The organism is Streptomyces sp. LS-MS-L19 (assembly GCF_058382285.1).
On record NZ_JBYCLL010000001.1, the window covers coordinates 6,759,435 to 6,816,254 of the forward strand.

At 70.6% G+C, this 56,820-nt stretch carries 50 protein-coding genes and 1 pseudogene (2 of these 51 running past the window's edge); 27 read left to right on the forward strand and 24 right to left on the reverse strand.

Going from position 1 to position 56,820, the window contains the following annotated elements; all coding sequences use genetic code 11:
• A protein-coding gene (locus tag AC2XR2_RS30400; protein ID WP_330264427.1) for an LLM class flavin-dependent oxidoreductase crosses the window boundary here: on the reverse strand, positions 1–606 show its 5' portion. It extends 423 nt beyond the left edge of the window; only the first 606 of its 1,029 coding nucleotides appear in the window; its start codon is at positions 604–606; the stop codon falls past the left edge of the window.
• Positions 607–828: 222 nt separating this feature from the next.
• Here AC2XR2_RS30400 and AC2XR2_RS30405 point away from each other — a divergent pair, with 222 nt between their 5' ends.
• A complete protein-coding gene (locus AC2XR2_RS30405) occupies positions 829–1,170 on the forward strand; it encodes an Rv1322 family protein (RefSeq protein WP_123763100.1) in 342 nt (113 codons plus the stop codon).
• Positions 1,171–1,174: 4 nt separating this feature from the next.
• Here AC2XR2_RS30405 and AC2XR2_RS30410 read toward each other — a convergent pair whose 3' ends face one another.
• The 7 genes from AC2XR2_RS30410 to mce all read right to left on the reverse strand — a co-directional run bounded on the left by AC2XR2_RS30410 (position 1,175) and on the right by mce (position 11,088).
• Positions 1,175–2,050: an ABC transporter permease gene (locus AC2XR2_RS30410; RefSeq protein WP_491516792.1), complete on the reverse strand. Its 876-nt coding sequence runs from the start codon at positions 2,048–2,050 to the stop codon at positions 1,175–1,177.
• The gene (locus AC2XR2_RS30415; protein ID WP_491516793.1) at positions 2,047–3,435 is read right to left on the reverse strand and encodes an ABC transporter ATP-binding protein; all 1,389 of its coding nucleotides are present in this window, start codon (positions 3,433–3,435) and stop codon (positions 2,047–2,049) included. The genes AC2XR2_RS30410 and AC2XR2_RS30415 overlap by 4 nt, the downstream gene beginning before the upstream one ends.
• 112 nt (positions 3,436–3,547) lie before the next feature.
• Positions 3,548–4,318 carry an ABC transporter permease gene (locus AC2XR2_RS30420; protein WP_185092992.1) on the reverse strand — a complete coding sequence of 257 codons (771 nt, stop codon included), beginning with the start codon at positions 4,316–4,318 and terminating at the stop codon, positions 3,548–3,550.
• 2 nt (positions 4,319–4,320) lie between these two features.
• Positions 4,321–5,286, reverse strand: coding sequence for an ABC transporter ATP-binding protein (locus AC2XR2_RS30425; protein ID WP_381302495.1), 966 nt, complete (start codon positions 5,284–5,286; stop codon positions 4,321–4,323).
• Positions 5,287–5,441: 155 nt separating this feature from the next.
• Positions 5,442–6,377, reverse strand: a complete 936-nt coding sequence (locus AC2XR2_RS30430; protein ID WP_280849270.1) for a coiled-coil domain-containing protein — start codon at positions 6,375–6,377, stop codon at positions 5,442–5,444.
• A 182-nt stretch (positions 6,378–6,559) separates the two neighbouring features.
• Positions 6,560–10,438 carry a polarized growth protein Scy gene (scy, locus tag AC2XR2_RS30435; RefSeq protein ID WP_381302496.1) on the reverse strand — a complete coding sequence of 1,293 codons (3,879 nt, stop codon included), beginning with the start codon at positions 10,436–10,438 and terminating at the stop codon, positions 6,560–6,562.
• Between the two features lie 209 nt (positions 10,439–10,647).
• The gene (gene mce, locus AC2XR2_RS30440; protein ID WP_020136539.1) at positions 10,648–11,088 is read right to left on the reverse strand and encodes a methylmalonyl-CoA epimerase; all 441 of its coding nucleotides are present in this window, start codon (positions 11,086–11,088) and stop codon (positions 10,648–10,650) included.
• Between the two features lie 149 nt (positions 11,089–11,237).
• Between mce and AC2XR2_RS30445 the strand changes: the two genes are divergently transcribed.
• The 3 genes from AC2XR2_RS30445 to AC2XR2_RS30455 all read left to right on the forward strand — a co-directional run bounded on the left by AC2XR2_RS30445 (position 11,238) and on the right by AC2XR2_RS30455 (position 14,802).
• Positions 11,238–12,440 (forward strand): acetyl-CoA C-acetyltransferase, encoded by a 1,203-nt coding sequence (locus tag AC2XR2_RS30445; RefSeq protein WP_330264421.1) that lies wholly within the window; start codon positions 11,238–11,240, stop codon positions 12,438–12,440.
• A gap of 55 nt (positions 12,441–12,495) precedes the next feature.
• On the forward strand, positions 12,496–13,452 hold the full coding sequence (meaB, locus tag AC2XR2_RS30450) for a methylmalonyl Co-A mutase-associated GTPase MeaB (protein WP_381302497.1): 957 nt from the start codon (positions 12,496–12,498) through the stop codon (positions 13,450–13,452).
• A 126-nt stretch (positions 13,453–13,578) separates the two neighbouring features.
• A complete protein-coding gene (locus AC2XR2_RS30455) occupies positions 13,579–14,802 on the forward strand; it encodes an MFS transporter (protein ID WP_491516794.1) in 1,224 nt (407 codons plus the stop codon).
• A 7-nt stretch (positions 14,803–14,809) separates the two neighbouring features.
• Here the strand turns inward: AC2XR2_RS30455 and AC2XR2_RS30460 are convergent, their stop codons facing one another.
• Positions 14,810–15,445 (reverse strand): PepSY domain-containing protein, encoded by a 636-nt coding sequence (locus AC2XR2_RS30460; protein ID WP_491516795.1) that lies wholly within the window; start codon positions 15,443–15,445, stop codon positions 14,810–14,812.
• A gap of 293 nt (positions 15,446–15,738) precedes the next feature.
• Between AC2XR2_RS30460 and AC2XR2_RS30465 the strand changes: the two are divergent.
• From AC2XR2_RS30465 to AC2XR2_RS30475, 3 genes and pseudogenes are all read left to right on the forward strand, one after another.
• Positions 15,739–16,978 (forward strand): annotated as a pseudogene (locus AC2XR2_RS30465) (RNA-guided endonuclease InsQ/TnpB family protein).
• Between the two features lie 38 nt (positions 16,979–17,016).
• On the forward strand, positions 17,017–17,685 hold the full coding sequence (locus tag AC2XR2_RS30470) for a response regulator transcription factor (protein ID WP_491516796.1): 669 nt from the start codon (positions 17,017–17,019) through the stop codon (positions 17,683–17,685).
• Positions 17,682–19,079 carry a sensor histidine kinase gene (locus tag AC2XR2_RS30475; protein ID WP_491516797.1) on the forward strand — a complete coding sequence of 466 codons (1,398 nt, stop codon included), beginning with the start codon at positions 17,682–17,684 and terminating at the stop codon, positions 19,077–19,079. Before AC2XR2_RS30470 ends, AC2XR2_RS30475 begins: the two co-directional genes overlap by 4 nt.
• 57 nt (positions 19,080–19,136) lie before the next feature.
• Here AC2XR2_RS30475 and AC2XR2_RS30480 read toward each other — a convergent pair whose 3' ends face one another.
• The 4 genes from AC2XR2_RS30480 to AC2XR2_RS30495 all read right to left on the reverse strand — a co-directional run bounded on the left by AC2XR2_RS30480 (position 19,137) and on the right by AC2XR2_RS30495 (position 21,784).
• Positions 19,137–19,613 carry a MarR family winged helix-turn-helix transcriptional regulator gene (locus AC2XR2_RS30480; RefSeq protein WP_123763111.1) on the reverse strand — a complete coding sequence of 159 codons (477 nt, stop codon included), beginning with the start codon at positions 19,611–19,613 and terminating at the stop codon, positions 19,137–19,139.
• A 92-nt stretch (positions 19,614–19,705) separates the two neighbouring features.
• Positions 19,706–20,503 carry an AIM24 family protein gene (locus tag AC2XR2_RS30485; RefSeq protein ID WP_491516798.1) on the reverse strand — a complete coding sequence of 266 codons (798 nt, stop codon included), beginning with the start codon at positions 20,501–20,503 and terminating at the stop codon, positions 19,706–19,708.
• Positions 20,500–21,150: an AIM24 family protein gene (locus AC2XR2_RS30490; RefSeq protein ID WP_330264414.1), complete on the reverse strand. Its 651-nt coding sequence runs from the start codon at positions 21,148–21,150 to the stop codon at positions 20,500–20,502. Before AC2XR2_RS30490 ends, AC2XR2_RS30485 begins: the two co-directional genes overlap by 4 nt.
• 1 nt (position 21,151) lies before the next feature.
• Positions 21,152–21,784, reverse strand: a complete 633-nt coding sequence (locus AC2XR2_RS30495; RefSeq protein ID WP_330269597.1) for an AIM24 family protein — start codon at positions 21,782–21,784, stop codon at positions 21,152–21,154.
• A 657-nt stretch (positions 21,785–22,441) separates the two neighbouring features.
• Between AC2XR2_RS30495 and AC2XR2_RS30500 the strand changes: the two genes are divergently transcribed.
• The 9 genes from AC2XR2_RS30500 to icmA all read left to right on the forward strand — a co-directional run bounded on the left by AC2XR2_RS30500 (position 22,442) and on the right by icmA (position 29,270).
• Positions 22,442–22,786, forward strand: a complete 345-nt coding sequence (locus AC2XR2_RS30500) for a DUF3817 domain-containing protein (RefSeq protein ID WP_062027038.1) — start codon at positions 22,442–22,444, stop codon at positions 22,784–22,786.
• Positions 22,783–23,079 (forward strand): MTH1187 family thiamine-binding protein, encoded by a 297-nt coding sequence (locus AC2XR2_RS30505; RefSeq protein WP_123763116.1) that lies wholly within the window; start codon positions 22,783–22,785, stop codon positions 23,077–23,079. The genes AC2XR2_RS30500 and AC2XR2_RS30505 overlap by 4 nt, the downstream gene beginning before the upstream one ends.
• A gap of 143 nt (positions 23,080–23,222) precedes the next feature.
• Positions 23,223–23,975 (forward strand): hypothetical protein, encoded by a 753-nt coding sequence (locus tag AC2XR2_RS30510; protein WP_381305939.1) that lies wholly within the window; start codon positions 23,223–23,225, stop codon positions 23,973–23,975.
• Positions 23,972–24,652 (forward strand): DUF4166 domain-containing protein, encoded by a 681-nt coding sequence (locus tag AC2XR2_RS30515; protein WP_491516799.1) that lies wholly within the window; start codon positions 23,972–23,974, stop codon positions 24,650–24,652. The genes AC2XR2_RS30510 and AC2XR2_RS30515 overlap by 4 nt, the downstream gene beginning before the upstream one ends.
• The gene (locus AC2XR2_RS30520; RefSeq protein ID WP_491516800.1) at positions 24,649–25,299 is read left to right on the forward strand and encodes a TetR/AcrR family transcriptional regulator; all 651 of its coding nucleotides are present in this window, start codon (positions 24,649–24,651) and stop codon (positions 25,297–25,299) included. Before AC2XR2_RS30515 ends, AC2XR2_RS30520 begins: the two co-directional genes overlap by 4 nt.
• A gap of 20 nt (positions 25,300–25,319) precedes the next feature.
• Complete coding sequence (locus AC2XR2_RS30525) at positions 25,320–26,219, forward strand: SMP-30/gluconolactonase/LRE family protein (protein ID WP_491516801.1); 900 nt, start codon at positions 25,320–25,322, stop codon at positions 26,217–26,219.
• Between the two features lie 389 nt (positions 26,220–26,608).
• Positions 26,609–27,118, forward strand: a complete 510-nt coding sequence (locus AC2XR2_RS30530; protein ID WP_449349997.1) for a MarR family winged helix-turn-helix transcriptional regulator — start codon at positions 26,609–26,611, stop codon at positions 27,116–27,118.
• Positions 27,119–27,161: 43 nt separating this feature from the next.
• Positions 27,162–27,494 (forward strand): DUF3817 domain-containing protein, encoded by a 333-nt coding sequence (locus AC2XR2_RS30535; RefSeq protein WP_491516802.1) that lies wholly within the window; start codon positions 27,162–27,164, stop codon positions 27,492–27,494.
• A gap of 75 nt (positions 27,495–27,569) precedes the next feature.
• Complete coding sequence (gene icmA / locus AC2XR2_RS30540) at positions 27,570–29,270, forward strand: coenzyme B12-dependent isobutyryl-CoA mutase large subunit (RefSeq protein WP_491516803.1); 1,701 nt, start codon at positions 27,570–27,572, stop codon at positions 29,268–29,270.
• A 19-nt stretch (positions 29,271–29,289) separates the two neighbouring features.
• On the opposite strand, the gene AC2XR2_RS30545 is transcribed toward icmA, so the two are convergent.
• Positions 29,290–29,916 carry a TetR/AcrR family transcriptional regulator gene (locus AC2XR2_RS30545; protein WP_491516804.1) on the reverse strand — a complete coding sequence of 209 codons (627 nt, stop codon included), beginning with the start codon at positions 29,914–29,916 and terminating at the stop codon, positions 29,290–29,292.
• A gap of 233 nt (positions 29,917–30,149) precedes the next feature.
• On the opposite strand from AC2XR2_RS30545, the gene AC2XR2_RS30550 reads away from it, so the two are divergent.
• The 7 genes from AC2XR2_RS30550 to AC2XR2_RS30580 all read left to right on the forward strand — a co-directional run bounded on the left by AC2XR2_RS30550 (position 30,150) and on the right by AC2XR2_RS30580 (position 40,653).
• Positions 30,150–31,136, forward strand: a complete 987-nt coding sequence (locus AC2XR2_RS30550; protein ID WP_449349999.1) for a tetratricopeptide repeat protein — start codon at positions 30,150–30,152, stop codon at positions 31,134–31,136.
• Between the two features lie 660 nt (positions 31,137–31,796).
• Positions 31,797–32,438 (forward strand): DUF6230 family protein, encoded by a 642-nt coding sequence (locus tag AC2XR2_RS30555; protein ID WP_330264403.1) that lies wholly within the window; start codon positions 31,797–31,799, stop codon positions 32,436–32,438.
• A gap of 183 nt (positions 32,439–32,621) precedes the next feature.
• Positions 32,622–33,233 carry a DUF6114 domain-containing protein gene (locus AC2XR2_RS30560; protein WP_449350000.1) on the forward strand — a complete coding sequence of 204 codons (612 nt, stop codon included), beginning with the start codon at positions 32,622–32,624 and terminating at the stop codon, positions 33,231–33,233.
• Positions 33,223–34,530 (forward strand): hypothetical protein, encoded by a 1,308-nt coding sequence (locus AC2XR2_RS30565; RefSeq protein WP_491516805.1) that lies wholly within the window; start codon positions 33,223–33,225, stop codon positions 34,528–34,530. Before AC2XR2_RS30560 ends, AC2XR2_RS30565 begins: the two co-directional genes overlap by 11 nt.
• Positions 34,531–34,767: 237 nt before the next feature.
• Positions 34,768–35,700, forward strand: coding sequence for an FG-GAP repeat domain-containing protein (locus AC2XR2_RS30570; RefSeq protein WP_449350002.1), 933 nt, complete (start codon positions 34,768–34,770; stop codon positions 35,698–35,700).
• Positions 35,701–35,735: 35 nt separating this feature from the next.
• The gene (locus AC2XR2_RS30575) at positions 35,736–40,211 is read left to right on the forward strand and encodes a polymorphic toxin type 27 domain-containing protein (RefSeq protein WP_491516806.1); all 4,476 of its coding nucleotides are present in this window, start codon (positions 35,736–35,738) and stop codon (positions 40,209–40,211) included.
• A 34-nt stretch (positions 40,212–40,245) separates the two neighbouring features.
• Positions 40,246–40,653 carry a hypothetical protein gene (locus AC2XR2_RS30580; protein WP_391195182.1) on the forward strand — a complete coding sequence of 136 codons (408 nt, stop codon included), beginning with the start codon at positions 40,246–40,248 and terminating at the stop codon, positions 40,651–40,653.
• 70 nt (positions 40,654–40,723) lie between these two features.
• On the opposite strand, the gene pyk is transcribed toward AC2XR2_RS30580, so the two are convergent.
• The 3 genes from pyk to pta form a co-directional block, all read right to left on the reverse strand.
• Complete coding sequence (gene pyk / locus AC2XR2_RS30585; RefSeq protein WP_449350004.1) at positions 40,724–42,151, reverse strand: pyruvate kinase; 1,428 nt, start codon at positions 42,149–42,151, stop codon at positions 40,724–40,726.
• Between the two features lie 73 nt (positions 42,152–42,224).
• Positions 42,225–43,436, reverse strand: coding sequence for an acetate kinase (locus tag AC2XR2_RS30590; protein WP_491518534.1), 1,212 nt, complete (start codon positions 43,434–43,436; stop codon positions 42,225–42,227).
• A 41-nt stretch (positions 43,437–43,477) separates the two neighbouring features.
• Positions 43,478–45,571 (reverse strand): phosphate acetyltransferase, encoded by a 2,094-nt coding sequence (pta, locus tag AC2XR2_RS30595; protein WP_491516807.1) that lies wholly within the window; start codon positions 45,569–45,571, stop codon positions 43,478–43,480.
• A gap of 195 nt (positions 45,572–45,766) precedes the next feature.
• Between pta and AC2XR2_RS30600 the strand changes: the two genes are divergently transcribed.
• A complete protein-coding gene (locus AC2XR2_RS30600; protein WP_123763132.1) occupies positions 45,767–46,792 on the forward strand; it encodes an ATP-dependent 6-phosphofructokinase in 1,026 nt (341 codons plus the stop codon).
• An 86-nt stretch (positions 46,793–46,878) separates the two neighbouring features.
• Here the strand turns inward: AC2XR2_RS30600 and AC2XR2_RS30605 are convergent, their stop codons facing one another.
• Positions 46,879–47,583 (reverse strand): helix-turn-helix domain-containing protein, encoded by a 705-nt coding sequence (locus tag AC2XR2_RS30605; protein WP_381305900.1) that lies wholly within the window; start codon positions 47,581–47,583, stop codon positions 46,879–46,881.
• Between the two features lie 178 nt (positions 47,584–47,761).
• Between AC2XR2_RS30605 and AC2XR2_RS30610 the strand changes: the two genes are divergently transcribed.
• Positions 47,762–48,220 carry a PPOX class F420-dependent oxidoreductase gene (locus AC2XR2_RS30610; RefSeq protein ID WP_491516808.1) on the forward strand — a complete coding sequence of 153 codons (459 nt, stop codon included), beginning with the start codon at positions 47,762–47,764 and terminating at the stop codon, positions 48,218–48,220.
• A 358-nt stretch (positions 48,221–48,578) separates the two neighbouring features.
• On the opposite strand, the gene AC2XR2_RS30615 is transcribed toward AC2XR2_RS30610, so the two are convergent.
• From AC2XR2_RS30615 to AC2XR2_RS30635, 5 genes are all read right to left on the reverse strand, one after another.
• A complete protein-coding gene (locus tag AC2XR2_RS30615) occupies positions 48,579–49,406 on the reverse strand; it encodes a carbohydrate ABC transporter permease (protein ID WP_491516809.1) in 828 nt (275 codons plus the stop codon).
• A gap of 4 nt (positions 49,407–49,410) precedes the next feature.
• Entirely contained in the window at positions 49,411–50,271 is an 861-nt protein-coding gene (locus AC2XR2_RS30620; protein ID WP_491516810.1) for a carbohydrate ABC transporter permease, read from the reverse strand.
• A complete protein-coding gene (locus tag AC2XR2_RS30625) occupies positions 50,268–51,656 on the reverse strand; it encodes an extracellular solute-binding protein (RefSeq protein WP_491516811.1) in 1,389 nt (462 codons plus the stop codon). Before AC2XR2_RS30625 ends, AC2XR2_RS30620 begins: the two co-directional genes overlap by 4 nt.
• A 97-nt stretch (positions 51,657–51,753) precedes the next feature.
• Positions 51,754–52,440, reverse strand: a complete 687-nt coding sequence (locus tag AC2XR2_RS30630; protein WP_381305891.1) for a response regulator — start codon at positions 52,438–52,440, stop codon at positions 51,754–51,756.
• Entirely contained in the window at positions 52,437–54,215 is a 1,779-nt protein-coding gene (locus AC2XR2_RS30635) for a sensor histidine kinase (protein ID WP_491516812.1), read from the reverse strand. Before AC2XR2_RS30635 ends, AC2XR2_RS30630 begins: the two co-directional genes overlap by 4 nt.
• A gap of 150 nt (positions 54,216–54,365) precedes the next feature.
• On the opposite strand from AC2XR2_RS30635, the gene AC2XR2_RS30640 reads away from it, so the two are divergent.
• The gene (locus AC2XR2_RS30640; RefSeq protein WP_381305886.1) at positions 54,366–55,739 is read left to right on the forward strand and encodes a cation:dicarboxylate symporter family transporter; all 1,374 of its coding nucleotides are present in this window, start codon (positions 54,366–54,368) and stop codon (positions 55,737–55,739) included.
• Between the two features lie 113 nt (positions 55,740–55,852).
• Here the strand turns inward: AC2XR2_RS30640 and AC2XR2_RS30645 are convergent, their stop codons facing one another.
• The gene (locus AC2XR2_RS30645; protein WP_330264385.1) at positions 55,853–56,461 is read right to left on the reverse strand and encodes a TetR/AcrR family transcriptional regulator; all 609 of its coding nucleotides are present in this window, start codon (positions 56,459–56,461) and stop codon (positions 55,853–55,855) included.
• Positions 56,462–56,581: 120 nt separating this feature from the next.
• Here AC2XR2_RS30645 and AC2XR2_RS30650 point away from each other — a divergent pair, with 120 nt between their 5' ends.
• On the forward strand, positions 56,582–56,820 hold the beginning of the coding sequence (locus AC2XR2_RS30650) for an MFS transporter (RefSeq protein ID WP_449350950.1). It continues 1,429 nt past the right edge of the window; the window shows 239 of its 1,668 coding nt (coding positions 1–239); the start codon lies at positions 56,582–56,584; its stop codon lies beyond the right edge, outside the window.

Sequence of the window (56,820 nt, forward strand, 5' to 3'; positions counted from 1 at the left end):
GTCCCCGACATGCATCCCGAGCAGCATCGGCAGCCCGCGCTCGGCGGCCAGCCGGACACTCGCCGGGGAGGTGCAGGCGACGATCACCTCGGGGCCGTCCGCTTCCGTGAGCGACTCCGACGGCCGCGGCACGACGGGCACTTCGCGGAACCGGAAGCGCTCGCCGTCCGCACCCACGGCAGGTTCGCGCAGCCAGCGGACCAGCAGATCGAGTGATTCCGGGAACCCCTTCTCGTACGCCTCGAGACCCGAGCCGAACACCTCCAGATCGACCCACGGCCCACCGCGCCCGACGCCCAGCGAGAAGCGCCCGCCGCTCGTCATGTGCAGCAGCGCGGCCTGCTCGCCCAGGGCCACCGGATGGACCGTGGGCAGCACGCTCACCGCGGTGCCGACGCGGATACGGCGGGTGCGGCCCAGCAGCAACGCGGCCAGGGTGATCGCGGACGGGCAGGTGCCGTACGGCACGAAGTGGTGCTCCGCCAGCCAGACCGCGTCGAGTCCGGCCTCCTCCGCGAGCTCGGCCGAGCGGACCGCGCGGTGCAGCGCCTCCCCCTGGCCCTGCCCCGGGAACTGGGCCGCCAACACGAATGTTCCTACGTGCATGTGCTTTTCCTGCTTCCTTGGCTCCGACACGGAGCTCCCCCACCCGGCATAACCGTCTGACACGTGCCGAGGACACGGCCTGGCGGAGAGATTTGCCGATTGTCTGCAGAATGGGTGCCCCCGAGGGGGACTTGTGGGGGTTGGTGCCCTACGCGTACCCCGTCGCGCGCCGCGTAGGCTGGACGCGGTTCCTGCTTCCTGTATAGCCCCGTGAGGTGTCCTGTGTCCCCGCGTCGCAACCGACCCAAGGGTTCCGGTTCGTCGGACCCGTCCGGCCGTGGCGCCGAGGACGACCGGTCCGGCCGCTACGGCGGCTTCCAGTCCTCGACGCACTGGCAGGGCGAGGACTGGAACGTCCGGCATGTGGCGGGAGCGAGCGCCCAGGGCAAGACGTACCGCTGCCCGGGCTGCGACCAGATGATCCCGGACGGTGTCCCGCACGTGGTGGCCTGGCCGGACCACTCGGGCGTCGACGAGCGCAGACACTGGCACAAGGCCTGCTGGAACGCGCGGGACCGCCGCACCACGCGGGTGCAGCGGTCCCGTAACGCGCCGAAGTTCTGAGGGTCTACACGTCCCGCTTCTCCAGCAGGGCGTAGGCGCCGGCGAACGCGACGGCCGTCACGCCCACGATGATCCACAGCGGGTCCCAGCCCGAAGGGCCGGAATCGGTGAGGGAGTTGGAGTAGAAGACGCTGAGCTGGTTCGGGATGGAGTACTCGAACAGCGCCTGGCGCACGCCCTCCAGGGACTGCGCGAGCATGAACAGCGCGATCACCAGCGGAGCCAGCACCAGACCGATCATGATGGTGATCGCGCCCGCCGAGTGCCGGATGATCGAGCCGATGACCAGCGAGAGCAGGCCGAGCAGGGCGATGTAGAGGGAGATCCCGAGGGTGCCCTTCAGCCACTCCTGCCCGGTGGGCGTGCGGGTGTCCAGCAGCGCCACGTCGATCAGGGCGACGACCACGACCGAGGCCAGGGTGGTCACGAAGGCGACCGCGAAGAACACGATCGACTTCGCCGCGAGGACGCGGCCGCGGGAGGGACAGGCGACCATCGTCGTGCGGATCATGCCGGTGCCGTACTCCGAGGCCGTGGTCAGCACGCCGAGCGTGATGATGCACATGTTGGCCAGCAGGAGCCCGAAGAAGCCGAACGACAGCGGGTTCTCGTCCCGCAGGCTCTCCTGGGACGAGTTGGCGGCGAGCAGCGCGGCGACCGCGAGGCCGATCCCGACGTTGAGCACGACGAACACGCCCAGCGTCCAGATCGTCGACCGCACGGAACGGATCTTCGTCCACTCCGAGGCGATCGCGTGCCCGAGGTGCGTCCGTACGACGGGGATCGGCGAGGTGTAGCCGGTGTACGCCGGTCCACCCGCGGCCTGCCAGTTCGGCACGGCGGGCTGGGCCTGCGGCATCGAAGGCTGCGGGGTACTCATCGGGCGTCCTTGGGCTCGGTCGGGGCGGGGTTCTGCGGGGCGGGAGCGGAGCCCTGCGGGGCGGCGGCGGGCGGCTGAGCCGGGGCCTGCGGCTGCGCCACGGGCACGGGAGCCGGGGCCGTTGCCGGGGCCGGCGCCTGACCACTCGCGCCGGGCGCGGGCGCCTGGGCGGGCGCTCCGGACAGTGCCTGCTGCGGCGCGGCCGGCTGGGCCGGGGCGGTCGGTGCCGGGCCCTGCGGGGCGGACACCGGCGTGTGCGGGGCCGCGGGAGTCGCCTGGGCGTACGGGTTGGGGGCGCCGGGAGCGCCGTACGGGAGCGGCTGTGCCTGCCCCTGCGGGCCCCCGAACGGCTGACCGCCCTGCTGGGGCGGCGGCGGGGCGTACCAGCCCGGCTGGCCCTGGCCGGGGACCGGCATCGGCGGCTGGGCGCCCGGCGGGAGGGGCTGCATGAGGCCCGCCTTCTGGTCGATCGTGGAGCGGTAGTCCACCGCGCCCTGCGTCATCCGCATGTACGCCTCCTCCAGCGAGGCCTGGTGCGGCGACAGCTCCCACAGGCGTACGTCCGACTCGTGCGCGATGTCGCTGATGCGGGGGAGCGCGAGCCCCGTCACCCGCAGCGCGCCGTCCTGCTCCGGCAGCACGTGCCCGCCCGCCTCGGTGATCGCCGCCGACAGCTTCTCCCGCAGCTGCGGTTCGCTGTCCGGCGTGCGCACCCGCGCGAAGCCCGCGGAGTTCGCGGCGATGAAGTCCTGCACGCTCATGTCGGCGAGCAGCTGCCCGCGCCCGATCACGATGAGGTGGTCGGCGGTCAGCGCCATCTCGCTCATCAGATGGGAGGAGACGAAGACCGTACGGCCCTCCGCCGCCAGCGCTTTCATCAGGTTGCGCACCCACAGGATGCCCTCGGGGTCGAGCCCGTTGACCGGCTCGTCGAAGAGCAGCACCTGGGGGTCGCCGAGCAGCGCTGCCGCGATCCCGAGCCGCTGCCCCATGCCCAGCGAGAAGCCCTTGGAGCGCTTTCTGGCCACGTCCTGGAGGCCGACCACCCCCAGCACCTCGTCCACCCGGCGGGCCGGGATCCCGGACAGCTGGGCCAGGCACAGCAGATGGTTACGGGCCGCCCGTCCGCCGTGCACGGCCTTCGCGTCGAGCAGCGCACCGACCTGCCGGGCCGCGTTGGGCAGCCTGCGGTACGGGTAGCCGCCGATCGTCACCTGACCGGACGTGGGGTTGTCCAGTCCCAGGATCATCCGCATGGTCGTCGACTTGCCCGAGCCGTTGGGGCCCAGGAAGCCGGTGACGGCACCGGGACGCACCTGGAAGGAAAGGTTGTACACAGCGGTCTTGTCGCCGTAGCGCTTGGTCAGGCCGACTGCCTCGATCATGCTCCGCACCCATCGCAAGGTTCAGGACAGCGGGGCGCACGCCCCCCGTAAGGGTTAGGAGCTTATCCGGGCGCTGACGGTTCCGCTCAAATGAAAGCAAAGGCTCCTGGCGTCACGCGTCCCGCTTCTTCAACAGGACATACGCCCCGATCAGGGCGGCCGCCACCCACAGCGCCATGATCCCGAGCCCGCCCCACGGGCCGTAGGGGGTGTCGTCGTCGATCGGGGTGACCACCTGCATGATCTTGCTGCCCGCCTGGTCGGGCAGGAACCGGCCGATCTTCTTCGTCGCCGAGACATTGCCGAGAATGTTGGAGATCAGGAAGAAGAACGGCATCAGGATGCCCAGCGACAGCATCGGGGAGCGCAGCATCGCGGCGACGCCCATCGAGAACATCGCGATCAGGGTCATGTAGAGGCCGCCGCCGATGACCGCGCGCAGCACCCCGGTGTCACCGATCTCCGCCTTGTGCGAGCCGAGCATCGCCTGCCCGAGGAAGAAGGTGACGAAGCTGGTGACGAGACCCACGACGAGGCAGAGCGCGGTCGCCACCGCGATCTTGCCGGCCAGGAAGGTGCCGCGCTGCGGTACCGCGGCCAGCGAGGTGCGGATCATGCCGGTGCTGTACTCGTTCGACACGACGAGCACCCCGAACACGATCATCGCGAGCTGACCGAGGCTCATCCCGGCGAAGCTGATGAAGGTGGGGTCGAAGGACAGCTGGTCCTTGCGGCTCATGTTGTCGAACTCGTTCTTCGACAGGGCCGAGATCAGGATGCCGAGCCCGATGGTGACGACCACGGCGAGGGACAGCGTCCACACCGTGGACGCCACCGACCGGATCTTGGTCCACTCGGAGCGGATGACCTGGGTCGCCGCCATGGTCACTTCCCCTTCCAGTCGGCGCCCCAGGGCTGTTGCGCGGGCGGTGCGGCGGCGGGAGTGCCGTCGTGCGCGTGGTACTCGACCGACTCCGCGGTCAGCTGCATGAACGCCTCCTCCAGAGAGGCCTGTTGGGGGCTGAGCTCGTGCAGCGTGAGCTGGTGCTGGGCGGCCAGCTCGCCGATGTACTCGGACTTGCTGCCGTCCACCTCCAGCGTGCCGTTGCCGCTCTCCACCACGGTGACCCCGGCCGCGTGCAGCACGTCGAGCAGCCGCTCGCGCTGCGGGGTGCGGATCCGGACGTACGACCGCGAGTTCTGCGCGATGAAGTCGGCCATGGAGGTGTCGGCGAGCAGCCGGCCCTGGCCGATCACCACGAGGTGGTCGGCGGTCAGCGCCATCTCGCTCATCAGGTGACTCGACACGAACACCGTCCGGCCCTGCGCGGCCAGCGACTTCATCAGATTGCGGATCCAGTGGATGCCCTCGGGGTCGAGCCCGTTGACCGGCTCGTCGAACATCAGGATCCGCGGGTCGCCGAGCAGCGCGCCCGCGATACCGAGCCGCTGCCCCATGCCGAGCGAGAACCCCTTGGCTTTCTTCTTCGCCACCGCCGTCAGACCGACCGTGTCCAGCACCTCGTGGACCCGCTTGGCCGGGATGCCGTTGCTCTGCGCGAGGCACAGCAGGTGGTTGTAGGCGCTGCGCCCGCCGTGCATCGCCTTGGCGTCCAGCAGGGCGCCGATGTACGTCAACGGGTCCTTGAGCTGGTCGTAGTGCTTGCCGTCGATCCGGACGTCACCGGCGGTGGGCCGGTCCAGGCCCAACATCATGCGCATGGTGGTCGACTTGCCCGCCCCGTTGGGACCGAGGAAGCCCGTGACGATGCCCGGTCTGACGGTGAAGGTGAGGTTGTTCACCGCCACCTTCTCGCCGTACCGCTTGGTCAGCCCCGCTAGCTCGATCATGCCGACCACGCTAGGGGCGCGCCTCGGCGGATGCCACTCCTATGGGCAAACGGAGACCGACGGAAGCGGTAAGAATCCGGCAACGGGCCCCGGGCACGCCAGAGGCCCGTACCTCCGGGGGAGACGGTACGGGCCCCTGCTGCCGTCAGGCGGTGTTACCGGGACTGCTGGGCCGGAACCCCACGGGAGATCGGCTCGTCGTCGGCCGGGGAGCCGGCGGCGGCCACCGCGGCACCGGTCAGCGTGGCGAGCATCTCGCGGACGTTCGTCAGCTGGGCGTTGATCGAGTCGCGACGGTTCGTCAGAGCCGCGAGCTCACGCTCGGATTCCGAACGGATCCGGTCGGCCTTGGCGTTGGCGTCGGCCACGATGTCCTCGGCCTGGCGCTGCGCGGTCTCCACCGTCTGGCGGGCGCGGCGCTCGGCGTCGGTGCGCAGCTTCTCGGCCTCCAGGCGCAGCTGCTCCGCGCGGTGCTCGATCTCCGCGAGACGCTTCTCCGCCTTCTGCTGACGGGACGCCAGGTCGCGCTCGGACTGCTCCCGGCGCTTGGCGAGGTTCGTCTCGAAGTCGGCGGCGGCCTGCGCGGCCTTGGCGCGGGTCTCCTCGAAGAGGGCGTCCGCCTCCTCACGCTTGGACTGTGCGTCCTTCTGAGCCTCGGAACGCAGCTGAGACGCGTCGCTCTTGGCCTTCTCGACGATCCGGACGCCCTCGTCCTCGGCCTTGGCCTTGCGCTCCGCAGCGAACGATTCTGCGTCGTTGCGGACCTGCTGGGCCGCCGACTCGGCGAGCTCGCGGTGCTGCTCGGCCGCGCGACGGGCCTCCTCGCGCAGATCCTTGGCCTCCTCCTCGGCGAGGCGGAGGATCTTCTCGACACGCGCGCCGAGACCGGCGTACGACGGCTCGGCGTCGGACACCTGGGCCTGGGCGTTCTGCGTCTCGAGGTGGAGCTCCTCGATGCGCTTTTCCAGGGCGGTGATGCGGGAGAGAGCGCTGTCACGGTCGGAGACGAGCTTGGAGATCCGTTCGTCCACCTGAGCGCGGTCGTACCCACGCCGCACAAGCTCGAAGCCGTAGGGGGAAGTGTCGCTCATGGGGTTCCTGTCAAATGAGACCGGTGAGGTGATAGGGGGAATCCTAGGGGCCGAAGCGGTGTGTCATCGAGCGGATACGTGTTTGATCTGGAGAATGACACCCCTTTTGAGTGGCTAACCCCGGGACGGCTTGCCAAAAACTTGGTCAAAGGCCCCAGAAGACGCCGGATCCAACCCGCCGGTCAGCTGTCCGACGGCTTACCCGAACGGGGGGCGCCGACCGCCGCGCCCGCCTTGACGCCACCGTCCTTGCCCCCCGCCGGGGCCTCGAAGGATTCCAACGCCTCCAGGACGTCCTGGACACGGGAGATCTCGGTATTGATGTCCTCACGGCGGCGGACGAGGACCTCGAGCTCGCGCTTGCCCTCCTCGACCGTGCGCCTGGCCTCGCGGATCGCCTCGGCCTTGAGCTCCTCGGCCTCCCGGACCAGCGTGGCCTTCTTCTGCTCGGCCTCCTTGAGGAGCCCCTCGGCCTTCTTGACCGCGGCGATGCGCACCTTGCCGGCCTCCGAATTGGCCTCCGAGACCAGCTCCTTGGCCTTCGCCTGCGCCTTGGCGAGCTGCTCCTCCGCCGCCTTGATGAGCGCGTCGCAGCGGTCGCCGGTCGACTTCATCGTCTCCGCGGCCTCCCGGCGGGCCCGCTCGTGCAGCGCCTCGATCTCACCGGTGATCCGGTCCCGCAGCTCCTCCGCGCGCTCCCTTATGGCGGTCGCGTCCCGGCGGGCGCCGACGAGCAGCTCGTCCGCGTCCGTACGGGCCTTCTCCACGCGCGCGTTGCCCTCGACCGTGGCCTCCGACACCAGCCGGTCGGCCTCCTTGCGGGCCGCGCCCACCATGGTGTCGGCCTGCGCCTCCGCCTCGGCGGTGGTCTTGAGGGCCTGCTGCTGCGCCTCGGTGAGCAGCTTGTCCGCCTCGGCGGTGGTCTCCGTGATGAGCGTGTCGACCTGCTCGGCCACGTCCTGGCGGCGCTTGTTGGCCTCCTTGCGGACCTCGTCCAGGGTCCGGTCGGCCTCCTCGCGCGCGGAGTTGACGAGTTCCTCGGCGGCGGCCGCCGCCTCCGCCCGGACCCGCTCGGCCTCGCTGCGGATCCGCTCGGCGTGCTGCTGGGCCTGCCCGACGGTGTCCGCGGCCTCGGCGCGCAGCCGCTCCGCGTCCCCGGTCGCCTCCCCGATCAGCTGCTCGGCCTGGGCGAGCGCCTCGACCCGTACCCGCTCCGCCTCCGCGACCGTCTCCGTGCGCAGCCGGTCGGTGTCGGTGATGGTCTCCTCGGTGAGCCGCTCCGCCTCGCTGCGCGCCTCGTTGATGAGGGCGTCGGCCTGCGTCGCCGCGTCCGAGCGGATGCGGTTGGCGTCCTCGCGGGCGTCCGCCCGGGTGCGGGCGGCGTCCTGGTCGGCCTGGGCGATGGTGTCGGAGGCCTCGGTGCGCACCCGCTGGGCGTGCTCGGACGCGTCCGACCGCAGCCGCTCCGCCTCCGCGATCGCCTCCGAGACGGTGCGCTCGGCAAGGGACTTGGCGGCGTCCGTCTCCTCGGCCGCCTCGCGCCGGATCCGGGCCGCGTCCTCACTGGCCCGCTCCCGCTCGGAGTAGGCGTCCGAGCGGACCCGGTCGGCCTCCTCCTGCGCCTCGCGCCGGGTGCGGTCGGCCGCGTGCTCGGCGGCGGAGCGCAGCCCGGTGATCTCCTCCTGCGCCTGCTCGTGCAGCCCGGCGACCGAGTCGCGGACCTGCTGGGCGTGCTGCTCGGCGGCCGACACCATCTCGCCGGCCCGCCGGTCCGCCTCCTCGACCAGCCGTACGGCCTCGGCCTGGGCCTCCTCCACACGGTTGCGCGCGGAGGCGAGGAGCTCCTCGCTCTGCTCGCGGGCCCGCTCGCGCTCCTGGTCGGCCTCCTGGCGGGCCGAGCCGAGGTACTCCTCGGCCTCGCGGCGGCGCCGGTCGGCCTCCTCCTGGGCGGCGGCCAGCGTCTCGGACGCCTCGGTGGCGAGCCGCTCGGCGGCGGCCCGCGCCTCCGCCCGGACCCGGTCCGCGGTGTCCTGCGCCTCGGTCTTGAGCCGCTCCGCCTCCGCGGCGGCCTCGGAACGCAGCCGTACGGCGACGGCCTCGCCCTCGGCGCGGGAGGCGGACGCGTCGGACGCGGCCTCGGTGCGCACCCGGTCGGCCTCGGCCTCGGCCTGCTGCTGGAGGGTACGGATGCGCTCGGCGGCCTCGGAGCGCAGCCGGTCGGTCTCCTCGGCGGCCTCGCGGCGGATCCGGGAGGCCTCCTCACGGGCCTCGGTGAGCGCCTGCTCGGCGGCGGCGAGGCGCTCCTCGGCCTCGGTGTGCAGCCGGGTCAGTTCCTCCGCGGCCTCGGCACGGCGTGCCTCTATCGCCCGCTCGGTCTCCTCGCGCAGCTCGCTCGCGGTCCGCTCGGCGGCGGCCGTGATCTCCTCGGCGAGTTCGACGGCCTCGGCGCGCTGCCGCTCGGCCTCGTTGCGGGTGCGCTCCAGGGTCTCCTCGGCCTGCCGGCGCAGCGTGGTGGCGCGCTCGATGGCCTCGGTGCGGACCTTCTCGCTGTCCGCGGTCGCGCTCTGGCGCAGCTCGTCGGCGTCCGCCTTGGCCTTGGAGAGCAGCTCCTCGGCGGTCTTGGCGGCCTCCTCGATCTGCTGGACGGCCTCCTTGCGGGCCTCCGCGCGGATCTTCTCGCCCTCGGCGACCGCGTCCGCGCGCAGCTGCTCGGCCTCGCCGCGCAGCCGGCGGGCCTCCTCCTGGAGCTCGACCGTCTTGGCCCGGTACTCCTTGGTGTCGTCCTTCGCGGAGCCCTTGAGCTGCTCGGCGATGTCATGCGCCTCGGCACGCAGCCGGTCCGCCTCGGTCTCCGCCTCCCGACGGATCCGCTCGGCCTCCTCGGCGGCCGCCTTGGTGGTCCGCTGCGCGTCCTCCTGCGCCTTGTTGAGGACGTCCTCGGCGGTCTTGGCCGCCTTCGACAGCTGGGTCGCGCTCTCCTCGGCGGTGAGTGTACGGGCCTTCTCGGCGGCCTCGGTGACGATCTTCTCGGCCTCGGCGCGGGCGTCGGCGACGATCTGCTCGGCGGCCGCCTTGGTGGCCTCGGCCTCCTCACTGGCCTCGGTGACCAGCCGGGCGACCTGCTCCTTGGCCGTACGGGTGCGCTGCTCGTTGGCCGACTCCGCGCTCGCGAGCGCCTTCTCGGCGGCCGACTTCGCCTCGCTGAGCACCTTCTCGGCCTCGGCTTGCGCCTTGCGCAGCGCCTCCTCGGCCTCCGTCATCCGCTGTTCGGCGGCCCGGCTCAGCTCGGTGGCCTGGCGGCGGGCGGAGTCCGACTCGGTCGCCGTCGAGGTGCGCAGCTGCTCCGCGTGGTCGGTGGCCTCCTGGGCCTGGGTGGAGGCGGTCTCCAGGAGCCGCTCGGCGTCCGCGCGGGCCCGCCGCAGCAGCTGCTCGGCCTCCGCGCGGGCCGCCTCGGCCTCGCTCTGCAACCGCTGCCGGGCCTCGGTGGTGACCCGCTCGGCCTCGGCGCGGGCGGCCGCCATGGCCTGCTCGGCCTCCGCGCGGGACTCCTCCAGGAGCCGACGGGCCTGGGACTCGCTGCGGGCGCGCAGCTGCTCGGCCCAGGCCACGTTCTCGTTGACGTGCGACTCGACGGTCTGCCGGCGCTCCGCCAGCTCCTGGTCGAGCTGCTGGCGGCGGGTGACCGCCTCCTGGTGCAGCTCCGCCTGGAGGCGCGCGGCCTGCTCGGCGTGCTCCTGGAGGATGCGCTGGGTCTGGGCCCGGACCTGGCTCAGCTCGCGCTCGGCGTCCTGGCGCAACTGGTCGGCCTGGATCTGCGCGTTGCGCAGCAACTGCTCGGCCTGGTAGCCGATGTCACCGCCGCCGAATTCGGGCCGGGACATGAGGGTGCGCCGCGCCTCGTGCAACTTGGCGCGCAGCACCTCGACCTGGTAGCCGAGGTCCTCGGCGTGCTGGATCGCCTTTTCCCGCTCGGTCTTCAGCCGGTCCATCTCGGCCTCGAACCGAGAGAGGTGGTCGACGTCAGCCGCCGGCTCTCGCTCCTGGCGTTCGTAGCCCCGCACTGCGCGGTCCCATCCGTCCCCTGGTCGCAAGTCTTTCCGAACGAGCCCTGTCCATCCGCCGAACGGGGCCCCCGGGGAATGGTGTCAGATCAACGGCGGAGCATGGGCTGCCGCCCGCTGCTCGTCCCCCGAAACCCGGACCCCGGAAAGCGGCCACCCCCCTTCCGGGAGCGACCGCCCCCAACCCTACCGGCCCATATGTACGAGGGTCAGTGCTCAGGTGACTCAACAGGCGCCGAAGTGACCAGTTCTGTCAGTACGCCATGGCAATCCTTCGGGTGCAGGAAGGTGATCCGTGACCCCATGGAGCCGCGTCGCGGCTCCTCGTACAGAACGCGTACGCCCTTGTCCTTGATGTCCGCGGCCTCGGCGTCGACGTCCGCCGTACCGAAAGCGATGTGGTGGACACCCTCGCCGTTCTTGTCGAGCCACTTGGCGACCGTGGAGTCCGGGCGCGTGGGCTCGAGAAGCTGCAGGTAGGAGGCGCCGCCGTCGGAGGTCTCGTTGATCTTGAGCATGGCCTCGCGCACGCCCTGCTCCTCGTTGACCTCGGAGTGGAACACCTCGAAGCCGTACGTCGCCCGGTAGAACTCGACGGTCTTGTCGAGGTCGAAGCAGGCGATCCCGATGTGGTCGATTCGCGTCAGCATGTAGTCAGTGCAGCGCTCGCGAAACGGTTACGCAACGTGCGCGCGATCACACCGACGGCCGGGTGACGGCACGGAGTGCCACTCAGTACATTCGAAGTAAACCCTCGTTCACACTCCTCGGCAGTGCAGCCGGAAGGGGATCGCAGCTCATGTCTGGATCGAACAGCACGACCTCGGTGATCGTCGCGGGCGCCCGTACGCCCATGGGACGCCTGCTGGGCTCGCTGAAGTCCTTCTCGGGAGCCGACCTCGGCGGCTTCGCGATCAAGGCCGCCCTCGACCGTGCGGGGATCGGTGGCGACCAGGTGCAGTACGTCATCATGGGCCAGGTGCTCCAGGCCGGCGCGGGCCAGATCCCGGCCCGCCAGGCCGCCGTCAAGGCCGGCATCCCGATGAACGTCCCGGCGCTCACCATCAACAAGGTGTGCCTCTCCGGCCTCGACGCGATCGCGCTGGCCGACCAGCTGATCCGCGCCGGCGAGTTCGACGTGATCGTCGCGGGCGGCCAGGAGTCCATGACCAACGCCCCCCACCTGCTGCCGAAGTCCCGCGAGGGCTTCAAGTACGGCGCGATCGAGATGCTCGACGCGATGGCCTACGACGGCCTGACCGACCCGTGGGAGAACATCCCGATGGGCCAGTCGACGGAGAAGCACAACACCCGTCTCGGCATCCAGCGGCCCGAGCAGGACGAGTTCGCCGCCCTGTCCCACCAGCGGGCCGCCGCCGCGCAGAAGAACGGCATCTTCGAGGCCGAGATCACCCCGGTCGAGATCCCGCAGCGCAAGGGCGAGCCGGTCGTCTTCAGCAAGGACGAGGGCATCCGCGCCGACACCACCGCCGAGTCCCTCGGCAAGCTGCGTCCCGCGTTCACCAAGGACGGCACCATCACCGCCGGCACCTCCTCGCAGATCTCGGACGGCGCCGCGGCCGTGGTCGTGATGAGCAAGGCCAAGGCGCAGGAACTGGGCCTTGAGTGGATCGCCGAGATCGGCGCCCACGGCAATGTGGCGGGCCCGGACAACTCCCTGCAGTCCCAGCCGTCCAACGCGATCCTGCACGCCCTCAAGAAGGAGGGCCTGGAGGTCTCCGACCTCGACCTCATCGAGATCAACGAGGCGTTCGCGGCCGTCGGCGTCCAGTCAATGAAGGACCTCGGCGTGTCCACCGAAAAGGTGAACGTGAACGGTGGCGCGATCGCCCTCGGCCACCCCATCGGCATGTCGGGCGCCCGGCTCGTCCTGCACCTCGCCCTGGAGCTGAAGCGGCGCGGCGGCGGGGTCGGCGCGGCCGCCCTGTGCGGTGGCGGCGGTCAGGGTGACGCGCTGGTCGTGCGGGTACCCAAGGCCTGAGTCCTTTCGGGGGCTCCTTCGGGGACCGGTACGTCGTTTCGTGAACGGAGCTGTGATGCAGGACGTCTCCACCCTGGTGGCCCAGGCCAGGGAGGGCCGGCCGCGGGCCGTGGCCCGGCTGATCTCCCTGGTGGAGGGGGCGTCCCCGCAGCTCAGGGAGGTCATGGCGGCACTGGCCCCGCTCACCGGCAACGCGTACGTGGTCGGCCTGACCGGCTCACCCGGGGTGGGCAAGTCGACGTCCACCTCCGCGCTGGTGACCGCGTACCGCAAGCAGGACCGGCGGGTCGGCGTCCTGGCCGTCGACCCGTCGTCCCCCTTCTCCGGCGGCGCCCTGCTCGGCGACCGGGTCCGCATGTCGGAGCACGCCTCCGACCCGGGCGTCTACATCCGCTCCATGGCGACCCGGGGCCACCTGGGCGGCCTCGCCTGGGCGGCCCCGCAGGCCATCCGGGTCCTGGACGCGGCCGGCTGCGACGTGATCCTGGTCGAGACGGTCGGCGTGGGCCAGTCCGAGGTGGAGATCGCCTCCCAGGCCGACACCTCGGTCGTCCTGCTGGCCCCGGGCATGGGCGACGGCATCCAGGCCGCCAAGGCCGGAATCCTGGAGATCGGCGACGTCTACGTCGTCAACAAGGCCGATCGCGACGGCGCCGACGCCACCGCCCGCGAGCTCAACCACATGCTGGGCCTCGGCGAGTCCCGCAAGCCCGGCGACTGGCGCCCGCCGATCGTCAAGACGGTCGCCGCGCGCGCGGAGGGCGTCGACGAGGTCGTGGAGGCCCTGGAGAAGCACCGCGCGTGGATGGAGGAGCACGGCGTCCTCGCCGAACGCCGGCGCGCCCGCGCCGCCCACGAGGTCGAGGCGATCGCCGTCACCGCCCTGCGCGAACGCATCGGCGACCTCCGCGGCGACCGCCGCCTGGACACCCTCGCGGACCGGATCGTCACCGGCGAACTGGACCCGTACCGCGCGGCGGACGAGCTGGTGGAGGGCCTGACACAGGGCTGAGCCCCTGATACGTTCACCGGCATGTTCCTCTCCTTGGCGTAAGGCGGACACCGAGCCGCGGTCCGAGCACTTGGCTCCCGCGGCTCCTCGGTGTCCCCTCTTCCGCCTCTCCGCGAGGAACTCCCCATGTCCGCGTCCTACGCACGCGTGCTGCGTCTTCCGCACGCCCGCCGCACCTTCGCCACCGCCCTGCTCGGCAGACTGTCGTACGGCGTCGTCCCGCTGTCCGTGATGCTCGCGGTGATCCGGGCCTCGGGCTCGTACGCGGTCGCCGGTGCCGTGATGGCACTGTTCGGCGCGACCGTCGTCTTCCTGGCACCCGCCCGGGCCGCCCTGATCGACCGTCACGGGCCGCGCCGGGCGCTCGTGCCCCTGCTGGCCGCGTACACGGCGCTGCTGGGGCTGCTGACGGCGGCCGTCTGGCGCCCCGGCGCCCCTCCCGTGCTGCTCGGCACCCTCACCGCCCTCGCGGGAGCCTGCGTCCCGCCCCTCGGCCCGACCATGCGGACCGTGTGGTCGCGCCTCGCCCAGGGCGACAAGGCCCTGCTCCGGCGGGCGTACAGCCTCGACGGGGTCGCCGAGGAACTGCTCTTCGTCTCGGGCCCCCTGCTGGTCGGCGTCCTCGTGGGGGTCGCGGCGCCGACCGCGGGGATCCTCGTCGGCGCGGCGCTGATGGTGGCGGGGACGACCGGGTTCGTACGGTCGCCGGCGGTGCGGGCGGTGCCTCCCGCCGCCCCTCCTTCCGTACGACGGGACAGGAGCGGTCGGCGGGTACTGCGCCGGATCGCCCGCCCCATGGGCGCTGCCGCGGCCGTCGGCCTCGCGCTCGGCGTGCTCGACCTGCTCGTCGTGGTGTTCGCCGAGCGGCACCACCTCGGCGGCGCGAGCGTGGCCTGGGTGCTGGCCGCGCTGTCCGCCGGGAGCGCGGTCGGCGGGCTGCTCAACGGGGCGGTCGGCTGGCGCACCGCCGCGCGGACCCGGCTCGCCCTGCTGACGGCCTGTCTGGGCCTGGCCCTCGCCTGCGCCGGACTCGCCCCCGGCTTCGGCACCCTCGCGCTGGTGATGGCGGGGGTCGGGCTCTTCGTGTCGCCGGCTGTCACCACCGCGTACCTCATCGCCGATGAAGAGGTCGCCCCCGAGGCCCGTACTCAGGCCGGGGCGTGGGTCAACACGGCCGTCAACGCGGGCAGCACGGGCGGTACGGCGCTGGCCGGCGTCGCGGCCGGGCAGGTGCCGGTGGCCGTGTGTTTCGCGGTGACGGGCGGGGTGGTCGCGGTGACGGCGGTGCTGGTCATGGCGAAGGGCGCCCGGGGGAGGGGCGCCCTTCGTGGGGAGGTGGCTGTCGGGTGACTGCGGGTCAGTCCTCGTCGTGGTCCTGGGTGACCTTGCCGGAGTCCAGGGCGACCTTCCAGTCGCCCTGCTCGCCGTTCTTCACGGTGTCCACGCCCCAGGCCACGCTGCCGTTGTCGTCGTCGAGGCCGACCTCGGTCACCGTGCCCTTCGCGGCGGCGGCCAGGGCGGCCTCGCGGGCGTCGGTCTGCGCGCCCTTCGCCGCGGCGAGCTCGGCGCGGTCGTCGGCGTCGTTGTCGTCGTCCGTGTCGCGCTGCGCGCCGAGGACCTTGCCGGAGTCGGGGGCGATCCGCACGTCGTACTCGCTGCCGTCACCCTTGACGACGGTCACCTCCCAGGCGTCGGCACCGTCGTCGTCCAGGTCGGCGGACAGGGCGGTGCCCGGGGTGTGCTGCAGGGCGGCGGCGATCGCGTCGGCCGCGGTGACGCCGCCCTTGGGGGCCGCCGTACGGTCGTCGTCCGAGGCGTCGTCGTCGCGGTCGTCCGCGGAGTCGTCGTCCCGGTCGGTTGCCTGCTGGACGCTCGTGGTCGTCTGGCGCTGCGTCGCCGTCGCGTCGTCGTCCCCCGCCGCGAAGGCCGCGACGGTGCCGCCGGTGGCGAGGGCTGCGGCGGTGAGGGTGGCGATGACGAGGTTGCGCTTCATGAGGATTCCTCCAGAGCGGTTCTGCTTCGTTCTGCTTCGTTCGCTTTCGACGACAACCAAGCTGCCTGAGAGGAGCTGAAGGTGACCTGAAGCTTCCTGAAGGCGTCTTCAGCGAGATTCTTGTGAGGAACCCCAGACGTTTACGCCTGGGGCGAATCGCATCGTGTGGGGCGCGCATAGGGCTGTCCGACGGAGCCGGCTGGAAGGGAACGCGCGAACGAGTGATCACCGATTCGTGGTCAGTTGTGCGAGAGTTGCCCGTTTGTACGGACGGCTGCGTAACGTCGGGTCCTGTGAAGCTCACCGTGCAGGTCAAACTCCTGCCGACGCCCGTGCAGGCGGCGGAGCTCGAGGTGACCCTGCGCGCCTGCAACGAGGCGGCGACCTGGGCGAGTGGGGTGGCGTTCGAGAAGGATGTGAGGCGGAACTTCGGGCTGCGCGAGCACACTTACGCCGAGATCAAGCAGCGCTGGGGACTGGGCGCGCAGGCCGCCCAGCACGTCATCAAGAAGACCTGCGACGCCTACGCCACGCTGGCGGCGAACCTGAAGGCCGGGAACCTGGGCAAGCCGTGGTCGAAGCGGTACCGGCGGGCCGTGGACAAGCCGGTCGTCTTCCGCCCCGAGGGCGCCCAGCCGTACGACGACAGGATGCTGTCCTGGCAGATCCCGGACCGCACCGTCTCCGTCTGGACGCTGTCGGGGCGGGTGAAGGGGGTGGCGTTCACCGCCTCCCCAGAGCAGCTGGCCCGCCTGGCCCTGTATCGCAAGGGCGAGTCCGACCTGCTCTACCGGGACGGCATGTGGTTCTTGAACGCCACCTGCGAGATCCCCGAAGCGGGACCGAACACGGATCCGGCCGGCTTCCTCGGCATCGACCTGGGGATCGTGAACATCGCCACGACCAGCGACGGCCAGATCATGGGCGGTCGCGCCCTGAACCGAGGTCGAGTGCGCGAACGCACGCTCCGGACCAAGCTGCAGAAGAAGAACACCCCCTCCGCCAGGCGCCGACTGAAGAAGCGGCGACGCAAGGAGGCGCGGCGGGCCAAGGACATCAACCACAAGATCGCGAAACATGTGGTGGCTGAGGCAGAACGCACCGGTCGCGGAATCGCCCTGGAAGATCTGACGGGCATCCGTGAACGGGTACGGCTTCGCAAGCCCCAACGGGCCACCCCACTCCAGCTGGAGCTTCGCCCAGCTGGGGCAGTTCATCGCATACAGGGCCAAGAAGGCAGGAGTACCGGTGGTTTACGTCGATCCGGCGTATACCTCCCGCACCTGCGCCGAATGCGGCCACATCGACAAGGCGAACCGGGTCTCCCAGGCGTGGTTCGCTTGCCGGTCCTGCGGATTCGTTGATCACGCGGACCGGAACGGCTCCCGCAACATCCGACAACGTGCGGAAGAGTTGTGGCGATGCGGGGCGCAGTCAACCGCCCCAGACCCGCCCCCGACACCCGAGGGTGGGACCGGACGCAAGCGAAGCACCACAACCAGTGGCGCCCGCTGTGCAAGCCCGTCGCTTTAGCGACGGGTCGTTGACGTTCGGTTTGCCACACTGTCCGTATGCGCCTGTTGATCGTCGAGGACGAGAAACGACTCGCCCTGTCCCTCGCCAGGGGCCTCACCGCCGAGGGCTACGCCGTCGACGTCGTCCACGACGGCCGCGAGGGACTGCACCGGGCGACCGAGGGGTCGTACGACCTCGTGATCCTCGACATCATGCTGCCCGGCCTCAACGGCTACCGGGTCTGCGCCGCCCTGCGCGCGGCCGGCCACGACGTGCCGATCCTGATGCTCACCGCCAAGGACGGCGAGTACGACGAGGCCGAGGGCCTGGACACCGGCGCCGACGACTACCTGACCAAACCCTTCTCCTACGTCGTCCTCGTGGCCCGCATCAAGGCCCTGCTCCGGCGGCGCGGAAACGGCTCCGGGGCCTCCCCGGTGCTCGAACTCGGCGGACTGCGCCTCGACACCGCCGCCCGCCGCGTCTTCCTCGACGGCACCGAGGTCACCCTCACCGCCAAGGAGTTCTCCGTCCTCGAACAGCTCGCGGTGCGGGCCGGCGAGGTGGTCTCCAAGGCGCAGATCCTGGAGCACGTCTGGGACTTCGCGTACGACGGCGACCCCAACATCGTCGAGGTCTACGTCAGCACCCTGCGCCGGAAGCTGGACGCGGGCCTCATCCGCACGGTCCGGGGCGCCGGGTACCGGCTGGAGGCCGCCCGATGAGGAGACTGCTCGGGTCGGTCCGGGCCAGGGCCACCCTCGGAGCGACCCTGGTGGTGGCCGTGGCGCTGGTCGCGGCCGGCGTGTCGGTCCTGCTGTCGCTGCGGTCCGACCTCATCGACCAGGCGGGGACGCAGGCCGAGCGGACCGCGCGGAACGTGGCCGCGGGCCTCGCCGCCGGGACGGCGTACGCCGATCTGAAACTGGACGACGACGAGGAGCCCGTGCAGGTGGTCGACGACCACGGCACGCTGGTCGCGGCGAGCGAGGACCTCCAGCGCATCAGCGGCACGGGCACCGGCGCGGTCAGGCCGCAGGCACCGCGGGACAGCGCCGGCTCCGACGACGAGGACGACGACCCCGCGTCCGAACCCGGTGAGATCGCCGACGAGGTGACCCTGACCAACGGCTCGGCCACCATCGACGGCGAGTCCGCCGACTACCGCTTCGCCGCCCTGGAGGTCGAGGTCCAGGGCAAGGGCACGCTCACGGTGTACGCCGGCGCCTCCCTGGACGCCGAGCAGGGCGCCGTCGGGACCGCGCAGACCGTCATGCTGATCGGCTTCCCGCTGCTGCTCGGGGTCGTCGCCGCGGTGACCTGGCTGGTCACCCGGCGGGCGCTGCGGCCGGTCGAGGGCATCCGTGCCGAGATGGCCGCGATCACCGCCTCCGAGGACCTCGCACGCCGGGTCCCGGTGCCGGACACCCACGACGAGGTGGCCCGCCTCGCCCGCACCACCAACGAGACGCTGGCCGCGCTGGAGACCTCCGTGGAGCGACAGCGCCGGTTCGTCGCCGACGCCTCGCACGAACTGCGCAGCCCCATCGCCTCGCTGCGGACCCAGCTGGAGGTCGCCGCCGCACATCCCGAGCTGCTGGATCTGGAGGGGGCGGTGGAGGACACGGTGCGTCTGCAGCGGCTCGCGGCGGATCTGCTGCTGCTGGCGCGGCTGGACGCGGGGGAGCGTCCGCAGGACACCCGGTTCGACCTGGGCGCGCTGGTCCGGCAGCAGGCGGAGGGCCGGACGGACGTGACCGTCGACGCCGAGGAGGTGACCGTGGCCGGGGCGAGGGGACAGGTGGAGCGACTGCTCACCAATCTCCTCGACAACGCCCAGCGGCACGCCCGTGCGCAGGTGTCCGTGGCCGTACGGCGGGACGGACCGCACGCGGTCGTGGAGGTCGCCGACGACGGGGACGGGGTGCCGCCGGCGGATCGGGAGCGGGTGTTCGAGCGGTTCGTGCGGCTCGACGAGGCTCGCGCGCGGGACGACGGGGGCGCCGGGCTCGGTCTCGCCATCGCCCGGGATGTCGCGGTGCGGCACGGGGGGACGCTGACGGTGCGCGACGCGCCGGCAGGCGGGGCCCTGTTCGAGCTCCGCCTGCCGGTTGTCTGACATCCGCTGCGCCGTCGTGGCTGGTGGCGCAGTTCCCCGCGCCCCTGGAGGGCGCCCTTACGGGCGGCCCCTGTGCCCCCTCAGGTGCTCTGCCACCGGCTTCAGCGCCTTGCTCAGTTCCGTCAGGGACTCCTCGGTCTGCAGATCGATGAAGTGCCGCCGCACAGAGGCCACGTGATGGGGCGCGACCTTCTTCATCGTCTCCATGCCGTGCTCGGTCAGAACCGCGTACAGGCCGCGGCGGTCGGACTCGCAGTTCTCGCGCCGGACCAGGTCCGCGTTCTCCATGCGGGTGATCTGGTGGGAGAGCCGGCTCTTGGACTGGAGGGTGGCGGAGGCGAGGTCGCTCATCCGCATCCGTACGCCCTCCGATTCGGAGAGATTGACCAGGATCTCGTAGTCGTTCATCGTCAGGCCGAACGGCTGGAGGTCCCTCTCGAGCTGATACGTCAACAGCCTGTTGACCTCCAGGTGGGTGCGCCAGGCGCACTGCTCCGCATCGGTCAGCCAGCGGGTGGCCGTCTCGGTCTCCATGAATGAAGTCTACCTAAAAGGTTGAAAGGCGAACTAATGAGGGTGGTGTGACTGTGCGCACACGTTCGAAGTCACACTCCGCAGACTACCGCTCACAGCCCGAAGCGACGCTGGAGGTCCCCCAGCTGTCCGGGAAGGCGCGGTACCCCCGGCTGCTGTGGATGCCCTGTGGGTACCCCGTGACCGCCGGGTACTCCGGCCTGCTGCGGAGTGGCTCCGACGGGCTGCTCGGCCATCAGGACCTCGGTCGACTGGAGCAGTACGGTGCCGGCCCCCACGAACTCGAACTGGTGCTCCTCCCCGGAGGCTCCGCCGAGGCCCGTCATCGCACGTAGACCGCCCATCAGACCGGTCATGTACCCGTGGTCGTAGTGGTGGCACGGGGAGGGGCAGTCGGCCCAGCCCACAAGCGCTTGCGGGTCCACCCGGATCGGGGGCTCCATGAACACCACCGGACCGTTGGACGCGGCCACGAACTTTCCGGTTCCGATGAGGGTCAGGAACCCGGGCACGATCGACTGCTTCAGCGCGAGACTTGGCTGAAAAGCGAGCAGGTTGCCGGAGCGAATGGTCAGGTTGCCGTCCTCGAGGTCGTACGAATTGACGTCGAAGGCCCGGTCGGCGAGGAGCATCTTGCCCGAGCCCTGCGCCACGACCCAGTCGCTCGCGTGCAGAGGCGAATGGAACGACGTACGGATCAGACCGTCGAGACGGCCGTGTCCGATGCCGTTGAAATCCATCTGGCCGTAGTAGGCGATCATCTTCCCCTTCTGCAGGAACCACTGGCTCCCCTTGAGCTCCACGCAGAAGGTGTAGTTGTTGACGTTGTCGTCGGAGGGCAGCGTGATGGGGTCGAAGACGGTCGGCCCGGCGCCGGGGTAGTGGCTCACAGCTTCTCCTCCGAGGCTTGGACGTACACCGCGCCGTGTCCGCTGAGCTCCAGTTGGAAGGCCTCGCCGGAACCGCGGCCCACCATGTCGCGCCAGCCGAGCGCCGTCGACAGCTTGTTGCGGACGTCGCCGTGGTGGGCGACGTAGGCCTGCGGGTCGACGTGGACGGGGCGCTGGGGGGTGATCGGGACCTCGAAGACCCCGCCGTGGGCCATGACCGCCACCGAGCCGTGGCCCTTGAGGGTGGTCGTGAAGAGCCCCTGGCCGCTGATCTGGCCGCGCACCATGCCCATCACACCGCCCTGCGAGCCCATGAACATGGTGCCCTGCTGGAGGGTGCCCTCGAAGGCGAGCAGCCGGTCCGCCTCGACGTACAGGGTGTCGCCGGTGAGGTTGATGACCGTGACGTGGTGGCCGCCGTGCCCGAAGAGCACGGTGCCGCTGCCTTCCACGGTCATCAGGGGCGTGTCCTCGTTGGCCACCCTGCGGCCGATCATCGACATGACGCCGCCCTGGCCGCCCTGGATGTTGGGGGTGAAGGACACCTCGCCCTTGTACGCCAGCATGGCGCCGCGCTGGCTGAACAGCCGCTGGCCGGGCATCACCGTGGCCTCGACCATCTTGGAGTTGATCTCGCGGAACGCCATGTCACACATCCCCCGCGATCGTGTTGCGCTCGCTGGGCTGGACGTACACCAGGCCGTCGCCCTCGAAGCGGATCTGGAAGGCCTCGCCGCCGCCCTCGCCCATGAACGTCCGGAACGTCACGCCGGACTGGAAGGACTGGTTGAGGTTGCCCTGGTGGGCGATGTAGGCGCCGGGGTCGACGGTCAGCGGGTACTGGTGGCTGACGCGCAGTACGACGGCCGGTCCGTCGGAGATGATCGCGGCCTGGCCGTGTCCTTCCACGGTCGTGGTGAACAGCCCGTTGCCCTGGGTCGCCCCGCGCAGGCCGGTGAAGCTGGTGCCGGTCCTGAGGCCGGCGTCGGTCGCGAGCAGGTTGCTCGACTCCACGAACAGTTTGTCCCCCTGGAGACTCACGAGGTTGATCTCCGAGGCGCGGTCGGCGAACCAGCAGGTTCCGTGCCCCGACACCTCCATCACGGTCATCTGCTCGCCGGTGATGCGCCGGGTGACCATGCCGCGGAGCCCTTCACCACCGCCGCTCAGTTTCTTGAACGCCATCTGGCCGTCGTACGCGACCATCGAGCCGTTCTTCGCCTTCACGGCGTCGCCGGTCATGTCTACGGCGAGCACTTTGCTGCCTTGGAGTCGAAACATCGCCACGGGGTGAAGGTAGCTGGCCGAAAGCCCTTCCCGACAGGTGGTAGTTGTCTGCGGGGTGGTGGGGGCGGGCGTTTTGCGCAGTTCCCCGCGCCCCTGGAGGCCTGCGGCGGCCCGTTGCGGTGTGGTGGGGGCGTGTGTAGCGCGTTTCGCTCGGTCGGTGGGTCGGGGCCGGGGTGGGGGGTATCCGTCCTCGGTCCGGCGGCTCGGTCGCTTGCAGATGTGCTCGGTTCTTGACGCCGGCCGCTGCGGGCGGACACCCCCCACCCCGTCCCCTGCGCGCCGTACGCGGCCAACGGTGCGTGGGGGCGGACGCGGGCGGCCAGCGGTCCGCGGTGGCGGGCGTGGGCGGCTGACGGTCCCGTCGTGGCGCAGGTCAACTGCAACTCCCTAGGGGCGCGGGGAACTGCGCGACCAGCCACGGCGGACCCGCAAGCCGCCTGACGACAGAACCCGGCACCCCGGCAGGCGCCCGGCCCAAGCCCAGCGCAGCAGGGGCGCGACCAGCCACGACGGACCCGCAGCCGCTCGACGACCTGACCCGGCACCCCCCGACCCCGATGGCGACAAACCGTTTGTCACAATGGGCGGGACGCTTGTGCGTTCGTTCACAAACGGCCCAGACCGTCGACGTACTCCCACCGAAGGTGACCCGTGGACCTCAAGACAGCTTCCGCCATCCGACGCCTCCGCCTGGTCTCCGCGCCGGAGGCGGTCTCGTTCCTGCTCCTGCTCGTCTGCTCGGTGCTGAAGCGGACCACCGACTTCAACGCCGTGCCGGTCATGGGCATGGTCCACGGCGTCCTGTTCATCATCTACCTCATCTTCTGGCTCGACGCCTGGTTCCGCACCAAGTGGTCCGCGAAGACCGGCATCTGGTACTTCGTGCTCTCCGTGCTGCCCACCGGCGGCTTCTTCGCCGAGCGCAAGCTCAAGCGGGAGTCCGAGGACGCCGTCATCGCCTCCCGCGCCCGCAAGGAAGGAATCGTGAACGCATGATCGTCGCCTTCTCCGTGACCCCGCTGGGGGTCGGCGAGGACGTGGGGGAGTACGTCGCCGACGCGGTGCGGGTCGTCCGTGAGTCGGGGCTGCCGAACCGGACCGACGCCATGTTCACCTCGATCGAGGGCGACAGCTGGGACGAGGTGATGGATGTCGTCAAGCGTGCCGTGGCCGCCGTGGAGGCACGGGCCCCGAGGGTCTCGCTGGTGCTCAAGGCGGACATCCGTCCCGGTGTCACGGACGGTCTGACCTCCAAGGTGGAGACGGTGGAGCGGCATCTGGCCGGTTGACGGTCCGTTCCACGTGAACCCCGGTCCCGCGCGGGCCGGGGTTTTCTCGTGACCCGTGATTGAGCGATCGCTCAAAAAGGTGTACGTTCCTGTCCCGAGTGTTTGAGCGATCGCTCAAACAGCGGGCTCACCTGGGGGAATGAATGGGGCTCTACATCGAGGCACGCATCCGTGCCGATCTCGACGACCTCTGGACCCGGACACAGGACCCGTCCCAGCACCAACGCTGGGACCTCCGCTTCACCCGGATCCACTACCTCCCGCGCGCGGAGGGCGAGCCGCAGCGCTTCCGGTACGCCACGCGCGTGCTGCCCGGTCTCACCGTCGCCGGCACCGGCGTCTCCGCCGGCGAGCGCGAACGCCCCGACGGCACCCGCACCTCCGCCCTGCGCTTCTCCTCCCCGCACCCGCTCTCGCTCCTCGCGGAGGGCAGCGGCTACTGGCGCTACCTCCCCGACGCCGAGGGCGTCACCTTCCTCACCGGCTACGACTACCGCCCCCGCTGGGGCCGCGTCGGTGCCGTCGCCGACCGGCTCCTGTTCCGCCCGCTGATGGGCTGGGCGACGGCCTGGTCCTTCGACCGGCTGCGGCTGTGGCTGGAACGCGGGATCACCCCCGAGCGCGCGCTCCGCAACTGGCTGACCGAGCTGCTGGTGCGCGCCCTCGTCGTCCTCGTCGGCTGCACCGGCCTCGGCCAGGAGCGGTTCCTGCGGCTCTTCGGCCCGCTGGCCGCGTCCATGGCGTACGTGTGGCCGCTGCTGCTCGCGGTCGTGATCTCGCTGGCCCTGTTCACGTCGCCCCTGGCCGGCACCCCCGCCGCCCGCCGTTGTCTGCGTCAGCCGCCCACACGCGTGCGTGCCCCGCGTGTCCTCCGGACCCTGGAGACCCCGCGATGACCTCGATGTTCCGCACGGTGATGGGCGCCGACTTCGACCGTCTCCACCCCCGGCTCCAGCGCCGCTTCTCGGTCGGCCTGACGAGCGGCGAGGCCTGCACCGGCCGGGGCGTGATGGACCGTGTCTGGCACGGCGGGGCCTTCGTGAAGCCCTTCCTCGCCCTCGGCGCGACCCGCAACATCCTGGTGCCGCGACCGGGCCGCAACGTGCCCTTCGTGATCGAGAACGTGCCCTACAGGGACACCTACGGCCGTGAGACGGTGACCTTCGTGCGCACCTTCCACCTGCCGGGACGCCCCCGCCGCTTCGACGCCCAGATGGTGCTCAGCCCCAAGGGCGACCGCATCCTCGACTACCTCGGCACCCACCAGCACCTCGCCAGCGAGCTCCACTTCCACGCCGAGCCCGACGGCTCGCTGCTGATCCGCTCCGGGGAGCACCGGTTCCGGGAGGGCGTGGTGGACGTGCGGGTGCCCGAGCTGATCGGAGCGACGGCGGAGGTGAGGGAGTCGTACGACGACAGGGCGGGCCGTTTCCGCATCCGGGTCCAGGTCGTCAACCGCCGCTTCGGCCCGCTCTTCGGCTACGAGGGCTCCTTCGAGGCAACGTACACCGACATCGCGGTCTGCGGGGTCCGCCCCGGCCTGCGCCCCGTGCGCGAGGAGGCCCGCGCATGAGCCCGGGGAGCGCCAAGGCCCTGGAGACGAAGACCAAACTCCTCGAGGGCGCGCTGCGGACCCTCACCGAGCAGGGCATCGCCAAGACGTCCGCCCGCACGGTCGCCGCGACCGCCGGGGTCAACCAGGCCCTGGTCTTCTACCACTTCGGCTCGGTGGACGAACTCCTCGCGGCCGCCTGCCACTACGGCGCCGAACGCGCGGTGGCCCGCTACCGCACCCGTCTCGCCGCGGTGACCTCCCTGTCCGAACTCCTCGCGGTGGGACGGCAGGTGCACGAGGAGGAGCGGGCCGGGGGACATGTGGCGCTCCTCGGCCAGCTCCTGGCCGGCGCCCAGACCCACGCCACCCTCGGCCCGGCCACCGCGGCCGGCCTGCAACTGTGGATCGCCGAGATCGAGAGCGTCCTCACCAGGGTCCTCGCGGCCACGCCCTTCGGTGAGTTCGCCGACCCCGCGGGCCTGGCCCGGGCCGTGGCCGCGTCCTTCGTGGGCATCGAGCTCTACGAAGGGGTCGACGCGTCCGGAGCCACCGCGGCCCTCGACGCCCTCGAACAACTCGGCGTGCTCGTCGCCGCGCTGGAGGACCTGGGCCCGGTCGCCCAGCGGGCGGTACGGCACCATCTCCGCAAGACCGGCCGCCGCTGACCCCGACCCGGGAGGACCCCGTGCCCGACAGCCTCTACGAGATCCTGGACGACCGCTTCCGCCCCTGCACCAACGGCGACAGCCGACTGGAAGTCCTCCACGACGGCTGCCGCTGGGCCGAAGGCCCCCTGTACCTGCCCGCCTGGCGCCAGCTGATCTGGAGCGACATCCCCAACGACCGCATCCTGCGCTGGGACGAGGCCACCGGCACGGTCGGCGTCTTCCGCGACCCGGCCGGCAACAGCAACGGCAACACCGTCGACCCCCAGGGCCGCCTGGTCACCTGCGAGCAGGGCAACCGCCGCGTCACCCGCACCGAGCCCGACGGCACGGTGACCGTCCTGGCCACGCACTACGCCGGTAAGCGCCTGAACAGCCCGAACGACTCCGTCGTACGCTCCGACGGCACGATCTGGTTCTCCGACCCGGACTTCGGGATCCTCAGCGACTACGAGGGGCACCGGGCCGAATCCGAGATCGGCGCGTGCCACGTGTACCGCATCGACCCGGCGACGGGCGAGGTCTCCCTGGCCGCGGAGGGCTTCGCCGGGCCCAACGGGGTCATCCTCTCGCCGGACGAGGAACGGCTGTACGTCTCCGACTCCCGGGCGGCCAGGATCCACGAGTACGACATCCACCCCGACGGCACGCTCTCCGCCGGCCGCACCTTCGCCGAGGCCCCCGTCGGCGTCCACTTCGACAACATCCGCTTCGACGACGAGGGCCGCCTGTGGGCTGCCGCCCTGGCCGACGGCATCCACTGCTACGCCCCCGACGGCACACTGATCGGCCGACTCCGGGTCCCCGAACCGGTGGCCAACGTGACCTTCGGCGGCCCCAAGGGGAACCGACTGTTCATCGCGGCCACGAGTTCTTTGTACTCCCTGGTGATGTCCGTGACAGGAGCGCGGAGGGTGTAGAGGTCGTCGGTTGGCTGCGGCCCGGTGGGGGCTGGTCGCGCAGTTCCCCGCCCCCCTGGGTGGGGACGGTGGACGCTCCTGAAGCCGCCGACGGCGTGAAGGGGACGGGGTGGGGGGTGTCCGCCCGCAGCGGCCGGCGTCCGGAACCGGGCCCCTTTCCGATGGACCGAGCCGCCGGACCGAGGACGGATACCCCCCACCCCGGCACCGACCCCAAACCGACCGCACGCGCTACACGCACCCCCACCGGACCGCAACGGGCCGCCGCAGGCCCCCAGGGGCGCGGGGAACTGCGCAAAACGCCCGCCCCCACGCACCCGCACAAGAACCCCCGCCCGAAAGGCGAGACGGTGCTGACCACGATGTGACCGGCCGGTAAGGTCGGTGCCGTGCCGAAGCCGCTCAGTCTTCCCTTCGACCCCATCGCCCGCGCCGACGAACTCTGGAAGCAGCGCTGGGGAAACGTGCCGTCCATGGCCGCCATCACCTCGATCATGCGAGCGCAGCAGATCCTGCTCAGCGAGGTCGACGCGGTGGTCAAGCCGTACGGGCTGACGTTCGCACGGTACGAGGCGCTGGTGCTGCTCAACTTCGCCAAGGCCGGCGAGCTGCCGATGTCGAAGATCGGCGAGCGGCTCATGGTGCACCCCACCTCGGTCACCAACACCGTGGACCGCCTCGTCAGGTCCGGCCTGGTCGACAAGCGCCCCAACCCCAACGATGGCCGCGGCACCCTCGCCTCCATCACGGAGAAGGGCCGCGAGGTCGTCGAGGCCGCCACCCGGGACCTCATGGCGATGGACTTCGGCCTCGGTGTCTACGACGCCGAGGAGTGCGCGGAGATCTTCGCGATGCTGCGCCCGCTGAGGGTCGCCGCGCGGGACTTCGACGAGGAGTGACCCCGGGCAAGATCCCCCGGAACGGGCGGTTACGCTCGACGGCATGAAGAAGAGCGTGCTGACCCGCTACAGGGTGATGGCCTACGTCACTGCCGTCATGCTGCTCGTGCTGTGCACCTGCATGGTGTTCAAGTACGGCTTCGACACGGGTGAGGGCGTCACCTTGGTCGTCTCCCAGATCCACGGCGTCCTCTACATCGTCTATCTGGTCTTCGCCTTCGACCTCGGCGCCAAGGCCAAGTGGCCGCTGGGCAAGCTGGTGTGGGTCCTGCTCGCCGGCACGATCCCGACCGCCGCCTTCTTCGTGGAGCGGAAGATCAGTCACGAGCTGGAGGGCACCTTCGCGGACGCCCCGCCCGTGCCCGCCAAGGCGTAACCCCACCGCCGTACGGCACGCGTACGGCGGTCGCTCATCGACGTTTACTAGGACGTCCTAGTAAAATGCGACGGTATGGACGCTGACGCCATCGAACAGGGCCGGCGACGCTGGCAGGCGCGGTACGACGCCTCGCGGAAGCGGGAGGCGGATTTCACCACGCTGTCGGGGGATCCCGTGGAGCCGGTGTACGGGCCGCGGCCGGGGGACACCTACGACGGGTTCGAGCGGATCGGGTGGCCGGGGGAGTATCCGTACACGCGCGGGCTCTATCCGACCGGGTACCGGGGGCGGACGTGGACCATCCGGCAGTTCGCCGGGTTCGGGAACGCCGAGCAGACCAACGAGCGGTACCGGAAGATCCTCGCCGCGGGTGGCGGCGGGCTCTCCGTCGCCTTCGACATGCCGACCCTCATGGGGCGCGACTCCGACGACCCCCGCTCGCTCGGCGAGGTCGGGCACTGCGGGGTCGCGATCGACTCCGCCGCCGACATGGAGGTCCTGTTCCGGGACATCCCGCTCGGTGACGTGACGACGTCCATGACCATCAGCGGGCCGGCCGTCCCCGTCTTCTGCATGTACCTCGTCGCCGCCGAACGCCAGGGCGTCGATCCCGCCGTCCTCAACGGCACGCTCCAGACCGACATCTTCAAGGAGTACATCGCGCAGAAGGAGTGGCTCTTCCAGCCCGAGCCGCACCTGCGCCTCATCGGCGACCTCATGGAGTACTGCGCGGCCGGCATCCCCTCCTACAAGCCGCTGTCCGTCTCCGGCTACCACATCCGCGAGGCCGGTTCGACGGCCGCGCAGGAGCTGGCGTACACGCTCGCGGACGGCTTCGGGTACGTCGAGCTGGGGCTCTCGCGCGGTCTGGACGTCGACGTCTTCGCGCCCGGCCTCTCCTTCTTCTTCGACGCGCACGTCGACTTCTTCGAGGAGATCGCCAAGTTCCGCGCGGCGCGGCGCATTTGGGCGCGGTGGATGCGGGACGTGTACGGCGCGCGGTCAGAGCGGGCGCAGTGGCTGCGCTTCCACACCCAGACCGCCGGGGTCTCGCTGACCGCGCAGCAGCCGTACAACAACGTCGTGCGTACGGCGGTGGAGGCACTGGCGGCCGTGCTCGGCGGCACCAACTCCCTGCACACCAACGCCCTGGACGAGACCCTCGCGCTTCCCTCCGAGCAGGCGGCGGAGATCGCGCTGCGCACCCAGCAGGTGCTCATGGAGGAGACCGGGGTCGCCAACGTGGCGGATCCGCTGGGCGGTTCGTGGTTCGTCGAGCAGCTGACGGACCGGATCGAGGCGGACGCGGAGAAGATCTTCGAGCAGATCAAGGAGCGGGGGCTGAGGGCGCATCCGGACGGGCGGCACCCCATCGGGCCGATGACGTCCGGGATTCTGCGGGGCATCGAGGACGGCTGGTTCACGGGCGAGATCGCCGAGGCGGCCTTCCGCTACCAACAGGCCCTGGAGAAGGGCGAGAAGAGGGTCGTGGGGGTCAACGTCCACCACGGGTCGGTCACCGGTGACCTGGAGATCCTGCGGGTGAGCCACGAGGTGGAGCGGGAGCAGGTGCGGGCGCTCACGGCGCGGAGGGCCCAGCGGGACGGGAGTGCCGTACGAACTGCCCTGGACGGCATGCTCGTTGCCGCCCGCGACGGGTCCAACATGATCGAGCCGATGCTGGACGCGGTACGGGCGGAGGCGACGCTCGGGGAGATCTGCGGGGCGCTGCGGGAGGAGTGGGGGGTCTACACGGAGCCGCCGGGGTTCTGAGCCTCCGGGGCGACTGTCCTCACCGCGTGCTCCCTCCCGCCAGCCCCGTCAACAGCACCTGCGTGAAGGCGTGCACCCACGCCTCGTCGGCCGGCTCCGCGCTCACCAGCGTGCGGTGGACCACGGCCCCCGCCACCATGTCGAAGATCAGGTCGACCGTGCGGGCCGCCTCGGCGGGGTCCGTCTCCGGGGGCAGTTCGCCGCGGGCCTGGGCGCGTTCCCGGCCCTCCAGGACCAGCCGTTTCTGGCGGGTGACGATCGAGGACCGGATGCGCTCGCGCAGCGCGTCGTCGCGGCACGACTCGGCGACCACGGCCATCAGGCCGTTCCTGGCCTCCGGCCGCGCCAGGATCGCCGCGAACTGGAGGACCACGCCCTCGATGTCGTCGGCCAGGGTCCCGCAGTCGGGGAGTTCCAGTTCGTCGAAGAGTTCGGCCACCGCGTCGACGACGAGTTCGTTCTTGCCGGCCCAGCGGCGGTAGAGGGTGGTTTTCGCGACCCCCGCACGGGTAGCCACATCTCCCAGCGTCAGCTTCGACCAGCCCAGCTCCACCAGTGCGTCCCGCGTCGCCGCGAGGATCGCGGTGTCCGCGGCGGCACTGCGCGGGCGTCCTGTGGCGCGCGGGGCGGGGGTGCGGCTCTGCATGCCACGACCATAACGGGCGGTTCCTGTGTCGCAGTGAGGGAGATCACCGGGGTGGGGTACCGGGCAGGCACTCAGTGCCATTACGCTACGACTCGTAGCGAAAGCTCGTGGCGGACGTACACGAGCGGACGGCACGCACGGCGTGGGGTGGGGACCCGGCGCCAGGGCCGCGCTGCACGACCGGCTTTCACATCGCTTTTCACACACGCGCGTGTACGGGGGAGGATAGGCGCATGCAGCCACGGAACATGTCCATGAGCGGAGTCGTCGACCTCGCCGCGGTGAAGGCGGCCCAGGAGGCCAAGGCGAAGGCGGAGCAGGCGCGCGCCGAAGCGGCCCGGCAGGGCGGCGGCACGGGGGCCGTCTCCCCGGCCGATCTCGTCATCGACGTCGACGAGGCGGGGTTCGAGCGCGATGTCCTCCAGCGGTCCACCGAGGTCCCGGTCGTCATCGACTTCTGGGCCGAGTGGTGCGAGCCCTGCAAGCAGCTGAGCCCGGTGCTGGAGCAGCTCGTCGTCGAGTACGGCGGCCGCCTGCTCCTCGCCAAGATCGACGTCGACGCCAACCAGATGCTGATGCAGCAGTTCGGGGTGCAGGGCATCCCGGCCGTCTTCGCCGTCGTCGCCGGGCAGGCCCTGCCGCTCTTCCAGGGCGCGGCCGGCAAGGAGCAGATCCAGCAGACCCTGGACCAGCTGGTGCAGGTCGCCGAACAGCGTTTCGGGCTCACCGGTCTCACGGTCGACCCGGACGCCGCGCCGGGCGGTGGCGCCGGGGCCCAGCAGGCCGCCGCGGTGCCGGCGGGGCCGTACGACGCACTCCTCGAAGCCGCCGTACACGCCCTGGACGCAGGGGACTTCGGCGGTGCGGTGCAGGCCTACAAGAACGTGCTGAGCGACGACCCCGGCAACTCGGAGGCCAAACTGGGGCTCGCCCAGGCCGAGTTGCTCCAGCGGGTGCAGAGCCTGGACCCGCAGCGGACCCGCAAGGACGCGGCCGAGAAGCCGGGGGACGTGCCGGCGCAGATCGCCGCCGCCGACCTGGATCTGGTGGGCGGTCATGTCGAGGACGCGTTCGGACGGCTCATCGACACCGTGCGGCGCACGGCGGGTGACGAGCGGGACACCGTACGGATTCGGCTACTTGAGCTCTTCGAGGTCGTCGGCGCCGACGACCCGCGGGTGTCGGCGGCCCGCCGGGCCCTGTCCCGCGCCCTGTTCTGAGGGCCGATCCGAGCGGGGCGCGAGCCCGGTTCTGACCAGTCGCTAAACACCACGGCATGTGATGCCGGAGTGAAAGATTTGCCACCAGAGGGTCACTGCGGCCGCACTTTGCCAAAACTTGGCAATTGCGGCCGCTGTTACTTCCAGTAAGTCAGAGGCGTTGATCTGTCGGATTCTGTCCATCGATCAACTGCTTTGTCCTCCCGCTGTTTGCCACCCAGCGTCGCCGTCCGAGACCAGCGGGTCGTTGTTCGGTTATCCGGCCGTTACTACCGAGTAACGAAGCCCCTTGTGCGGGCGGCGAGAATGCACCACGATCGGCGACGCTCGGTCCTTTCCCGTACCCCGACAGCCGGTCGGGCGCCGGGAGTCCCTGGGTCCCCACCGAGCAGAGCCGGCGGCAGGTGCGCCGGTTCTTGGACAGGGGGGTCTTCGCCCAACCGGCGAAGCCTGTCCAGCAAGGTTGTGCGTGATGCGTGTCAGGCGCGACCAGTGGTTGTCGCTCGGGGGTGATCGCCGGTGATCGGTGCGCGGTTCGCGCCTCCGAGTGCGGGCGCTCTCCTTCCCGAGGACGTAGCACTTCTCCCATCCCTGCCCGGCTGAGCCGTCCTTTCGAGAGGGCAGTCAGGGCCGGAGATGTACGTCCGAGAAGGAGGAAATATGGAGTCCCAGGTGCGTGGCGGGACCAGATGGAAGCGGTTCGCTGTGGTCATGGTGCCCAGCGTCGCCGCGGCCGCGGCGGTGGGCGTCGGGCTTGCGCAGGGTGCGCTCGCCGCTTCGTTCAGCGTCTCCGGCCAGCAGTTCAAGGTGTCGGCGGCTGAGCTGCACGGTACGGGCTTCGCTCAGTACGGCGGTATAGACACCGTCTACAAGCAGGTCGACGGCAAGGAAAAGACCCAGGTGCCGGTCGCGATCTCGTCGTTCGACGACGCGACCATCAGCAAGATGTGCCAGTCGGTCAAGACCACCATCCCGCTCATCAACAAGACGTTCTACCTGCGTCTTGACGCGGGTGGTGGCAAGACGCCGGTCTCGGCCCACAACCTCTACATCGATGTCGCCGACCTCCAGGCCAACGCGGAGTTCACGAACATCGACATCGGCGTCGCGGTCAAGGACAAGACCCGCGGTCCCGACGTGAAGGCCGGCGAGAACGTGCTGCCGGGCGGCTTCGCCCAGCAGGCGGAGAAGGCCGACCTCTACGACGTCAAGCAGACGGCCTGGGCGACCACGGCCGGCACGTTCAAGCTGAGCGGCCTGTCGATGAAGCTCGGCACGGACGCCGACATGGAGTGCTACTGACGGCTCCCGCACCGGGATGTCCTGGGGGCGGCTGAGCCGTCCCCAGGGGGCGGCGGAGCGTCCGCTCCTCCGCCCCCGCCCGGGCGACGGTGCCGCGGGCACCCGTACAGACTCAGATCTTCCGGCTTCACACGCCTACGGCCGAGCCGGTACGAAATTCCACCGGACCAGGGAGCTTTTTCCATGAGTGCCGAGACTCCGGTCCAGAGCGTCGGGACCTTCACCCGGCTGCGTCTGCGATTCCGCGCCTGGCGGGGCAACCGGCCGTTCTGGGGGGGCCTGTTCACCCTGCTCGGCGGGGTGCCGATCGCCTACTTCCCCTACGCCACACTCAAGTTGGGCACCATGTCGATCGCCATGGCGACGACTGCGGGTGCCGGCTCCCTGATCATCGGCGTACTGCTGGTCACGCTGGGCCTGACGATGTGGTTCCAGCAGGCCACCCGGGTCTTCGCCGGTGTCGCCGCCATCGTCCTCGCCCTGGTGTCCCTGGTGGTCTCCAACATCGGCGGCTTCATCCTGGGCTTCCTCTTCGCGCTGATCGGCGGAGCCCTTGCCGTCTCCTGGGCACCGGGCGCGCCGCCGCAGCCGGGAGCGCAGGACGGCAGGGACAGCGCGGGTGACGCGCCCCAGGCCGCCGACCCCGACACCACCCTCCTCCGTCCCGTGACGGACGACATCGCCGCGCCGTCCTACGAGGCGCCGGAGTCCGGCCGTGACGCGTCGTCGGACCGTACGCCCGAGAACGCCTGGGCCGGCGGCGAGGACGCGAACGGGGGGTACCGTGTCGGCTGAGAACCTTCAGGGCGAGGGCTCCGCGGCCGCCGCGGAGGTCAGAACCGGGCCTCGGCACGCGGCGCCCAAGAAGCCGCTGTTCAACAGGTTCCACATGCCGGCCGGCAAGGCGATAGCCATGGCGGCCATGCCGACCGCCGTCCTCATGGGCATCGGGTTCACCCCGACGCTCGCCCTGGCCGACGACGCGCCGACCGCCAAGAGCCTGACCGCGGACGAGTACAAGGACTGCATAGCCGCCCTGGACGGCAGCGCCTCCCCGTCCGCGTCGGCGAGCGCGTCCCCGTCCACCGACGACCCCACCCCGTCCCCGTCGGCCTCCGCCGGCTCGGGATCGAACTCCGGCTCGGGCGGCTCCACTTCGTCGGATTCAGGTTCCGACGACAAGGCCACGCCGACCCCGTCGCCGTCCGCCTCCGCGAGCAAGGAGACGAGCAAGGAGGAGAGCAGCTCCTCCGGCACGGGCTCGGGCTCCGCCACCGCGACGCCGTCCCCCTCCGCCTCCGCGAGCGACGACGGCAACCTCCTGACGGACATCGGCGACGCGATCACCGGGATCTTCACCGGCGGCAAGGCCTCCTCGACCCCGACGAGCGAGCCGAGCGCCACCCCGACCCCGTCCGCGTCCGCCTCGCAGAGCGCCGCGGACCCCGTCAAGGAGACGACCGACAAGGTCACCGACACGGTGAAGGACACCGTGAAGGACACGACCGACACGGCGTCCAAGGCGGCCGAGGACACCAGCAAGGCCGTCGAGGACACCACCAAGGCGGCGGCCGACGCGACGGCCTCCCCGAGCCCCTCGGCGAGCTCCTCCACCGACCCGGAGGACTGCCCGGTCGCCACGGACGACGTGGGCGACACCGAGCCCGGGGTGACGGTGGCGGACAACGCCTGGACCCTGAAGGCCAGTTCGCTGACCCTCAAGGGCGCCGACTACCAGGGCATCGTCAAGGTCAAGACCGCGAGCGGCAAGACCAAGAAGGTCCTGAAGTACGTCATCTCCGGCGGCACCGACATCGGCGACCTCCACCAGATCGTCACCGAGCGCGGCAAGACGTACCACGTGCAGGCCGGCAAGGGCACGACGTCCAAGATCACCGGCGGCAAGACGACGATGTACACCGAGAGCATCTCCGGCAACCTGCTGGGGCTGATCCCGATCACGTTCAGCCCGGACAACCCGCCCCCGCTGAACATCCCCCTGATCTACTTCACCAACGTGACGGTCCAGCAGGCCGCGCAGTACGGCGGAACGCTGACCGTTCCCGGGATGCACCAGTACAGCGAGGGCTGAGCCCCCACGAACCCTTCCGGGAGCCGCACAGGCTGAGGGCGCCCCCTGACATCAGGGGGCGCCCTCAGTGTCTTAGCGGCACAAAAGTGGTGGCGGGCCACATCCGTAAAACCTCTTCACAGTTTTCACACAGCCGTCATAGGGTGATTTCAGCCATGGACATGACCATCCATGGTGCGGGGGTGAGGCCGGGTCCGTGCACACCCCTGCCGACCACGTCGACGGGGGCTTCCCACCGTGATACCGAATTCTCCGGGCCGTCCGCTGATCCGGACGGCCCTCCTCGCGCTGGCCGGCGCCGTGACCGCCGCACTGGCGCTCACCACGGCGCACCCAGCAGCGCCGACCGCCGCGCCCGAGCCGCATCCGCGGGGCGCGGCCGCCGACGGCGCCCCGCTCCTCCAGCAGGCCGCGACCGACGGCACCGGGCTCTCCCCGCTGCTCGCCCGCGGCAAGGACGGCCGCCTCTGGGACTACGAGCCCAAGGGCACCGGGGGCTGGAAGGCCCGGGTGGACATGGGCGGCGGCTACTCCTCCGCCAGTGCGCTCGTCCAGGCCGGCATCTCCGACTCCGGCCGCGGCAACGACCTCTACTTCCGCATGGGCGGCACCCTCTACTACACCGCCGAACGCGGCAACGAGACCAAGAGGCTGGGCACCGGCTGGGACCAGTACAACCTCCTCGTCTCCGTCGGGAACATGGCCGGCAGCGCCCAGCCGGACCTGGTCGCCCGCGGCACCGACGGCCAGCTGTGGCTCTACCAGGGCAAGGCCGACGGCACCCTCTCCGCCCGGATCCGGATGAAGGACTCCACCGGCTGGAACGGCATGAGCCTCATCGCCGGACGCGGCGACTACACCGGCGACGGCATCGCCGACCTCGTCACCCGCAACAGCGCGGGCAACCTGCTGATCTACCCCGGCACCGGCAAGGCCACCGCCGACGCGGTCCTCGGCACCAGCACCTCCCTGGGCAACGTCGACTGGAAGGACTACACCGCGCTCGTCTCGACCGGCGACAACAACGGTGACGGCAAGGCGGACCTGATGGCGGTCGACGCCGCGGGCGCCCTGTGGCTCTACAAGGGGACCGGCACCGCGAGCGCCCCCTTCAGCGCCCGCACCCAGATCGGGACCAGCGGCTGGACCCAGTACAACCTGCTGTTCTGAGCCCCCTTCCCGCCGTACTCACAGACAGGTTTCCCATGCGTACCCACGCACGCAGCCGGGGGCTCCTCGCGAGATCCCGTTTCCTGCCCCTGACCGCGATGGCCGTCGCCGGTGCGATCGCGGTGTCGGGTGGTCAACTGCCCGACCTCACCGGACAGTCCGAGCCGACCGCCGGCGCGGCCGACCCCCTCCCCACCGCCTTCGACGCGAAGGCCTCCGAGCGCGTCCGCCAGGAGCAGTGCCTCCTCAGCGGAGTCCTGCGCAAGGGCGGCCCGGCGATGAAGGAGGTCGCCCGGGCCGGCCTCATCGGCACCGAGGAGCAACTCCACACGGCGGCCGACCCGTCGTACTGGAACACCACCGCGCTCAGCTCGGCGTACGACAAGGACAAGGCGGCCGCCGACGCCAAGATGGACGAGCTGTCCGGACGCCGCCCGGTGTGGGAGACGTCCCTCGCCGTCCAGACCCAGCCGCCGCCCTACACGTACACCGGCTTCCAGTGGGTGGAGGACAAGGACAACCCGTTCAACAAGATCAGCCTGAGCGCCTGGGTCGCCGCCCAGTTCTGGAAGCAGGAAGGCGACTTCTACACCGACCCGCACCCCCTGGCGAACAAGGCGTCCGTCGACGCGGCCACCGCCGTCTACAACTCCCGCTACGGCAACGACCCGAACGCGGACTACAAGGACGAACAGGCCTGGCAGTCGCTGCAGTTCATGCACGGCATGTACGCCGACGACGCCCGGCTCTTCCTCCAGTACGGCGGCTTCCCCACCACCGCGCCCGACCCGGACTCCATGGAGTTCCGGATCGACGTGGAGAACCTCAAGGCCCGCTTCGCGTCCTGCGCGTACACCGACCCGCAGGACCCGCACGAGGTGCTCGGCGCCGAGCTCGCCACCGCGCACACCGAGTGGGAGGCGGAACTCGACGGCCAGAAGAGCCAGCGGGACACCATCATCAGGGCCGAGAAGCAGGCGGCCGCCGACCTGTCCACGGCCTCCCAGGCCCTCGGCGAGGCCCTCGCCCAGTCCCTGATCGCGAGCCGGCTCACCGACTGGCAGGCCTACTGGACCGGCCAGAAGGCCGCCGACCACCCGAACGACTACCCGACCACGGCCGAGTTCACCAAGGTCAAGGGGTGGATCGTGGACGCCCAGGGCCGGGCCGGCGGACGACTGTACGTCGCCTCCCGCGCCGCGCTGTCCGCGAAGGCCCAGGCCGACGCCGTCACCCAGGCGCAGACCCAGGCGTACGGCATCGCCGACGCCGCCGGTCTGCCGCGCGGCCGGGGGCTGCTGTACGGCCAGCAGGCCGCGCAGGTCACCAAGGCGTCCGCGGCCGCCGCACAGGCCGCCGCGAAGGCCGTGGAGACCGCGTTCAACGCGACCCGCGCCTCCGCCGCCGACAGCAAGACGCTCGACTCCCTCGCCAACACCCAGGCGCACGCCGCCAAGGCCGAGTTCCGGCGCATCGCCGCGCAGGAGGCCGAGGCCCAGGCCAAGGCCGCCGCCGAAGGCGCCGCCAAGCAGGCCGAGGAGGCCGCCAAGCACGCCTCCGAGGCCAAGGCCGCGGAGAACAAGGCCAAGGCGGCCGAGCAGACCGCCAAGAACGCGGCGGCCGACGCCAGGGCCAAGCGGCAGAAGGCCGAGGCCGAACGGGACTACGCCAAGTCGCAGGCGGACCTCGCCGCGGCCGAGCGGAACAAGGCGCACGACGCCGAGGGCCGCGCCCAGTCCCAACGGCAGGTCGCGGCGGACAGGTTGTCCGACGCGCAGGCCGCGGGCGCCACGGCGGCCGACAAGAAGGACGCGGCCGTCGCCGCCGAGAGCCGGGCGAGGAACGCCCGCAACGGCGCCCTCGCCGCCGAGGACCGCCGCGACAGCCTGGTCGCCAAGGCCGAGGCCGCGGAGGCGCTGCTGGCCGCCGTGGACGGCACCGCCGACGCCATCGAGGCACGACAGGCCGCCACCAAGGCCCGCTCGGCGGCCGACGACGCCACCGCCGCGGCCACCGCGGCCCGGCAGGCGGCGAACGAGGCCACCGCGGCGGCCACCAACGCCCGTGAGGCGGCCACCAGGGCCCAGGGGGCCGCCAAGCGCGCCCAGTCGGCCGCGGACGGCGCCAAGCGCGATGTCGCGATCACCGAGTCCGCGGTGAAGAAGGCGCACGCGGCCGCCGCGGACGCGATCGCCGCGTCCCAGGCCGCCAAGTGGAACGCCATCGCCGCCAAGGCCGAGGCCGAGACCGCGCGCAAGGCCGCCGACAAGGCACGCGGTGACGCCGTGGTCGCCCGCTCCGAGGCCGTCCTCGCGAACGCGGACGCCGTACGCACCGCCGGCTACGCCTACTCCACCGCGCAGGCCGCCGCGGCCGCCCGGGACTCGGCGGCGCAGGTCGTCAAACCCGCCAACGACGCCATCGAGCTGGGCTCCCCGTACGCGGAGACCGACTCCTCGGCGGGCCTCGCCGTGCTGACCGGACAGGCCGCCAAGACCGCCGCCCAGCAGCAGGTCGCCGTCGCCAACGCCAAGGCGGCCCAGGCCAAGAAGGCGGCCGCCGAGGCCAAGGCCCTCGCGGCCCAGGCCAACGCCGACGCGAAGGCGGCGGCCGAGGCGGCGGCGAACGCGGCCGAGTGGGCCGCGCAGGCCAGCACGTCGGCAGCGGCGGCACAGGCCTCGTCGGACGCGGCAGCCGCCTCCGCCAAGGCGGCCCAGCGGTCCGAGGCCAACACCGTCGAGTACAACAAGCAGGCGACCGCGGACGCGGCCGCCGCGCAGACCGCGGCCACCGCGGCCGACGGCTACGCCACCGACGCGGACGCCTCCGCCGACGCGGCCGAGCGGGACGCGGCGAGCGCCCGCAGCGCGGCCGACGCGGCCGAGGCCGACGCCTCCACCGCGCGGTCCGTCGCCGACAAGGCGGAACGGGACGCCACCGAGGCCGAGGCCGCCGCCGCCAACGCCCGCAACCTCGCCGTGGAGGCCGCCGAGGCCGCCATCCGCACCCAGCAGGTCGACTTCGAGGACCGCAAGGAGCAGGAGCGCACCGCCGACGGCGGTGGCACCGGCGTCGAGGGCGTCGTGATGAAGCCCAGCGGCGACTCCAAGGTCGACATCAACCCGCTGAGCGACTGCGTGGGCAGTCACTCCGGCGGCGACATCGGCTGCGAGATCGACCTGGAATTCCACATCTACGGCGAGATGGACTTCTACATCGAGTCCTGTCCGCTGCCCGGTGTGGACCGCGCGCACTGCGGCTCGTCGATCCAGCGCGACTACCTGACGAGCTCTCCCCTGGACGTGACGTTCAAGGAGGAGAACGTCCACATCGACGGGATCAAGCTCACCGAGTCCGTCCTGAAGGCGGTCGCCACGGGAGCCGTCGCGGACATCGTGGGCTGCTACAAGCGCAAGCTGAGCAGTTGCCTGTGGCTGTTCGGCAGCATCATCGTGCCGGAGCTGCTGATGCGCGCGGCGGCGGCCGCGTTCGCGGTGCGTACCGCGATGAAGGGCGGCGCCGGGCTGGGCGCGGCGATGTGGGGCCTGCGAGGCTCCGGGCTCGCGGCCTCCGCCATCGCGAGGCTGGAGGAGGCGGGGATGAAAGCCCTGCTCTCCATGTGCTTCCCTGCCGGCACTCAGGTCGACACCGCCGACGGCCCGAGGGACATCGAGGACCTCAGGGTCGGTGACCGGGTCTGGTCAATGGATCAGCGGACCGGCAAGAGGTCTCTCAAGCCCGTTGTGGAGCTGTTCCACCGAGTCGTCGACCGGCTGGTCCGGGTCGAGACGGCACATGGCACGGTCGAGTCGACCGACTCCCATCCGTACTGGGTCCAGGACCGGGGCTGGACAGATGCCCGGGATCTCCGTCCCGGCGACAGCCTCAGGACCCCGGACGGCGGCGCGGAGAAGGTCGTCGGTACGTCTGTGGTCGAGGGGACCGTCGACGTCTTCAACTTCGAGGTCGCGGACAACCACACGTACTACGTGTATGCGGGCTCGACACCGGTCCTTGTCCACAACAACTGTGTCGAAGAACTGGCCAAGAACCTCGTCAAGGACGGTGACCACATCGTTCTGGGGATCAACCCGTACTCCGACACTCTGGCCGACACGCTGAAGGGCGGCGCACGGACGTTCAACAACAAGCACCTGTTCGACAGGCCGCATCCGAACTCCGACGGCCGGCCGATATGGATGGTGGCCGTCGAGGACACCCTGGCGAACTCCCGGGTGAAAGTCAGTGTCTCGCTCGACGGTGTCCCGGACGCGAAGAATGCCGCTGATGCCCTGGAGAAGCTCATCGCGCGAGGTCGTCCTCTAGTGGGTGGCGACTGGACGCTGGCCACGAAGAGCGGCAACGGCACCGCCTGGGAGATGGCGACACTCCGGCTCAAGGTGGTCAACGGCGCGAGAAGATGGACCGACTTCGACTGGTACATGACCAAGCCGGGCGAGAAGGTGCCGAGTCTCGTCACCGACATGCCCGTGCCCGACTGGGCGATGTGACCCGAGAACCCACAGAACAGGGAGAACAGCAGCAATGCCAGAGTTCGTGCGCGAGGGGCGGTTGTTCCGGGTCGTGAGCTTCGACCCGTCGCACCGCCAGCTCATCCTGCGCAGTGACGCCACCCTGATCGACGGGACCGACACCCGGGTCGAGGTGTACTTCGGACATGTGGAGCTGATGCTCCTCAAGCCGATCTACGAGAAGGGCCTCCGGATCCGCAGGGCCGGTGAGGCCGAGTTCGCGGTGCTGAGGGAGCGCCATGACCTCAGCGCGGAGGACGCCGCCTACGCGTGGTTGATCGACCCGGCCGGTGGCGACTTCGTCGTCTCAGGCCGGCCCGAATGGCGTGAGGCCGCCTGCACGTTCGAGGAGCCCTCCCTGTTCGACTACACCCACTCCTGGCCCGAGGGCTTCCCCGTGGAGTCGGGCACCGTCGGCTGACACCCCGACACCGAGAACGCCTGAGGGCGCCCCCTGCCGCAGGGGGCGCCCTCGGGTGTCGTGGAGGTGCTTACTTCGCGGTGCCGCCGATGTGGTGCACGCGGAGCATGTTCGTGGTGCCCGGGACGCCCGGAGGGGAGCCCGCGGTGATGATGACGATCTCGCCCGGGTTGAAGCGGTTGATCTTGGCGATCTCCTGGTCGACCATGTCGACCATCTCGTCCGTGGTGTTGACGAAGGGGACCACGTGGGACTCCACGCCCCAGCTGAGGGTGAGCTGGTTGCGGGTGTTCTCGTCGGTGGTGAAGGCGATGATCGGCTGCTCGGCGCGGTAGCGCGAGAGGCGGCGGGCGGTGTCGCCAGACTGGGTGAAGGCCACCAGGCCGCGGCCGCCGAGGAAGTCGGCGATCTCGCAGGCCGCGCGGGCGACCGAACCGCCCTGCGTGCGGGGCTTCTTGCCGGGGACCAGCGGCTGCAGGCCCTTCGACATCAGCTCCTGCTCGGCCGCCACGACGATCTTCGACATCGTCTTCACGGTCTCGATCGGGTAGGCGCCGACCGAGGACTCCGCGGACAGCATGACCGCGTCCGCGCCGTCCAGGATCGCGTTGGCCACGTCGGAGGCCTCGGCGCGGGTCGGGCGGGAGTTGGTGATCATCGACTCCATCATCTGGGTCGCCACGATCACCGGCTTGGCGTTGCGGCGGCACAGCTCGATGAGGCGCTTCTGCACCATCGGGACCTTCTCGAGCGGGTACTCGACGGCCAGGTCGCCGCGGGCCACCATGACGGCGTCGAACGCCATCACGACACCCTCCATGTTGTCCACCGCCTGCGGCTTCTCCACCTTGGCGATGACGGGGACCCGGCGGCCCTCCTCGTCCATCACCTTGTGGACGTCGTCGACGTCCTTGGCGTCCCGCACGAAGGACAGCGCGACCATGTCGCAGCCCATGCGCAGCGCGAAGCGGAGGTCCTCGACGTCCTTCTCGCTCAGCGCGGGGACGTTGACCGCCGCGCCGGGCAGGTTGATGCCCTTGTGGTCGGAGACGACACCGCCCTCGATGACGATCGTCCGGACCCGGGGGCCCTCGACGTCCAGGACCTTCAGCTCGACGTTGCCGTCGTTGATGAGGATCTGGTCGCCGCGGGAGACGTCACCGGGCAGGCCCTTGTAGGTCGTGCCGCAGATGGTCTTGTCACCCGGGACGTCCTCGACGGTGATGACGAACTCGTCACCGCGCTCCAGCTCGACCGGACCCTCGGCGAAGGTCTCCAGGCGGATCTTCGGGCCCTGGAGGTCGGCGAGGACACCGATGGCCCGGCCGGTCTCCTTGGCGGCGGCACGGACGCGGTCGTACCGTCCCTGGTGCTCGGCGTGGGAGCCGTGGCTGAAGTTGAAACGGGCCACGTTCATGCCGGCCTCGATCAACGAGACCAGCTGCTCGTGGGAGTCGACCGCGGGGCCGAGAGTACAAACGATTTTCGAACGGCGCATGGGGCGATCCTATCGGTTTGTTTCGCAACGGAATATTCCGTCTGGCGGAAGAAACAAATGAGGGGAGGGGTGCTCAGTTGTCTCCGACCAGTGCGTAAGTCTGGGTCGCGATTTCCAATTCTTCGTCGGTCGGCACCACCGCGATGGTTACTCGCGAGTTCTCCCGCGAGATCAGTCGCGGCCCGTCCGCGCGTACGGCGTTCCGCTCCGGGTCGAGGAGCAGTCCCAGCTCCTCCAGGCCCGCCACGGCGGCCTCCCGCACCGGTGCCGCGTTCTCCCCGACCCCGGCCGTGAACGCGATCGCGTCCACCCGGCCGAGCACCGCGTAATAGGCGCCGATGTACTTCTTCAACCGGTGAATGTAGATGTCGAATGCGAGCTTCGCCTGTTCGTCACCCTCGTCCACCCGGCGGCGGATCTCCCGCATGTCGTTGTCCCCGCACAACCCGATCAACCCGCTCTTCTTGTTGAGAAGAGTGTCGATCTCGTCCGTGGACATTTTGCCAACGCGCATCAAATGGAAGATGACGGCGGGGTCCATGTCTCCCGAGCGCGTACCCATCACGAGCCCCTCCAAGGGGGTCAGCCCCATGGACGTGTCCACGCACCGCCCGCCCCGCACGGCCGAGGCGGACGCCCCGTTGCCGAGGTGCAGCACGATCACGTTCACCTCTTCCGGTGACTTCCCCAGCAGCTTCGCCGTCGCCCGGGACACGTACGCGTGCGAGGTGCCGTGGAAGCCGTAGCGCCGGATGCGGTGGGCGTCGGCGGTCTCCACGTCGATCGCGTACCGCGCGGCCGACTCCGGCATCGTGGTGTGGAACGCGGTGTCGAACACGGCGACCTGGGGCAGGTCCGGGCGCAGCGCCCGCGCGGTGCGGATGCCGGTGAGGTTGGCCGGGTTGTGCAGCGGGGCGACCGGGATCAGCCGCTCGATCTCGGCGAGCACGGCCTCGTCGATCACGGTCGGCTCGGTGAAGGTCTTGCCGCCGTGCACCACCCGGTGCCCGATGGCGGCGAGCTCGGGGGAGTCCAGACCGAGCCCGTCCTTCGCGAGTTCCCCCGCCACGGCCTTCAGCGCGGCCTCGTGATCCGCGATCGGGCCGGTCCACTCACGGGACTCACCGCCCAGGGGCGTGTGCTTCAGCCGCGAGGACCGCTCGCCGATGCGCTCGACGAGCCCCGTCGCCAGCCGGCCGCTGTCCCGCATGTCGAGCAGCTGGTACTTCACCGACGAGGAACCGGAGTTGAGGACGAGGATTCGCGTAGACGGGGCCGAGCGCAGCTCGTCGGATAGGGCGGTGGTGGGAGACGGGCGGGTGGCACTCACTGGGCGGAAGCCTTCTGGTCGGTCGGAAGCTGGGCCTGGATCGCCGTGATGGCGACGGTGTTGACGATGTCCGAGACCAGGGCGCCCCGGGACAGGTCGTTGACGGGCTTGCGCAGGCCCTGGAGCACCGGGCCGACGGCGATCGCGCCGGCCGAACGCTGCACGGCCTTGTAGGTGTTGTTACCTGTATTGAGATCCGGGAAGATCAGCACCGTCGCCTGTCCGGCCACGTCCGACTCCGGCAGCTTGGTCTCCGCGACGGTCGGCTCGACCGCGGCGTCGTACTGGATCGGCCCCTCGATCTTGAGGTCGGGCCTGCGGGAACGCACCAGCTCGGTGGCCTCGCGCACCTTGTCCACGTCGGCGCCCGACCCGGACGTACCCGTGGAGTACGACAGCATCGCGATCCGCGGCTCCACGCCGAACTGCTCGGCGGTCGCGGCCGACTGGATGGCGATGTCGGCGAGCTGCACGGCGTTCGGGTCCGGGTTCACCGCGCAGTCGCCGTACACCAGCACCTTGTCGGCGAGGCACATGAAGAAGACCGACGACACGATGTCGGCGTCCGGCTTGGTCTTGATGATCTCGAAGGCCGGGCGGATGGTGGCCGCCGTGGAGTGCACGGAACCCGACACCATGCCGTCGGCGAGACCCTCCTGGACCATCAGCGTGCCGAAGTAGTTCACGTCGGAGACGACGTCGTAGGCGAGCTCGACGGTCACGCCCTTGTGGGCCCGGAAAGCCGCGTACTTCTCGGCGAAGGTGTCCCGCAGCTCGCTGGTCGCCGGGTCGGTCAACTGGCAGTCGCCGAGGTCGATGCCGAGGTCGGCGGCCTTCTTGCGGATCTGGTCGACCGGGCCGAGCAGGGTCAGGTCGCAGACGCCCCGGCGCAGCAGCACCTCGGCGGCGTGCAGGACACGCGGCTCGGTGCCCTCGGGCAGCACGACCCTGCGCCTGTCGGAGCGGGCCGTCTCCAGGAGCTGGTGCTCGAACATCATCGGGGTGAGGCGGTCGCTGCTCGGCGCGGAGACCCTGCGGGCGAGTTCGGCGGTGTCGGCGTACCGCTCGAACAGACCGAGCGCCATCTCCGCCTTGCGCGGGGTGGCCGCGTTCAACTTGCCCTCCAGGGCGAAGAGTTCCGCGGCGGTGGGGAAGCTGTTGCCGGGCACCGAGAGCACCGGGGTGCCGGGGGCCAGGCGCGCGGCGAGGGTGAGGACCTCGTCGCTCGGCACCTCGTCCAGGGTGAGCAGCACGCCGGCTATCGGCGGGGTCCCGGCGCTGTGCGCGGCGAGCGAGCCGACGACCAGGTCCGCGCGGTCGCCCGGGGTGACCACCAGGCAGCCCGGGGTCAGGGCGTTCAGGAAGTTCGGCAGCATCGCGCCGCCGAAGACGAAGTCCAGCGCGTCCCGGGCGAGCCCGGAGTCGTCGCCGAGGATCACCCTCGCGCCGAGGGCCTGGCCGATCTGGGCGACGGTGGGCGCGGCGAGCGCGGGCTCGTCCGGTACGACGTAGCAGGGCACCGGCACCCGGCCCGAGAGCCGCTCGGCGATCTCGTCGCGGTCCTCCCTGGCCACCCGGTTGGTGACCATGGCGAGCACGTCACAGCCGAGGCCCTCGTAGGCCCGGTAGGCGTTGCGGGTCTCCGCCAGCACCGACTCGGCGGGCTGCTTGCGGCCGCCCACGACCGGGATCACGGAGGCGCCGAACTCGTTGGCCAGCCGGGCGTTGAGGGAGAGCTCGTCGGGGAGCTGGGTGTCGGCGAAGTCGGTGCCGAGGACCAGGACGACGTCGTACTCGCGGGCCACCAGGTGGAAGCGGTCCACGAGGGTGGAGACCAGTTCGTCGGTGCCGCGCTCGGCCTGGAGCGCGGACGCCTCGTGGTAGTCGAGGCCGTAGACGGTGGCCGGGTCCTGGGAGAGCCGGTAGCGGGCGCGCAGCAGCTCGAAGAGCCGGTCGGGACTGTGGTGCACCAGCGGCCGGAACACCCCCACCCGGTCGACCTGGCGGGTCAGCAGCTCCATGACCCCCAGCTCGACGACCTGGCGGCCGTCGCCGCGGTCGATCCCGGTCACGTACACGCTGCGGGTCACGCCTGATCTCCGTTCCGTCGCCTACGAGAAGTCGCCTCATGAAAATCGCCCACCGAGGTGAGCGGAAACCCTCTTGACAGTACCCCGGTCGACGGATAAGGCGCCCGTCAGCATCGGATGCGACCGTGGTCTGCGGGACATGAAACAATCGGACCTGGCTCACCGGTATCAACAGCGAGCAGGAGACACAGCACGATGCGCATCGGAGTTCTCACCGCAGGCGGCGACTGCCCCGGCCTGAACGCCGTGATCCGGTCGGTCGTGCACCGCGCGGTCGACAACTACGGCGACGAGGTCATCGGCTTCGAGGACGGCTACTCCGGCCTGCTCGACGGCCGTTACCGCGCCCTCGACCTGGACAGCGTCAGCGGCATCCTGGCCCGCGGCGGCACCATCCTCGGCTCCTCCCGCCTGGAGCGGGACCGGCTGCGCGAGGCGTGCGAGAGCGCCTCCGACATGATCCACCAGTTCGGCATCGACGCGCTGATCCCGATCGGCGGCGAGGGCACCCTCACGGCCGCGCGCATGCTGTTCGACGCCGGTCTCCCGGTCGTCGGCGTGCCGAAGACGATCGACAACGACATCTCCTCCACCGACCGCACCTTCGGCTTCGACACCGCGGTCGGCGTCGCCACCGAGGCCATGGACCGCCTCAAGACCACCGCCGAGTCGCACCAGCGCGTGATGGTCGTCGAGGTCATGGGCCGGCACGCGGGCTGGATCGCCCTGGAGTCCGGCATGGCCGCCGGCGCCCACGGCATCTGCCTGCCCGAGCGCCCCTTCGACCCGGCCGACCTGGTCAAGATGGTCGAGGAGCGCTTCGCCCGCGGCAAGAAGTTCGCGGTCGTCTGCGTCGCCGAGGGCGCCCACCCCGCCGAGGGCACGATGGACTACGGCACCGGCGAGATCGACAAGTTCGGCCACGAGCGCTTCCAGGGCATCGGTACGGCCCTGGCGTACGAGCTGGAGCGGCGGCTCGGCAAGGAGGCCAAGCCGGTCATCCTCGGCCACGTCCAGCGCGGTGGCGTACCCACCGCCTACGACCGGGTCCTCGCCACCCGCTTCGGCTGGCACGCGGTGGAGGCCGCGCACCGGGGCGAGTTCGGCCGGATGACCGCGCTCAAGGGCACCGACATCGTGATGGTGCCGCTCGCGGAGGCGGTCACCGAGCTGAAGACGGTCCCGAAGGACCGGATGGACGAGGCGGAGTCAGTCTTCTAGACGCCCTCGGGGGCCTCTCCAGGCTTCAGGCCCCCTCAGGCATACGGGCAGCCTCAGGCATCCGGCAGTCTCAGGCCCCCTGAGGCTTACGGCCGTCTCTCGACCGCTTCCCAGAACCGCTCCACGATCTGGTCCAGGAAATCCTGGCCGGCCTCGCCGGCGCGCTCGCCGCCGCCGCCCCAGCTCAGGGTGGACACCATCTGCCCCTGGTACTGCCGGTGCAGTTCCTGGAGGGTGTCCTCCACCAGACGCCGGTCCAGGGGCACGATCCTGGCGACCTGCCGGACGTAGGCCTGCCAGCGGGTGCCGACCGCGCCGCGCAGACACTCGGCGAGCCGTTTCTCGCGCCCCGTGACGGCCACGAAGTCGGGCAGGGTCAGCTCCAGCAGGTCGGCGAGGGCGGTGGACTGGCGGTCGGTGCCGCGCCACTCGTCGTGCTCCTCCATGCTCAGGTAGGCGAGCAGTTCGAGCCCGACGGCACGGGCCACGTCCTCGGGGGCGATGCCGCGGGCGACGCGGTGCTCGCGCAGGGTGCGGGGGCGGCCGATGAGTTCACCGGGGGAGCACCACAACACGCCCGCCAGAGCGGTGAGTTCCGGACTGGTGGGACACACGATCCCGCGCTCCCAGGCGACGACGAGATCCGGGGTGACGTAGGGGAGCCCGTAGGAGACGCGCAGCCCGTAGGCCACGTGCTCGGGCCCCATGTCGAGGGCGACACGGAGTCTGCGGGCGGTGAGGTGGTCGAAGGGGGGTCCGGGCTGGTTCGGCAGGGCTGGGGGTCGGCGCACGGCCCACAAGTTAGGGAAGCGCGGAGCCGGTGACTACGGTCTGTTCGGCCAGGAACACGGATTGTAGGAATCTACGGTTTCGACCACCGGTTCGGGCTGGCTGAAGATCGTCTGTCGGTGGCGCGGGGGCGGTCGCGAGGATGGCGCCGGATGCCCGGACGGGTGGCCGGAAAGAGGTGTGATCTTCGTGTACGAAGTGAATGGCAAGGTAGAGGGGCATATTCGCGAGCGCTTGCTGGCGCCGAACTTCTGGCATCTCGCGACGGTCGGTCCGGACGGAGCGCCGCAGGTCTCGCCCATGTGGGCGGATCTCGAAGGTGAGTACGTCATGGTCAACACGGCGATCGGGCGGGTGAAGGAGGAAAACCTGCGGCGCAATCCGAACGTTTCCCTCTCCCACCACGACCCCGAGAACCCCTACGACCGCGTCGAGATCCGGGGCCGGGTGGTCCGCTTCGTCGAGGGCGAGGAGGCGGAACGCTCCATGGACCGCCTCACCCGGAAGTACATCGGCGAGGACCGGTACCCGTGGCTCCTGGAGGGCGAACGACGGGTGATGCTGCTGATCGAACCGGTGCGGGTGCGGAGGGTGGTGGGGGTGGAGCCGTTCCGCCCCGGGGTGCTGCCGGGGACGTGAGCGGGGGCCTCGCGGCACAGCTCGCGCTTGCCGGGTGCGGTGGGCGAGCGACGTGCCGGGCGCCCCGCCGACGCCACCCACGTGTGCTCGTCGTCGGTGAACTCGCCCTGTCGCCCGGGCTGAGGTCCACCTCGGACCGGTTGCCCGCCGTGCGGCCGCGCGGGCCGTGTCCGCCCTCGGCGGGGGTCGAGGGAGCGCCGGGCGTCCCGGTCCGGCCTGACGGGCGCAGCGTCCGCGTTCGTGCTGCTCGCCCCGGCGGGGGGCTTTGGGGCAGCGGGCTTCGTCCGGCTTCGCCGTGTGTCGGGGGCGACCGACGTGCCGGGCGCCCCGAGGCCGGTTCGACAGGCACGGCGCCGCGTCAGCCCTTCACCGCCCCGCCGAGCGCGAACCCCCCTCCCAGTCGCCGCGCCACCAGCACGTACAGCAGGATCACCGGAGTCGAGTAGACGATCGAGAACGCGGCGAGCTGGCCGTACGCCACCATTCCGCGGTTGCCGAAGAACTCGTTGATGCTGACGGAGGCCGGCATCTGGTCCGGGGTCAGCAGCAGCATGAAGGGGACGAAGAAGTTGCCCCACATCATGACGAAGGCCAAGACGGTCACCACCGCCACCCCCGGGCCCATCAGGGGGAGCACGATCCTCGTGAGCGACTGGAGGGAGTTCGCCCCGTCGGTCCAGGCGGCCTCCTCCAGCTCCCTCGGCACCCCGTCCATGAAGTTCTTCATCAGCCAGATGGCGAAAGGGAGTTGGGAGGCCGCGAAGAACAGGATCGTGCCCTGGAGGGTGTCGATCAGGTCGACCTGCACGAACAACGCGTAGACCGGCACCATGATCGCCGTGATGGGCAGGCTGGTCGCGAAGAGGATCGTGAGCAGGAACGGCCGGTTGAGGCGGGAGCGGAAGCGGGACAGCGGATAGGCCGCGAGGGCCGCGCAGACCACCGTCAGGGCGGTACCCCCGCCGCACAGCAGCAGGCTGTTGAGCAGCGGGGTGAAGGTGATGTCGTCGGTGAGGACCGCGTCGAAGTGGGCGGTGGTCAGCCCGTCGGGGACCTTCACCCTCAGATCGGCGTGCGGGTCGAACGCGGACAGGACCACCCAGGCCAGCGGCAGCAGGAAGGTCGCGGCGAGCACCAACAGCCCCGCGTCGGCGGCCAGTCGGCGGTTTCGGCGGCGGTCGGACACGGCCTCAGACCTCCGTCCGCAGCAACCGCATGTAGACCACCGAGAACAGCGACCCGACCAGGAGCAGCAGCAGGGCCACCGCGGTGCCGTAGCCGATCATGCTGTTCTGGAAGGCCTGTTCGTACATGAACAGCGGCAGCGTCTGGCTCCGGTCGCCGGGCCCGCCCCTCGTCATCACCCAGATCAGCCCGAACACCGACAGCGTCTGGAGGGTGTTGAGCATGAGGTTCGTGCCGATCGAACGGCGGATCATCGGCAGGGTGATGTGCCACAGCCGCCGCAGGCCGCCGGCACCGTCGACCTCGGCGGCCTCGGTGATCTCCTTCGGGATCTCGTTCAGGGCCGCCGAGTAGACCAGCATCGAGAACGCGGTGCCGCGCCACACGTTCGCGAAGGACACGGCCAGGATCGGCAGCGTGAACAGCCAGTTCTGGGACGGGAGACGGAGCAGGTCGAGGATCGCGTTCAGGGTGCCCTCCCTGCGGAAGAAGGCGTAGAGGAGGAAGCCCGCGACGACCTCCGGGAGCACCCAGGCCGTGATGACGATCCCGCCGGTGAGCGTGCGGACGGGCTTCGAGGCGCGCCGCATCAGCGAAGCGAGCGCCAGACCCAGGGTGTTCTGCCCGATCAGCGACGACACGACCGTGAACACCAGCGTCAGCCATACGGCGTTGAGGAACTCCTCGTCCCGGAAGGCCGTACGGAAGTTCTCGAAGCCGACGAAGGACGACTCGGCCTGACCGGTCAACTGCAGGTCGGTGAAGGCGATCCAGGCGCAGTAGGCGATCGGCCCGGCGAGGAAGAGGAGCAGCAGGACGAGGGCGGGGGTCAGGGGGAGCGCGCGGGTGAGCGGACGGAGGCTCACCGCGTGGTCACCTGGCCGTCGGTGACCTCCTTGAGCGTGTCGTCGTACCCGCTCGCCGCGTCCGCGACCGACCGGTCCCCGGTGGTGACGCCCTCCATCGCCTCCTGGATCGCGGTGGAGACCTTCGGGTACGCGGGGTAGGCGGGCCGGTAGTGAGTGCTGGCGACGAGGTCGGTGAAGAACCTGATGCCGGGCTGGGCCTTGGCGTACGCCGGGTCCTCGGCGACGTCCTCGCGCACGGCGATGCCCGAGTTGGCCACGTACCACTTCTGGGCGTTGGCCTTGGTCTGCATGGTCTTGACGAACTCGAAGGCGAGGTCGGGGTTGGCCGCCTTGGCGGGCACCGACCAGGTCCAGCCGCCGGACATGCTCACCTTGCCGGGGGCCTGGCCGTGCTGGGTCGGCATGTACGCGAGTCCCAACCTGCTGGACCACTCCGGCCATTCGTGGCCGCTGCCCTCCAGCCAGTCCTGCGGGAGCCAGGAGCCGTCGAGGTTGATGCCGAGCTTGCCCTTGGGGAGCAGGTCGCCGCGGACGATGGTCTGGATGTTGGGGTCGAGGGCGGTGGAGACGTCCGGGCCGAGCTTCTCCCGGTAGACCGTCTCGACGAAGGCGAGGGCGTCCTTGAAGCCCTGGCCGCCGGCGATCCACTTCTTGGACCTGGTGTCGTAGAGGGGGTCGGTGGTGCCGTCGCCGGTCCCGTCGCTCGTCCCGTAGAGCAGCATCTCGAAGCCCTGCATGGTGGCCGCCTCGCCGGCCGGTTTGCCGGTGTAGACGTTGAGAGGCGTCACGTCCGGGACCCTGCGCTTGATCGTGCGGGCCGCGTCCAGGATCTCGTCCCAGGTCTTCGGCTGCCAGTCGGTGGGGAGACCGGCCTTCGCGAAGATCCCCTTGTCGAACCAGAGTCCGCGGGTGTCGGTGCCGTCCGGGACGCCGTACGTCTTCCCGTCCTCGGCCTTCGCGGCGGCCTTCGCGGTGTCGACGAACTGGTTCCAGTCGGGCCATTCGGCGAGATAGGCGTCCAGGGGCTTCAAGTACCCGCTGGTGATGTCGGAGTTGATGAGGAAGGTGTCCTCGTAGACCAGGTCGGGGGCGGTCTTCGCGGAGCGGAGCATCTGCTGGAGCTTGGTGTAGTACTCCGAGTCCGGGGCCTTGATGGGGACGAGCTCGACCTTCTTGCCGGGGTTCGCCTTCTCGAACTGCTTCTTGATGTCCGCGAGGTAGTCGTCCATGACGTGGATCGAGTTGTCGGTGGACTGCTTGAAGGACACCCTCACGGTGTCGGGGTCGCTGCCGGAACCGCCGCCGCAGGCGGTGAGGGTCGCGGCGGCGGCGAGGGCGGCGGTGAGCAGGGCGGTTGTTGCGGCGGTGGGGCGCACGGGCATGACCTCCTGCGGGCGCACGGCGTTGTGGCCTGGGTGGTTGCCCGGTGAAGGTAGGAGGAGTGGTCTAGTCAGGTCAATGAGCGTGCACGGTCCGGTGTCACTGTCCCCTGACCCACCGGTACTGGAGCTCCGGCCGCCCCACCGTGCCGTACTGCGGGCTGCGGGCGGCGCGGCCCGCGTCGACCAGATGCTCCAGATAACGGCGGGCGGTGATCCGGGAGATGCCGACCACCTCGGCCAGGCCGGTCGCCGTGAGCCCCTCCGCGCGGTCGCGCAGGGCGAGCGTCACGCGCTCCAGGGTGGGGGCGCTGAGCCCCTTGGGCAGGGCGGCCGGGCCCGGTGCGCGGAGCGTGGCCAGCGCGCGGTCGACCTCGTCCTGGCCGCTGGCCTCGCCGGCCGCCGCGTGGAACTCGGCGTAGCGGACGAGCCGGTCGCGCAGGGTGGCGAAGGTGAACGGCTTCAGCACGTACTGGACGACACCGAGCGAGACGCCCTCCCTGACCACCGTCAGGTCCCGGGCCGACGTCACCGCTATCACGTCCGCCTGATGCCCGGCCGCCCGCAACTGCCGGGCCAGCTGGAGGCCGTGCCCGTCCGGCAGGTGCAGATCGAGAAGCAGCAGGTCCACGGCCGTACGGTCCAGGAGCCGCCGGGCCTCCGCACCGGTGTGCGCCTTGCCGACGGCCACGAAGCCGGGGACGCGGTTGACGTACATGACATGCGCGTCGGCGGCGACGGGGTCGTCCTCGACGACCAGAACACGGATGGCCTGCTGACCGCTCATACATCACCTCCGGGGACCGAGGGGCTGCCGGGGACGGTAGCGCTGGTCGGGGGTGGAGGGTCCTCGGGGGGTGTTTTACGGTCCCTGGGGCGGGCGGCGGGGTGGTGGTTGCTCGGTCCGGTGGTGCGCGGCTCGACATCCCCTTCCCCGGTGCCCAGCGGCTCCACGTCCCCCCGTTCCGTTCCCAGCGGGAGTCGTACCTCGAACTCGGCGCCGCCTCCCTCCGCCTCCGCCACCGTCAGGGTGCCGTTGCGGCGGGTGACTGCCTGGCGGACCAGGGCGAGGCCGAGGCCGCGGCCGCCGGGGCCCGCCGGCTTCGTCGAGAAGCCGCGCCGGAAGACCGCCTCGGCGTGGGCCGGGTCGACGCCCGCGCCGGTGTCGGAGACCCGCAGCACCAGCTCCGAGCACCCCGCGTCGGCGTACGCCGTCACCGTCACCCGCGCCCGCACGCTCCCCTGCGCCGCGTCCACCGCGTTGTCGATGAGGTTGCCGAGGATCGTCACCAGGTCGCGGGCCGGGAGCGACGGCGGCAGCAGTCCGTCGTCCAGGCGGCTGTCCTCCGACACCACCAGCTCCACACCCCGCTCGTTCGCCTGCGCCGTCTTGCCCAGCAGCAGCGCGGCCAGCACCGGCTCACCCACGGCCGCCACCACCTGGTCCGTCAGCGCCTGCGCCAGCTCCAGTTCGGCGGTCGCGAAGTCCACCGCCTGTTCGGAGCGGCCCAGTTCGATCAGGGAGACCACGGTGTGCAGCCGGTTCGCCGCCTCGTGGGCCTGCGAGCGCAGCGCCTGCGTGAAGCCGCGCTCCGAGTCCAACTCACCCATCATGGACTGGAGTTCGGTGACATCGCGCAGAGTCACCACGGTGCCGCGCTGCTCCCCGCCGGAGACCGGCGAGGTGTTGACGACCAGCACCCGCGACGCCGTCAGATGCACCTCGTCCACCCGCGGCTCCGACGCCAGCAGCGCCCCCGTCAGCGGCGCGGGCAGCCCGAGGTCCGCCACCGAACGGCCCACCACGTCCCCGACGTCGAGCAGCTCCCGACCGCCGTCGTTGATCAGCGCGACCCGGTACCGCCCGTCCAGCATCAGCAGCCCCTCGCGTACGGCGTGCAGCGCGGCCTGGTGGTAGTCGTGCATCCGGCTGAGCTCCGCCGCGTTCATGCCGTGGGTGTGCCGGCGCAGCCGGGCGTTGATGACGTACGTGCCGACGGCGCCGAGCGCGAGCGCGCTGCCCGCGACGACGAGCAGCGCGGTCAGCTGGCCCTGCACCCGCTTGCTGATCTTCTCGACCTGTATACCGGCGCTGACCAGGCCGATCACCCGCCCCTGTCCGTCCTTGACCGGGGTGACCGCGCGGACGGAGTAGCCGAGGGTGCCCTTGTAGGTCTCGGTGAAGGTCTTGCCCTTGAGGGCGCGCTCGGTGTTGCCGAGGAAGTGCTTGCCGATCTGCTTCTGGTCGGGGTGGGTCCAGCGGATGCCCTGCGGACTCATGATCGTGACGAAGTCGACCTCGGTGTCGGCCATGACCCGCAGCGCGTAGGGCTGGAGTTCGGCCGTCGGATCCGCCGTCCCGATCGCCTCCCGCACGGACGGCGAGTCCGCGACCGCCCGCGCCACCACCCTGGCCTGATCCCGCGCCGCGCTCTCGGCCTGCCCCCGGTCGCTGACGTACGTGAACAGCGCGTACCCCGCCACGACCACGGCGATCAGCACGGCCTGCATGGCGAAGAGCTGCGCCGCCAGGCTCCTGGGTCTCGGTACGGGTATGCGCATGTCGTCAGTCTGCCTCCCTGGCTGATTGTGAACTAAATGAACGGAAGGGTGACCGCCCTCACAGGGCAGGAGATAGTCACGGCATTCCTCAAAAGCCCGGACGTGAGCCGCACGCCGGTCATGCCGACGACGACGTCAAGGAGGGCAGCCGTGGCAGCCAGCACCGATACGGCACCCGCAGTCAAGAAGGACCGCACCCACTATCTGTACATCGCGGTGATCGTCGCGGTCGCCCTCGGTATCACCGTCGGCCTGGTCGCGCCCGACTTCGCGGTCGAGCTGAAGCCGATCGGCACCGGGTTCGTGAACCTGATCAAGATGATGATCTCGCCGATCATCTTCTGCACGATCGTGCTCGGCATCGGCTCGGTGCGGAAGGCCGCCAAGGTCGGGGCCGTCGGCGGTATCGCCCTCGGCTACTTCATGGTCATGTCGCTGGTCGCACTGGGCATCGGCCTGGTCGTCGGCAACATCCTGGAGCCGGGCACCGGCCTCGCCGTCACCGACGCGGTCAAGAACGCCGGTCACGCCCAGGTCGACGCGGAGGCCAAGGACACCACCGAGTTCCTGCTCGGCATCATCCCGACGACCTTCGTCTCCGCCTTCACCGAGGGCGAGGTCCTCCAGACCCTGCTCATCGCGCTCCTGTGCGGCTTCGCGCTCCAGGCCATGGGCTCCGTCGGCCAGCCGATCCTGCGCGGTGTCGAGCACATCCAGCGGCTCGTCTTCCGGGTCCTCGCCATGGTGATGTGGGCCGCCCCGATCGGTGCCTTCGGCGCGATGGCCGCCGTGGTCGGCTCCGCCGGTGTCGACGCCCTGAAGAGCCTCGCCGTCCTGATGCTCGGCTTCTACGTCACCTGCGTGCTGTTCGTCTTCATCGTGCTCGGCACGCTGCTGCGGCTCGTCGCGGGCCTGAACATCTTCACGCTCTTCAAGTACCTCAGCCGTGAGTTCCTGCTGATCCTGTCGACCTCCTCCTCCGAGTCCGCGCTGCCGCGGGTCATCGCGAAGATGGAGCACCTGGGCGTCAGCAAGCCGGTGGTCGGCATCACCATCCCGACCGGCTACTCCTTCAACCTCGACGGCACCATGATCTACATGACCATGGCCTCGCTGTTCGTCGCCGACGCCATGGGCACCCCGATGGCCGTCAGCGAGCAGATCCCGCTGCTGCTGTTCCTGTTCGTCGCCTCGAAGGGCGCCGCCGGTGTCACCGGCGCCGGTCTCGCGACCCTGGCGGGCGGCCTTCAGTCGCACAAGCCCGCCCTGGTGGACGGCATCGGCCTGATCGTCGGCATCGACCGCTTCATGAGCGAGGCGCGCGCCCTGACCAACTTCGCGGGCAACGCCGTCGCCACCGTCCTGATCGGCACCTGGACCAAGGAGATCGACCGCGAGCGGGTCGACCAGGTGCTCGCGGGACACCTGCCCTTCGACGAGAAGACGCTCCTGGACAACGACGACGACGAGCCCGTGGCCGAGATCCCCGAGCAGGGCGGCGAGAAGGAGCTGGCCAAGGCCTGAGGGCCCCCAGAGCAGGGTCGGGCCCGACCTGAACCCGGGCCCGGCTCACCCTCCCCGGGCGGTCGGACACTCCCCCGTTGGCCGGCCGCCCGGACCCATTCGGTACAGCAGGATCAGTCGCTCAGTTTCGCCACCAGCGCGGTGGCCAGAGAGGCGGGTACGCCCGCCGCGGTCAGAGTCGTGACCGCGGCGGAGCGGCCCGCCTCTTCCGCTGCCAGGAGGCCGTCGTTGACCGCCTCCATGACGGCGAACAGCATCTGCTCGTGGACGTACGCCAGCGCGGGCGCGGGCAGCGGTGAGACGAAGACGCCCTCGTCGAGGCCGCGCTGGAGCAGCTCGGTGCAGGCCGCGCGGACGGGTGCGAGCCGCTCCCGGATGCCCTGCACGGTGACGCTGCGCTGGGCGAGCGCGACCAGGATGCGGTAGCGGTCGGCGACCTCCCAGACCGCCAGCACGGAGCCCGCCACGGCCTGTGCGAGATCCTCGGCGCCCTCGCGCCCCGCCGCGTGCGCGGCCGCCACCGCCTCCACGGCACCGTCGACGAGCGTGCCGATCAGCGCCTCCCGGTTCGGGAAGTGGCCGTACACGGTCCGCCGTACGACTCCCGCGGCGCGCGCGATCTGGTCCATGGACGCGTCGGGGTCGCGCAGCAGTTCGGTGAGTGCGACGTCGAGGATGCGTCGGCGGTTGGCGTCGGCGCGACTGGAGTGGCCCGTGGTCATGGCTGTCATTGTGCCCCTTCCCACGCCGACTTGCACAGTGTTGTGCAGCAGGCGTACATTGCACAGTGTTGAGCAAATGCACATGCCTGTGCAAGTCTGCTGAGGAAGGCCACCCCTGCCATGCGACTCGTCATGACCGAACCGGTCGAGAAGATGGAGCGCCCCTACGCCCGCCGCTGGTGGGCACTGCTCGTCCTGTGCCTCAGCCTGCTGATCATCGTGATGGCGAACACCGCCCTCACGGTCGCGGCGCCCGACATGACCGAGGACCTCGGCCTGTCCAGCGCCGACCTGCAGTGGGTGATCGACGGCTACACCGTCCCGTACGCCGCCCTGATGCTTCTGTTCGGCGCGATCGG

Excerpts from the sequence above, each read along its gene's own strand:
- AC2XR2_RS30560 (WP_449350000.1), top strand. The coding sequence starts at position 32,622 with ATGAGTGCCGAGACTCCGGTCCAGAGCGTCGGGACCTTCACCCGGCTG.
- AC2XR2_RS30515 (WP_491516799.1), top strand. The coding sequence starts at position 23,972 with ATGACCTCGATGTTCCGCACGGTGATGGGCGCCGACTTCGACCGTCTC.
- AC2XR2_RS30625 (WP_491516811.1), bottom strand. The coding sequence starts at position 51,656 with ATGCCCGTGCGCCCCACCGCCGCAACAACCGCCCTGCTCACCGCCGCC.
- AC2XR2_RS30445 (WP_330264421.1), top strand. The coding sequence starts at position 11,238 with ATGTCTGGATCGAACAGCACGACCTCGGTGATCGTCGCGGGCGCCCGT.
- AC2XR2_RS30415 (WP_491516793.1), bottom strand. The coding sequence starts at position 3,435 with ATGATCGAGGCAGTCGGCCTGACCAAGCGCTACGGCGACAAGACCGCT.
- mce (WP_020136539.1), bottom strand. The coding sequence starts at position 11,088 with ATGCTGACGCGAATCGACCACATCGGGATCGCCTGCTTCGACCTCGAC.
- AC2XR2_RS30535 (WP_491516802.1), top strand. The coding sequence starts at position 27,162 with ATGAAGAAGAGCGTGCTGACCCGCTACAGGGTGATGGCCTACGTCACT.
- pyk (WP_449350004.1), bottom strand. The coding sequence starts at position 42,151 with ATGCGCCGTTCGAAAATCGTTTGTACTCTCGGCCCCGCGGTCGACTCC.
- AC2XR2_RS30410 (WP_491516792.1), bottom strand. The coding sequence starts at position 2,050 with ATGAGTACCCCGCAGCCTTCGATGCCGCAGGCCCAGCCCGCCGTGCCG.
- AC2XR2_RS30425 (WP_381302495.1), bottom strand. The coding sequence starts at position 5,286 with ATGATCGAGCTAGCGGGGCTGACCAAGCGGTACGGCGAGAAGGTGGCG.
- AC2XR2_RS30490 (WP_330264414.1), bottom strand. The coding sequence starts at position 21,150 with ATGGCGTTCCGCGAGATCAACTCCAAGATGGTCGAGGCCACGGTGATG.
- AC2XR2_RS30510 (WP_381305939.1), top strand. The coding sequence starts at position 23,223 with ATGGGGCTCTACATCGAGGCACGCATCCGTGCCGATCTCGACGACCTC.
- AC2XR2_RS30635 (WP_491516812.1), bottom strand. The coding sequence starts at position 54,215 with ATGCGCATACCCGTACCGAGACCCAGGAGCCTGGCGGCGCAGCTCTTC.
- AC2XR2_RS30630 (WP_381305891.1), bottom strand. The coding sequence starts at position 52,440 with ATGAGCGGTCAGCAGGCCATCCGTGTTCTGGTCGTCGAGGACGACCCC.
- AC2XR2_RS30645 (WP_330264385.1), bottom strand. The coding sequence starts at position 56,461 with ATGACCACGGGCCACTCCAGTCGCGCCGACGCCAACCGCCGACGCATC.
- icmA (WP_491516803.1), top strand. The coding sequence starts at position 27,570 with ATGGACGCTGACGCCATCGAACAGGGCCGGCGACGCTGGCAGGCGCGG.
- meaB (WP_381302497.1), top strand. The coding sequence starts at position 12,496 with ATGCAGGACGTCTCCACCCTGGTGGCCCAGGCCAGGGAGGGCCGGCCG.
- AC2XR2_RS30520 (WP_491516800.1), top strand. The coding sequence starts at position 24,649 with ATGAGCCCGGGGAGCGCCAAGGCCCTGGAGACGAAGACCAAACTCCTC.
- AC2XR2_RS30430 (WP_280849270.1), bottom strand. The coding sequence starts at position 6,377 with ATGAGCGACACTTCCCCCTACGGCTTCGAGCTTGTGCGGCGTGGGTAC.
- AC2XR2_RS30480 (WP_123763111.1), bottom strand. The coding sequence starts at position 19,613 with ATGGAGACCGAGACGGCCACCCGCTGGCTGACCGATGCGGAGCAGTGC.
- AC2XR2_RS30545 (WP_491516804.1), bottom strand. The coding sequence starts at position 29,916 with ATGCAGAGCCGCACCCCCGCCCCGCGCGCCACAGGACGCCCGCGCAGT.
- AC2XR2_RS30455 (WP_491516794.1), top strand. The coding sequence starts at position 13,579 with ATGTCCGCGTCCTACGCACGCGTGCTGCGTCTTCCGCACGCCCGCCGC.
- AC2XR2_RS30460 (WP_491516795.1), bottom strand. The coding sequence starts at position 15,445 with ATGAAGCGCAACCTCGTCATCGCCACCCTCACCGCCGCAGCCCTCGCC.
- AC2XR2_RS30555 (WP_330264403.1), top strand. The coding sequence starts at position 31,797 with ATGGAGTCCCAGGTGCGTGGCGGGACCAGATGGAAGCGGTTCGCTGTG.
- AC2XR2_RS30600 (WP_123763132.1), top strand. The coding sequence starts at position 45,767 with ATGCGCATCGGAGTTCTCACCGCAGGCGGCGACTGCCCCGGCCTGAAC.
- AC2XR2_RS30575 (WP_491516806.1), top strand. The coding sequence starts at position 35,736 with ATGCGTACCCACGCACGCAGCCGGGGGCTCCTCGCGAGATCCCGTTTC.
- AC2XR2_RS30550 (WP_449349999.1), top strand. The coding sequence starts at position 30,150 with ATGCAGCCACGGAACATGTCCATGAGCGGAGTCGTCGACCTCGCCGCG.
- AC2XR2_RS30580 (WP_391195182.1), top strand. The coding sequence starts at position 40,246 with ATGCCAGAGTTCGTGCGCGAGGGGCGGTTGTTCCGGGTCGTGAGCTTC.
- AC2XR2_RS30470 (WP_491516796.1), top strand. The coding sequence starts at position 17,017 with ATGCGCCTGTTGATCGTCGAGGACGAGAAACGACTCGCCCTGTCCCTC.
- AC2XR2_RS30505 (WP_123763116.1), top strand. The coding sequence starts at position 22,783 with ATGATCGTCGCCTTCTCCGTGACCCCGCTGGGGGTCGGCGAGGACGTG.
- AC2XR2_RS30475 (WP_491516797.1), top strand. The coding sequence starts at position 17,682 with ATGAGGAGACTGCTCGGGTCGGTCCGGGCCAGGGCCACCCTCGGAGCG.
- AC2XR2_RS30495 (WP_330269597.1), bottom strand. The coding sequence starts at position 21,784 with ATGTTTCGACTCCAAGGCAGCAAAGTGCTCGCCGTAGACATGACCGGC.
- AC2XR2_RS30420 (WP_185092992.1), bottom strand. The coding sequence starts at position 4,318 with ATGGCGGCGACCCAGGTCATCCGCTCCGAGTGGACCAAGATCCGGTCG.